Genomic DNA, 56,942 nt, shown 5'->3' on the forward strand with positions numbered 1-56,942 from the left:
TGCACCCGGTCGCGGATGGCGAACGCCGAGTCGGCGATGCGGCGCAGCCCACCGGCCAGGTCCTTGATCATGACCCGGTACTGCTCGGAGGCGCCGCCCTGCCACTGCTCCTGGAACTTCGCCAGTTTGGCCTCCAGGTTGCCCGCCTGCTCGTGCAGCGCCGCCCCGACGCTGTCCCAGGAGTCGGCCGCCGGTCGCACCGAGGCGTCGTCACCGGACTGCAGCATCGCGACGAGCTGCTGGTGGCTGTAGGCGGAGAAGTCGGTGGGTTCCCGCATCTGCCTCACGCCCTCCTGAAGTCGACCGACTGCACGGTGGAGCCGAGACCGGACAGCGACGAGGTGATCTGGTCGTCGTGCTGTTCGTAGGCGTTCATCACGGTGCCGGTGATCTTCTCCGCGAAGTCGATCGCCTCCCGCGCGCGCCCGACCAGGTTGCGCATCTCCGCCACGGCGAGGAAGTGGTTCTCCCACAGCGATCCGGCTTCGTTGAACGCCCCGAGGCGGATTTCCCGCTCGGTGAGCGATTCGAGGTGCCCGTTCGGCCGGTCGATCCCGGTCAGCTGGGTGGTGAGCTCAGCGGCGAACTCCACCAACGACTGCAGATGAACCGCGAACGATCCATTGCTGGACATGACAACCCTTCCCGCGGTGTCGAAGGAGACCAACTCGGGCAGTACCTGGGAAACCCGGGTACCACGACTGACCCGCTCGCGGGCCGCGGAGGACCGATCTGGCGATGCGGGGTGCCCGTGAGTGCTTTGGGGTGTCATAGCGCCCCAAAGCACTCACGGACGGACGGTCTGCGTAACCAATCCCACCACCAAAGGCCGGGCGGCGAGGCGCGGACGCCACCGGGCAAGGCCGGGACCGGCAGTCGCAAGGCAAGTCGAAGTGATGAGGCACGTCGTCAGAACAGCCGTCATCGGGCAAGCGGCGAAGCCGCTTTCGGCGGTGAACAGCAACTGCGACGCACGACCGGCACCGAGTGCGAGGTGTCGCATGCGGACAGCCCGCCCTCGCAACCGGCACCGCCGCGGGTTCTCAGAGGCTTTCTCGCGAGGACAGCCCGGACGCCGCGTACACGTCCGGTCCCGGAGTCGAGAAAGCCTCTGAGGTTCCGCTACCCGCACCGCCGCGCAAGACGAGTGCAGCTCAGTGAAACTTCGCCGCCAACGAATTGTCGAGGGCTGCTCCGTCCATCGCCGAGCGGCTCAGCAGCGAACCCAGGTTGTTGATGATCTGGGTCATCTCTCCGAGGGCGCTGCGGAGGTTGGCTTCGGCGGTGCGGGCGTCGGCACCGGACTGGCTGCCCGACTGGTACCAGGTTTCGCGCACCGGGCCCAGCGCGGTGTCCAGTTCGCCGAGCGCGGTGCTGATCGAACCGGAGTAGCGGACCAGCGTGCTGCCCGCGTTGTCCACCGCGCCGAAGTTCATCGCGACGGTGTCGCTGGAGGGTCCACCCACGTAGCTCATGCTCGCTCCCCTGTGCTCAGCCGTTGAGGCCGGCGATGATGCCGCCGCCCGAGTGCAGGGCGGCTGTGGTCTGGTTGATCTGGGTGCTCTGCTGCTCGGAGAAGCCGGCGTGCTGGTTCATGACCTCGTTGAACTTCGTCGCGATGACGGTGAGTTCGTTCTGCGCGCGCTGGATCTTGTCGTTGAGCAGCATCTTGTTCTGGTCGAAGGCCAGCCGCGCCGAGCCGTTGAAGTTCTGCGTCGCGCCGACCAGACCCTCCACCTCGGCGTTGAGCTTGGCCATCATCTCGCGGATCCGCGTCGCCGTGTCGTCGAAGTCGCTGGACGCCTTGCTCATGACCGCCCGGTCGACGACGACACCCTGGGGTGTGCTCATGTTTTCGCCTCCTTTCGCCTGTGACACTAGGGATGTTCGCGGTGCCGTCACACGGCAGAACTGACGTCGTCGGCGACGGCACTTGTGCCCGCACCGAACGGAGTCCAGGCCACCTGGACCAGTTCGTTCGCGGCGCGGCGGCGCACCAGCACACCGCGGCCCGGTGGCTGTTTGCCCGGCCGGACGTCGCCGAGCAGCGGGCCTTCGTCGCGGCTGCCCGACATCACCAGTCCTGGTGAGCCCAGTTCGCGGATGCGCTGGACGACCGGGTCGAACATGGCTCGCGCCGCGCCGCCGCTGCCGCGGGCCAGCACCAGGTGCAGGCCGATGTCGCGGGCGTGCGGCAGCAGGTCGAGCAGCGGCAGCAGCGGGTGGGTGACCTTGCCGGGTGAGGCGACGAGTTCGTAGTCGTCGACGAGGAGGAACAGTTCGCGACCCTGCCACCAGTCGCGGCGCCGCAGCTGTTCGGGGGTGATGTCGGGGCCGGGCAGCCGTTCTCGCATGGCTTGGGCGACTTGGGTGACGGCGTCGTCGAGCGCCGGTTCGGATCCGGCGTAGCCGAGCAGGTGCTCTTCGGCGATGGCGCCGAGCAGGCCGCGCCGGTAGTCCACCACGATGATCCGGGCTTCTTCGGGCGTGTACTGGCGGGTGATGCCGTGCGCGATGCTGCGCAGCAGAGCGGTCTTGCCGCTCTCCACGTCGGCGAAGGCGATGAAGTGCGGTTCGGTGGTGAAGTCCAGGTACACCGGTTGCAGGTCGGATTCGGCCAGTCCCAGCGGGATGGCGCGCCCGGCGGGAAGCGGCAGTTCGTCGGCGGCGACCTCGCGCGGCAGCAGCCGCACTCGCGGCGCCGGGGTGCCCGGCCATGCCTGGCAGACCCTGGCGACCAGTTCGGAGGTGCCCGCGGCCAGGGTTTCCGGTCGCTGGTCGCCGTCGGCTCGGGGCAGCGCCGTGAGCATGTGGAGCTTGTCCACCGTCAGCCCCCTGCCCGGTGCCGCGGCGGGGACGTTCTGCGCGGCGCGGCGGTCGATCATCGAGTCGCTCGGGTCACCGAGGCGCAGTTCGACGCGGGTGCCCATGCTGTCGCGCAGCGGGGTCGGCAGGTTCAGCCACCAGGTGGTGGAGATGATCACGTGGATGCCGAAGCCGAGGCCGCGGGTGGCCAGCCGGACCAGCGGGTCTTCCAGCGAGGAGAATTCCTGGCGCACCGTCGCCCAGTCGTCGACGATGACGAACACGTCGCCGAATTCGCGTCCCGTTCCGCCGCTTTCGGTGAACTCGGCGCGCCGTTGCCGGAATGTCTGGACGGAGTCGATGCCGTGCTCGGCGAAGAACGCCTCCCGCTGGTCCAGCAGCGTGGTGGCCTCGGCGACGATGCGCCGGCAGCGCTCCTCGTCGCGGCGCGCGGCGTGGCCGCTGACGTGCGGCAGCCCGGCGACGGCGGCCAGCGCGCCGCCGCCCATGTCCAGCAGGAAGAACTGCACTTCCGCCGGGGTGTGGGTGAGGGCGAGCGAGGCGATGGTGCTGCGCAGGAAGGTGCTCTTGCCGCTCTGCGGAGCGCCGATCAGCAGCGCGTTGCCCGCGGCGCCGGAGAAGTCCAGCCACAGCTGGTCCCGGCGCTGCTCGAACGGCTTGTCCACGGTGGCCACCGGGACGACCAGTCCGCCGTTGCCGCTCCAGCCGACCGGGCAGAGTCCTCGCTCCGGGTCGAGTCCGAGGGCCGGGAGCAGCTGGTCGAGGGTCGGCGGTTCGTCCAGGGGCGGCAGCCAGATCCGGTGCGCGCCCGGCCCCCGCCCCACCAGGCGGTCGACCATCGCGCTCATGATGGTTTCGCCGGTGCTCTCCTCCGGTTCGGCCTCGGGCAGCTGCGCGGGCCACACCACGGGTGGTGCCGGGTCTTCCGCGCGGTCCAGCCCGAAGGGGATGACCTGCTTGCCCGGTGCGGATTCCGGTACCGCACCGGCTGCGGCGCGGGCCGGGAGTTCGCCGGAGACGTAGGCGGCTTTGAGCCGTTGCAAGGTGTCCGTGTCGCTCTTGAGGTAGGCGGAGCCGGGCACCGCGGGCAGGTGGTAGGCGTCCGGGACGCCGAGGACCGTGCGGCTTTCCGACGCGGAGAAGGTGCGCAGCCCGATCCGGTAGGACAGGTGCGCGTCCAGTCCGCGCAGGCGTCCTTCCTCCAGCCGCTGGGAGGCCAGCAGCAGGTGCACCGACAGGCTGCGTCCGAGGCGGCCGATCATCACGAACAGGTCGATGAACTCCGGTCGGCTGGAGAGCAGTTCGCTGAACTCGTCGATGATGACCAGCAGTGCGGGCAGCGGTGCGAGGTCGGCACCGGCTTCGCGGGCCTGCTCGTAGTCGCGCACCGAGGCGTAGTTGCCCGCGGTGCGCAGCAGTTCCTGGCGGCGGACCAGTTCGCCGTGGATCGCGTCGGCCATCCGGTCTACCAGCGCGAGGTCGTCGGAGAGGTTGGTGATCACCGCGCAGGTGTGCGGGAGTTCGCTCATGCCGGCGAAGGTCGCGCCGCCCTTGAAGTCGATCAGCGCGAGGTTCAGCGCTTCCGAGGAGTGCGTCACGGCCAGGCCGGTGACCAGCGTGCGCAGCAGTTCGCTCTTGCCGGAGCCGGTCGCGCCGATCACCAGTCCGTGCGGGCCCATGCCGCCTTCCGCGGATTCCTTCAGGTCGATCTCGACCGGCAGCCCGTCGGGGTCCAGTCCGAGGGGGACGCGCAGCCGCTCGCGGGCGCTGCGGGGCCGCCAGGTCACCGCCGGGTCGGTGTCGCGGGGGTCGCCGAGGCCGAGCAGGTCGGCCAGGCCGAACGTGGTGGACATCGGGGTTTCGGCGGCGGCCGAGCCGGGTGCGTGCCACGGTGCCATCGTCCGGGCCAGCGCTTCGGCGGAGGTGGTGTTCAGCTGGTCCGGTTCGCCGACGTAGCGGAACCCGACCTCGTCGTCGCTGCCGACCAGCATGCCCATCAGCCCGTCGGAGACGTGCAGGAACAGCGCGTTCGGGCGAACCGCGTCGGGTGGCAGCTCGGTCAGTTCCAGCACGGTGGCGCCGTGTCGCTCGGCTTCCGGCGGGACGGGGGCGCCGTCGGAGATCACCAGCAGGTGCGGGCGTTCGGCGTCGGGTTTCGCGTTCTTGGTGAACGCCGGGCGTTCGGTGAAGTCGGTTCCCAGCAGTTCGGCGAGCGCCGCGATGTCGCCGGCCGCCAGCCGGACCGGTCCGGCTGCGTCGGTTTCGGACTCGTCCTGGGCGTGCGGCAACCACTTCGCCCAGTCCCAGTCCACTCGGTTGCGCTCCGCCACGCACAGCGCCACGCGCAGGTCGGCCGGCGAGTGGAAGGTGACCGCTTGGCCGATCACGGCTCTGGCCAGCTCGGCGACCTCGTCGCGGGCTCCGCTGATGGTGATGCGGGCGTAGCCGCGAAGCGCGATGGCCACCGGCAGGTCGGGTACCGTCGAGTAGGTGCGGATGAAGTGCCGCAGCGAGGTGGAGGCGACCGGGTCGAGGTCTTCCAGCGGCGCGGTCTGCGGGGCGCGCAGCGGGGTGGCCAGCTGCTGGGGGCCGAGTCCGATGCGGACCTGGCCGAAGTGCGCGTCGGTGCGGCGCCGCTCCCAGCGCCGCTGGGTGGGCACGATGGTCCACAGGTCTTCGGGTTCGGGTTGGGTGAACAGCAGTGCGGCGCGCTGGGCTTCGGCGGTTTCGCGCACCTGCTTGCGCAGTCCGGCGAGGTAGCGCTGGTAGTCCCGGCGCTCTTCGTTGATCTTGGCCTTGGCCGACTGCCTGCCGCCCGCCACCGACATGGTGATCATGCCGATCATCACGACGACGAACAGGCCGCCGAAGATGTAGGTCATCGGGCCGCCGGATCGTCCGATGTAGACGAATGACATGGCGCCCATGCCCAGCATCATCGGCACCATGAACATCATCTGCATCCAGGACTGGCTGCCGCCGCCCTTGGCCACGCCGGGCGGGGCCTGCAGCACGATCTGCTCGGGCGCGCGGTCGCGCAGCGCCGGTTGGGTCCGCATCGGGTACTTCCGCCTCCACTTCGGGGTACTCCTGAAGTGTCGTCGCCGCGGCATCCGCGCAGGTGGGTACTTTTGCCGTCCAGCCGCCGACCGACTCCGCCCTACGCTCGCGGGGAATGGAGGTGCGGCATGGACACCAGTCTGGTCACCGCGATCATCAGGGCAGGCCTGACGCTGCTCACCCAAGCGGTCAGCGACGTCACCGGCGACCCGGGTGAACTGCGGTCCAAGGCCAGGGATTGCGCGCAGTGCGCCCAGCAGGTGGGTGCGGCGGCGGGGGCGACAAACCAGGTCGTGACCCAGTTGGGCGAGACCTGGAACGGTCGGGGCTACGACGCGTGCCGGCAGCAGTCCGACGGCTTCGTCGACCAGTTGACCAACGTCCTGAAGGTGGCGCTGGAGAAGGAGAGCCAGCGGCTCACCGCGGCATCCGACGCGCTGGTGCAGGCCCGCAGCACGGCGCAGCAGCACAAGGCCGATTTCCTGCAGAAGGCGATGGAGATCGTGCAGCGCATGATGGACGGGATCCGGGCCGCGCAGGGCATGAGCTCGCCGTGGCGGGAGGTGGCCATCGCGCTGGCCATCATGAACGCGGTCGTGCAGGCGACGCAGCTGAAGTCGCAGTCCGAGGCCTCCGCCGAGCAGAACAAGAACGCGCTCAGCCAGACCCTGACCACCCTGTTCGCCGACAGCGGCACGCCTGCCGCCGTCGCCGCCTGAACGCCGGAAGCGCACCGATGAACGCTGATCTGCCCGAGATGGAAGAGCTGGTGCAGCTGATGCAGCACCAGCAGGCGGAGATCGACCGCATCCGCCAGGACATCGACACCGTCCTGGTTTCCGGATACTCGCGCAACGACGAGGTGACCGCCACCCTGCGCGGCACCGGTCGGTTCACCGAGTTCGAGATCGATCCGGAGGCGTTGCGCCGCTACGACGCCCGCGACATCGGCGAGGTGATCGCGGAGGCCGCCAACGATGCGCTGGAGCAGCTGGCCCGGCTGGCCGAGCAGCGGCTCGCGCCGGTGCTCAGCGCCACCGACGAGCTCACCTGATGGCGGCACCGCGCCGGGTCACCGTGGTCTCGCCCGGTTCCCGGGTCGACGTCGCGCTGCCGCTGGAGTGCACGGTGGCCGAGCTGATCCCGCAGCTGGTGCGGCTCAGCGGGACGCCGCCGCGGTCGGAGCAGCACCCGGGTTGGGTGCTGGCCCGCCTCGGCGGCGCTCCGCTGGCGCCGGGGCTGACGGTGTCGGCGACGCTGATGCAGGACGGGGAGATCCTGTCCCTGCAGCCGCGCCCGAGCCGGGAGACACCGCTGGTCTTCGACGACGCGGTGGACGCGATCGCCGGTGCGGCGCAGACCCGCGCCGGCCCGTGGCGGCCGCGGACCGGGCGGCGGGTGAGTCTGCTGGCGGCTCTCGCGCTGTTCACCGGGACGACCGCGTTCGTCGCCGGGGCGCTCGGCGGCAGCCTGCTGGCACCGGTGTCGTGCGCGCTGATCGCGGTGGCGCTGGTGGTCTCCGGTGGTGCGCTGTCGCGGGCTCGCGGCGACGTGGACGCCGCGACGGCGACCGCCGCGGCCGGTGTCCCGGCTGCGCTGCTGGCCGGAGCCACCGCGCTGCCGCCGCACTCCCTGGTGGGTTCGCTTCCGCTCGGGCTCGCCGCGGTCACCGCCTATGCCACCGCGGCGGCGATGCTGGTCTACCGGTTCACCTGGTTCGCGCCGATCATCGCCGCCTCGGCGCTCGGTGCGGTGATCACCGCGTGCGTCCCGCTCTTCGACCTGCCCGGTACCCGGATCGCGGCGGTGGCTGTCGCGCTGACGGCGGCGCTGACCGCGGCCGCACCGATGATCTCGCTGCGGCTGGCCAGGCTGCCGATGCCCAAGGTGCCCGCCGACATGGATTCGTTCCGCGCCGACGAGCAGCCCACGCTCGGCTCGGCGGTGCTCGGCCCGACCACGACGGCCAGCCACATCCTGACCGGCCTGGTCACCGCGCTGGGCATCGTGACGGCGGGCTGCTGCCTGGTGCTGCTCGGTGATCCGTCACCGTGGGCGCCGGTCCTGGTCGCCGTGGTGGCCATCGCGTGGTTGCTGCGTTCCCGCTCCTACGCGGGCACCGCGCAGCGGGTGGCGACGATCGTCATCGGGCTGGTCCTGCTGATCGGTCTGACCACCCGCCTGCTGTCCACACTGGACGCTGACTGGCTGCTCGCGGCGGGCGCGGGGACCGCGCTGGCCGGGGTGGCGTGCCTGTACTACGCCGGGCGCGGCCCGAGCGCCGCTGCCCCGATCCGCGCCCGCTGGCTGGACCGGATCGAGTACTTGGTGCTGATCGCCCTGATTCCCACCGCCGCCGCGGTTCTGGACCTCTACAACACCATCCGCGACGCGGTCGGCTAGCCCGTTGCGCACCGCCCGGCCACCAGGGCGGTGCGCAACACCCACCCGGGCTCTCATCGCTTTGCCGCCCGGACGACCGCACACCGAGTTGCAGCGCACAAGGATCGAACCAGTCGACCGGACGAATCTGACAGCGCCGATCGAGGGCGACTGGGTCGGCCTGGACCTGGAGCTGCCGCAGGCACTCCGACCGGGCCTGCGGCCGGAGGCCGCGAACGGGAACCAGATGGTCCTGTCCCAGGTGCCGGATGCGGTGCTCTTCGCCGCGGTCGACGATGACCGGGGCGGCGTCGAGTACTCCCGCACGGGCCACTACCGATCACCCAGCGTGCCACCGAGGTGCGCGCGGTCGCCGAGGGAGGGGCACCGTCCTGGTACGCCCGCTGGGCGCATCGCTTCGCCAACGCCCTGGAGCCATCCTCTCTCGGCCCGCTCCACGAGGGGCGGTGGGTGCTCTCCCGGCAGCTCGTCCGGGAAGGGATGGCACGGACTGGAGGCGGGCTGGCCCGCGAATGGCGCTCCCGGCTGCTCGACGAGCATCCGGGCGGCTACATCGACTGGTTCACCGGCTCATGGAGGATCATGCCCCTGCGGCAGCCGCCACTGCCCGACGACGGCAGGGCGAAGGCTGCCGGAAGCAAGCACGGGAGGGCATCCTGCCGCCCGTGCTGCTCTGGTGGTTCAGCGGACTCCACTGCTACGCGATCCTGGACGGCCACGCCCGCCTCATCGCCGCCATCGCCGACAACCGGGAGCCGCCGATACTGGTCCTCTCCCGCGCACCGTCCGAGGAACAGACCAGGGCCGCGACGGACAAGGCCCTGGCGACCTATCGCGGAACGATGTCCATCCTGGACGATCCGCATCCGGTGGCCGATCGCCGAGGCGCGGCCCGGGCTGCGAGCCACCTGCTGGCCACGCAGCTGCACGAACTCAAGGTCGGCTACGCACTCACTCGCGGATAGCCGATGACCCCGGTGCGAGGTGCCGAACCAGCCGCCTCGACCAGTTCGGCCCCGCAACGCGGCCGTCCGCGGCGCAGCACCTGTCAGCGACCTCGCCGTAGCGCCCGTCGGTGAGCTGCAGGTCGTCGATCAACCGCTCCACGGGACGCGTTCCACGGCTGATCGGGTTGAACCCGTGCACGCCCGGCGAGTTGTCCGAGCCTTCGGGAACCCAGCCGCCGTTGTTCGTCCGGCAGTGGTCTTCGAAGACGTCCGGCAGGGTCTGATCCAGGAAGCGCTCGAAGACGTCGAATTCCTCGTCGGTGACCGGCTTCTCGGTGTGCTCCAGCCGCATTGGCCCGTCCCCCGCCGAGTGCGCTGATGGCCTGTCCCGGCAGGACAGGCCATCAGCGTTGGTATGACGCGAGGAAAGCGGAAGAACTAGGAATCTATAGTGATCAGAAGGAAGTTCCCCATGGCCTCGCGAGCTCAGGATACCAGCCCGTTCGGTGTGATCGCGGTCGAACCGGCGGGCAGGCCGTCGGGCCGGTGCAGCCCGAGGAAGGTGACCGGTCCGTCCAGCTCGGCCGCCGGGTCCCAGGTGGTGACCGACCCGCACTTCCCGCGCCACAGCTCGACCAGGTGGCGCACGGTCAGGTACTCGCGCTGCACCAGGGCCTGGGCCAGCGCACCGGTGGCGAAGTTGTTGTTCTCCAGCTGGTTGAAGATGCGGTCGCTTTCCAGGTACAGGTGCAGCCAGATCGCCGTCCACGTCCCGTCCGCCCCGCGCGCGAACACGACCGGCAGTGCGATGCGGCCGGAGCCGCGCATGTCCGAGCGCGTCCGCACGGTGCGCGCGTCGAAGGGTGCGCCGGCTTGCTCGCGGTCGCGGGTCATCCAGCCGAACATCGACTCGGCGACCTGGTTGAAGTTCTCGCCGCTGAAGATGTCGACCTCTGGCACCACGTAGGCGGCGTCGACCGAGCCCAGCGGGATGTCGATGAACTCCGTCGCACCGCCCGGTGCCGAGGTGAGGTCCCCGGAGTGCACCACCGCATCGTCGGTGAGGCGGGTCCACGAAACGTGCCCGAGGTAGCCGAACTCCGCGTCGAGGAGCTGTCCGCCCAGGTCGAAGTCGGTGTCCTCGCGGGTCTGCCGCCAGTAGGTGAAGAACCGGAGCAGCTCCCCGTCGACCTTGCTGCGGGAGCCGCGCGGCAGCACTCCGAACCCGTCCTCGCTCGCCGCACCGGACAGCGGCAGCGCCACGTCCAGCACCGCCGGGTCGACCACCAGCCGCTCGGCCTCGGGCAGCCGGGTGCGCAGTTCGGCGTCGATCAGGGCGCTCGCCCGTTCGATCACCTCGCGCGGGAGCGGTGCCCGCGCGTCCGGGGTGACCCATGCCCGGCGGGCGCGGTTGACGAACACGCGGTGCCCGTCGGCCGTACTGCGGTTGATGAGGTGTTCCCGCACCGAGCACAGCACGCGCCCGGAGACGGTTCCGAGCACCTTCGCCATGGCGTCCAGCACCGCGTCCGGTTCGGCGGACTGGCGGAGCAACCGGTCGAGGGACCGCATGAACAATCCGGGTGCTTCGGACAGGACCGCGACGGCAGCGGGGACGTCCCCGGCGGCGAACGCCAGTTCCGCCCGGCCGGTCAGCGACTTCGCGGTCCGCTGGCCGCGCGCGACGGCGAACACGTCCTGCGCGCCGGGGAACTTCGGGTGCTCGTGCGGGTGCAGCCGCTCGCCGAGCCGCTTGAACCGCTCCGCCCACCGGGCGATGTCGCCGAGCTTGCCCTCGCTGCCGGTCACGACCTCGTCCAACGCGGCCAGCAGGACCCGCCGCTCGCGCCGGGTGAAGCTGCGGAACCGGGTCGGCTCGACCAGCGTCACGTCACCACCGCTGGCCTGGCACGCCGTGCGCAGCACGTCCACCACGGTGTCGACTTCGAGCAGCGGAAGTCCCGCCGCCAGCCGCACGGCGTTGATCACGGCCCGGTTCTCCCGCACCGGGATGCTCTCCGGCGGCGCGTAGTGCCCGGCCAGCTCGGCGAGCAGCTCGCGGTCGGCCTCCCGCAGCGGTGTCGTGGACCCGGCCAGCGCCAAGTGCAGCGCGCGGGCCTCGTCGTCGAACGAATCGCCCAGGTGCACGATCGTGACGCGGTCCTTGACCGAGGGGATTAGCTCGTCGTTCGCGGCCAGCATCTCGGCGTAGGTGTGCTGGTAGCGGCCGTAGCTCGGGAGGTCCAGCAGGCCTACCAGCCTGGCGCTGAGCAGACCGAGCAGTTCGGCGTCGGTCGCATCGCCCGGGGTGAAGGCCTCCCGCAGGCAGCTCACCCAGAACTCCACGGTGTCCGGCACGCCGTTCGGGAAGTCGATGAAGTACGGGTTGTGCCGCACGTGGTCGCCGACCAGCTCGCGCACCGCGCCGACCACCTGCGCGGCCAGGGCCGCGGCCGCACCGGGCTCCAGCCCGGACACGTGTTCCAGCAGGTCGCGCGAGGCTTTGAATCCGGCCCGCACCAGGACGGAGTCCAGCTGCCGCGCGGCGGCGGAACCATCCCCGGTCGGCGCCGTGCTGCGGGGCACGCGCAGCGTCCGCTGGATGATCTGCTGTTCGAGCACGGGACTCCTAGGTTCCTCGGGCCGGGATCTGGGCGACCCGGGTTCGCTCATCGGGTCCGATCCAGACGAACGCGGGTGCGCCGATCTCCGGGACCTCGTGGTGCGGGAGGTTGATGTCGGGCGACAGCGCCACGAGCGACATCTGGTTTCCGGGCGGCCATTCGCAGGCGACGTCGACGACCAGCCTGCTGACCCTGCGGTACCTGGTGGGCTTGCCGCGGATGCCCGCTACGGTGCCGCGCACCTGGACGGCCTCGGCGCGGAACGCCTCGTAGGCGTCGGCGAACCGGGATGCGGTGAAGCTCCGGACCGTCGTGTCGAAGTAGTGGGTCCAGGCCGGCGCCAGGAAGACCCACGGGAAGGCCGTCCAGATCACGTTCCAGTACCACGGGAAGAACTCCTCGTCGTCCCACGCGTTCACGGTGACCAAGCGCACTGCGAGCGCGCTCACGACGATCAGGAGCAAACCGGTCATGATGGGCTGCTTGATCGTCTTGAAGCTGCCGGTGATCAGCTCGGGGTTCTTCGGCAGCTGCGCGGGCTCGCCGATGCTGGAGACCACGCGAACTCGCGCCCCGCGCTGGACGAGGCGCTTCGCGGCGTTGAAATCCTTCGGCGCGGCAAGCGTTCCCGCCGCCCGGCGCTGCTGCTCACCGGCGCTCATGCCCACCTCTCCAGGGTTCTCGCGGCCCACGAGCCCAGCTCGTCGTCCGCCAGCAGTTCGCTCACCAGCCTCGTCCGTTCCTCGGACGGCCCGGCTTCCGCGCAGGCCGCCGCCGCGTTGTGCCGGACGTTCACGTCGTCGTCGGAGCGCATGGCGGCCGCCATCACCCGGTGGACCACCGGGTGGTCCGCGTAGGGACCGAGGGCCATCGCCGCGTGCTGGCGCACCAGGTCCTCGTCGTGATCGGACAGGGCGGCCACCACCGCCTCGCCCGCTTCCCGGCGGGCCTCTTCGTCGACCGGCGGGTAGAGCCGCAGGGCGGTCGCGCACTCGACGCGGGCGAGTTCGTGCTCGTCCGGGTCTGCGAGCACCGACGCCAGGAACCCGTGTGCGCTCTCGCCGTCGAGCTCAGCGACGATCGCGGCCTTCTCGTCGTCTTCCGGCTCCAGCGCGCGGTACCGCTCGATGAGCCTTCCGATCCGGTCCACCACGTGCACTCCTAGCCCAGCAGTCGTTGTTTGGCCTTCTGGTACTCCTCGTCGCTGAGCGCGCCGCTGGAGTGCAACTCCGCGAGCATCGCCGAGGAATCCACGACGTCCGCACCGGGCTCCGGCGGTTCGGCGACTCCGGATGCGATCTGCACGACCTTGGTCTGCTGGTCCGGTCCGATCCAGACGTGCGCGGGCGCGCCGACCTTCGGCACCTCGGTCTGCAGCAGGCTGATCTGCGTGGTGAGCACCACGAGCGGGCCTTGCGCGCCGCACCCGATCTCCGCGGCCAACCTGATCACCCGGCCGCTCTCGCTGGTCATCACGTGCACGTTCTCGACGGTGCCCGCGACGCGGACCGCCCGGGCCCGGAACTCCTCGAAGCCCGCGGCGAACCTGCGGGCGCAGGCCTGCCGCCGGAGCGACTTGGCGTAGCCGAGCCAGACCGGGGTCAGGAAGAACCACGGGAACAGCGTCCAGACCACGTTCCAGTACCACGGGAAGAAACCGTCTTCGTCCCAGGCGTTGAACGTGATGACGTACACCGCGAGCACGCTCACCGCGCACAGCACGACACCGCCCAGGAACTGCTGGCCGGGTGAGGAGATCGCACCGACGACCGCCTCTGGATCCGGCTCCAGCCGGGACGCGTCGGAGTCCCCGGTGACCACGCGCACGCGGGCATTGTTGTCGACACGTTCGGCCAGCGCGAAGAAGTCCTCCGTCGAGGAAAGGTGCTCGGGCATGGACTGATCCTAACCAGACGCCAAAATCGTTGGCCAGCTGGCACTTTCAAGAGCCACTGTGGACGCGGGGTGTCCCTCGCCTGCCGAGGGGCACCCCGCGCCGATCACTCGGCGACCGCGGCGCGGACCTCGGCGGCCTCAGCCGTGCGCCCGAGCTTCTCCAGCACCTCGCCGAACTCCAGCGACACCCCGGTGTGCGCCTGGCTGCCGACCGGCAGCCGCTGCAGCGACGCCCGGTACAGCCCGACCGCTTCTTCCGCGCGCCCCTTGTCGTTGAGCACGCGGGCGGCCAGCAGCTCCGACATCGCCGCGGAGCCCGTGTCGTGCACCGCGGCGTACCCGTCGGCAGCGGTCAGCGCGAGCGGGATCGCCTCTTCCTCGCGCCCCATCGCGGCCAGCGCGCGGGCCTTCGTGTCCGTCACGTCGGCGACGAACCACTCCGGCGGGTTCTCCCACTCCTCGCCCGCTGCGCGGCCGGCTTCGATCGCCGCGTCGAGGTCGGTCAGCCCTGCCTCACCGCGGAACTTGATCTTGCTCTGGCCCAGCTGGTGCAGCACCCTGGCGGCCTGCTCGGACAGCTCGTGCGCGCGGGCCAGCCGCAGCGCCGCCTCGAAGCTCTCCACCGCGTCCTCGTCGTCCACCGACACCAGCAGGTCGCCCAGCGCCGAGTGCGCCCGGATCGCCAGCGACACCAGCGCCTCGTCACCGGACTCCTCCGCGACGTGCGCGACCTCGGAGAACACCCGGTAAGCCGTGCCGAGCTCCTGGGCCTCGCGGGAGGCCAGGCCCAGCCAGAACCGCGCCTCCAGCGCGAACGCGCCGGCGCCCTCGGTGCCCGCGAAGCCCGCGGCCGCCGCGTCCAGCGACTCCATCGCCAGGTCCGGTTCACCGGCCTGCAGCTGGAACCGGCCCAGCCAGTACCGGTTGACGTTGAGGTCGCCGGTGTCACCGAGCTCGGCGTGCCGCACCGCGACCTGCGCGCGGTTCACCGCCTCCGCGACGTCGCCCAGGTCGTCGAGCAGGTGCGCCGCCAGCATCGCCGCCGACGACACACCGGCCCGGTTCCCGATCGCCGTCTGCAGGTCCAGCAGCTCGTCGGCCACCCGGACGCCGGTGGCGAAGTCGCTCATGCCGCCGGCGACCCGCGCCCGCAGTTCCAGCGCCTTGATCCGCGCGCTGCGGTCGGTCTCGGCGGCCAGCAGCGCGTCCAGCGCGTCGATCGCGGGCTCCGGCTGGCTCTCCCGCAGCAGCACCTGCGCCAGCAGGAACCGGGCCGAGGTGAGCTGCTCCAGCCCCGCGGCCTCGGCCAGCTCGACGGCTTCCCTGGCCAGCGGCACCGCGTCGGCGGTCTGATCGCGGTAGCCCAGCAGCCCGCCCAGGGAGATCAGGACCTCGGACCGGGCAGCGGCTTCGAGATCGTCGCGGGCCAGCACCGCGCGCAGCTTCGCTTCGCTGTCGTCGTCGAAGGGCGGGTACAGCGCCAGGCCGAGTTCCTCCTCGACGTCGGCCAGCTGCTGCTGCCCCAGGGCGCGCAGCGCCTCGGCCCGGGACTTGACGGCCTCCCGCGCGCCGTCCCAGTCCTCCCGCTCCCGGCAGATCGTCAGGACCGCGCGGTGGAACCGGGGCAGCAGCTCCGGTTCGGGCTGCTCGTCCATCTCCTCCAGCAGCGCCAGCGCCTCGTCCGGGTCCTCCTTGACCACGGTCGCCACCCGGATCAGGTCGAGGTAGTCCGCCGGGGTCTTCGGGGCCTGCGGTTCGGCGAGCTCGGCAGGCGCGAAGGTCTGCGTCTCGATCGGCAGGTCGTAGTGCTCGTCGGCCAGCGCGCGGGCCCGCGCGATCTCGGTGGCGAAGTGCTGGTTTCCGTTGCGCGCGTCGAAGGACTCGGCGATCTCACCGGCGACCCGCCACGATTCGGCGGCCAGCTCGGCGGCGGTGCGCCGGCGCGGCTCGATGCCGAAAACCGCTGCCACGTCGGGCATGTCGCTTCCGCGCACCTCGACATCGCCGTGCCCGCCGCGGGTCACCGCGTCCAGCAGCACGCCGTAGGAGACCAGCGCGCGGAACCGCTTGTAGACGTCCAGCGGGTCGTTCGGCAGCTCGCCGATGTGCCGCTCCAGCAGCGACAGCCCGCGCTCGGTGTTGCCCGTGACCGCGAGGAAGACCAGGTGGTCGGCCATGATGCCGAACCCGTCGGCGTTGGCCACCGCCGCGCGGTAGCTGCGGAAGTGGTGCCACTTGGCCTCGTCGGCGCGGCCCGCGCGCAGCAGCGGCAGCAGGGCGTTGCCCTGGGCGCGCTCCGGTTCCGAACCGCACGACACGCGGTTCTCGATGATCTCGTCGAACAGCCGCAGCGCCGTCTCCTCGTCGCCGGAGGCCCGGAAGTAGTCGGCGTCGTCGCTGCGGACGCAGGCCTCGCAGTGGCTGTAGTTGTCGCGCGGCAGCTCCTCGCGGGCCGCCCGGAACCCGGCCGCCTCCTCGAAGCGCCCCGCCGTGGTGGCGTTGGACATCTTCGCCTGCCAGACGCCGGAGAGCCCGACACCGGCAGCCCGGTAGCGCCGCTCCATGTCGTCGAGGACCTGGTCGACCTGCTGCTGCGGGAACGCCGGGTTCAGCGCGACCGCCTCGGCCATCCACTTGTAGTACCAGAGCAGGTCGTTGTCCTCGACCTCCAGCGGGAACCGCGCCGGGTCGGAGTCGTGCTGGCCCAGGCACCAGGAGAACGCGGTGAACATCGTGTCGCTGTCACCGGTCATCGACGCGCTGGAGATCTGCCGCATCCGCGCCTTGTAGAGCAGATCCTCCTCGCCGGCCTCCTGCGCCAGCCGGACCGCGTCGGCGACCATCGCCGATTCCTCCGGCCCGTAGGGCATCATCTCGCTGTCGTCGAGCAGCCGCTCGATCTCGGTCACGGTTTCGGACATGCTTCGGGTCCCCTCTTCGTCAGGTGTTGCGCGGCCTCGGCCGCGGTCAGCTCGTGACGCCCACGCTGAGCTGGATCAGGTCGCTCATCGCGGTGGTCATCACGGTTCGGTCGTTGCGGGACAGCGGCCGGTGCCCGGCCAGCAGGGCCTGGATGTAGATCAGCCGGACGCTGCGGTCGAAGACGAGCTGGTCGTCCAGGTTGGACAGCTGGCGGATCATCGGGTTCTGCCAGTTCAGGCACAGCTGCGCCGTGGTGCTGCGAGGTGTGCGGCCGGGTTTGCCCGCGGTGATCGCGTCCACCCCGCCCAGCACGTCGGCCCACACCGCCGGTGCCGAGTCGCGCACCTCGGTGCGCTCGATCCGGCGGATGGCCGCCGCGTCGGCGACGTAGAGCGCCGTGACGTTGTCCGGCCGGAAGGAGCGCACCAGCGCGTCGCAGCCCAGGTCGGCCAGCACCGCCGCCGCCCGGCGCTCCAGCGCGCTGGTGCTGCTGCGGTCGTCCATCGGCGGTGGTGCGAGCTCGTCCAGGATCGAACTGGCCTGGACCTGCTCCACGGTGACGTCGTCGATCAGCAGCGGCAGCCGACGCAGCAGGTCCGACTCGTAGGTGTAGCCGCCGTTGATCACCGGCTGGTCGGGCGGGACAACCGCCGCGATCTGCCGGAACTCGTCGACGGTCTCCACGTAGCGGACGTGGCGGGACTGATCCAGGTAGTCGCGGACGGTCATCCGCCCGGCCGAGGTCTCCACGGTCAGCCACGGCAGCACCGCGGCGGCGAGGTCGTCGTCGTGCACGGCCATCGACTTCAGGCCCAGGTGGTGCACCGCGACGAACCGCTCGAACCGCGCCGGCCGGGTGGTGGCCTGCTGGACGATCCAGCGCCGCAACGCCTTCCCGATCTCCTCCCGGGTGTACTCCAGCGCCTCGTCGGCGACCAGCTGCTCGCGCGACGCCGTCGGCCGCAGGCCCTCGGTGTTGAGGACGCAGCGCACGAAGTAGGCCCACTCGGGCAGCAGTTCGGAGAGGTCCTCGCCCAGCAGCATCCGGCCGAGGTAGAGCTGCCCGCTGCGCCGGGCGCCCGGCGGCGGCGCGAACGGCAGCACGTAGGCCACGCCCTGCGTTCCGGTGGCGGGCACCGAGATCTCGATCGTCTCCAGTGGACGGTTCCCGGTCAGCTCCGCGCCGAACGCCTCCAGCGCCTCGGCGGCCGACCGCTCGTCGGCCGGTCGCTCCTGCGGCAGGAACACCGCTGGTTCGTTGACCGTCTCCCACGTCTGGTCGGCGCGCCGCACGAGCACCTCGACCGGCAGGTACCGGCCGAAGCGGCGGGCCAGCGACAGCACCTTCGCCGCGGACAGCAGCGCCGCGTCGTCCGGCCGCGGGGACAGCCGCACCTCGGTGCCGATCGCCACCCCGCCCGACTCGGCCTCGGTGAGCTCCCGGATCGAGAAGGTGCCGTCGGCCGATCCGGTCCACTCCACCGGCGGGTGGCCGTGCACCGAGCGGCTGCGCACCACGATCCGGTCCGACACCATGAAGCAGCTCAGCAGGCCGATGCCGAACTGGCCCAGGTAGTCCTCGTCGCGGAGGTTCAGCACGTCGTCGCGCTTGGAGCTCTTGCCCACGGTGGCCAGCAGCTCGCCCGCTTCGGCGGCGCTCAACCCCTGCCCGGCGTCGCGGAAGACGAACTCCTCCGGTGATTCCGGCACCGTGCCGACCGGGAAGATCTCGATGCCGCCCCGGCCCTGCCCGCCGTCGGCCTTGGCGCGAGCGGCGATCGCGTCACGCCCGTTCTGCAGCAGCTCGCGCAAGTAGACGTCGGCGCCGGAGTAAATGTGCCTGCTCAGCAGATCGACCACTCCACCAAGGTCCACCTGGAACGGGCGCACAAGCGAACTCCCGGCGTTTTCCATCAGAATTCTCCCTCCGCACGAGCTCACCGCCGAGCATACGGGACACCACTGACGACTCCGCGATTCCCAGTTGCTCGCGACTACTCGTACCACGTCGACATCTTCGCTGGTCAAGCGGTTTTTCGCGATGCGCCACCAACTAAGGTCGGCACCCGGAACGCGTCTCGAGGACGATTCTCGGCGCGGTAACGAATTCGTCACACAGCACTTCGAGAATGCATTCGGGAAAAACGTGTAGGCAGAATTACCGGCAGAATCGAAACAGGGCGCACCGAGCGTTCATTGGCGCACACGCTCCGTGCACATCGGACAGTGGCGCGACCGGGCGCCCGGCGTACATCACCGGGTCAGCGCCGGTTCACCCGGCAGCCATCTCGCAGCTCCAGAACACCGGTTGCGCTGAACCGCTCGACGGGTTCGAGCGAGGCCCCTGACGGCACTTCTCGCTCGAGACGCCACCGCTGTTCACCGACCGCCGGAAGTCTGCGGCACCAGAAGGCTCGCCGCTCCACTGCGCAGCGCTGGGAGAATGCGCGTCGGGCGCCGACGAAACAGTGCGCACCGCAAGTTCGTTCCCCGGCACGCTCCGTGCACATCGGACAGTGGTGCGCCGGGAATACATCGCCGGGTCAGCACCGGTTCGCCCAGCGGTCATCTCGCGGATCTAGCGTGCACCGGATTCACCGATTCGGCGCGCCCGGCCGCGCACAACTGCAGAGGGGAACCATGACAGAGAACTCCGGCACCAGCGGAACAAACCCGTCCCGGCGCCAGGTCCTGCTGGCCGGCACTGCGGCGCTCGGCGCGGCGGCGCTGACCACCGCGGGTCTGGGCAGCACCGCCGCGAGCGCGCTGCCCGGCGCGGGCGGCCGGATCCGGTCTCCGTTCACGCTCGGTGTCGCCTCCGGTGAACCGCTGCCGCACGGCGTCGTGCTGTGGACCCGGCTGGCGGTGGACCCGCTCGCCGACAACGGTCTCGGCGGGATGCCCGACCGGGTCGTGCCGGTGCAGTGGCAGGTCGCCGAGGACGAGGGCTTCCGCAAGATCGTGGCCAGCGGCACCGCGCAGGCCCGACCGGAATCGGCGCACTCCGTGCACGTCGAGCTGTTCGACCTCAACCCCGCCACCGAGTACTACTACCGCTTCCGCGCGGGCAACGAGCTCAGCCCGGTCGGCCGCACCAGGACCGCACCGCGCTTCGGCGCGCAGCTCGACGAGTTCTCCTTCGCCTTCGCCAGCTGCCAGAACTACCCGGTCGGTCACTTCAGCGCCTACTCGCACATGGCCCGGGAAGACCTCGACCTGGTGGCCTTCCTCGGCGACTACATCTACGAGGGCGGCGCGAAGGGCGGCATCGGCCGCCCGCACGCGCCCGCGCGCGAGACCTTCGACCTCGCCGACTACCGCACCCGGCACGCCCAGTACAAGACCGACCCGGACCTGCAGGCCGCGCACGCCGCGTTCCCGTGGGTGGTGGTCTTCGACGACCACGAGGTGGAGAACAACTGGGCGGCCGACCGGTCCCAGCCCGACGACGAGCCCGACCAGGACCCGGCGGTCTTCCGCAAGCGCCGCACCGAGGCGTTCCAGGCCTACTACGAGAACATGCCGCTGCGCGAGACCCAGCACGCGTGGGGCGCGAACATGCGGCTCTACCGGCGGCTGACGTTCGGGAACCTGGTGGACTTCCACCTGCTCGACACCCGCCAGTACCGCGACTTCCAGGACCAGGACAAGCGGCTGGACGCCGAGCGCACCATCCTGGGCGCCGAGCAGCGCAACTGGCTGCTGCGCAACCTCGGCGGGCAGACCGCGCGCTGGAACGTCCTGGCGCAGCAGGTGTTCTTCTCGCAGCGCGACTTCACCGCCGGTGACGAGGACTCGTTCAGCGACGACGCCTGGGACAACTACGTGGCGGAGCGCAACCTGGTGCGCGACCGCATGGCGGGGGCGTCCAACCCGGTGGTGATCACCGGTGACGTGCACGCCAACTACGTCTGCGACGTCAAGGCCGACTTCGACGACCCGGCTTCGGCGACGGTGGCCACCGAGCTGGTCGGCACCTCGATCACCTCCAACGGCAACGGTGTCGAGCAGAACCCGGGCGATGCGGTCCAGCTGGCGGAGAACCCGCACATCAAGTTCATCAACCGGCACCGCGGCTACGTCCGCAACACGATCACGCCCTCGTCCTGGACGGCGGACTTCCGCGTCCTGGACTACGTCGAGAAGCCCGGTTCGCCGATCCGCGACCGCGCCCGCTTCGTGATCGACGACGGTCGCCCCGGCGCCAAGCTCGTCTGACGCATCGGGCGGCGACCTCCCGCAAGCCTGCCGTCGGCTCCGCTGCTCAGGCCCCGTGAGTGCTTTGGGGCGCTATGACACCCCAAAGCACTCACGGGCGGAAACGGAGCCGAGGTGATCGGCACAAGTCCGACGCCAACGACCGGAACGTCGTGGCGGCGACGGTCAGTCGAGGCGGTAGATCAGCCGCGGGAGTTCCCGGCCGGGGATGGATTCGGAGGGCGTGACGCCGACCCGGACCGCGCCCAGCTTCCGGTAGAAGCCCTCGGCGAAGGGGTCGGCGTCGATCGTGAATCGCTGGAGGCCGAGGGCGCGGGCCGCGGCGACGGCGTGCGCCCAGAGCCGGCTGCCGACACCGGTGCCGATGTGGTCCGGCTCGATGAACAGGCAGGTCAGCTCCCCTTCGGGCGCCCGACCCGCCAGGGCGTAGAAGCCGACCACGCGGTCTCCGACCTGCGCCACGGTCGCCCGCTGCTCCGCCAGATCGTCCGGCCGGAGGACCAGCTCGGCGCGGCACGCCTCCAGGAACGCCTCGTCGTAGCCCCAATGGGCCTTGGAGCGGAGCGCGAGATCGCTCAGAGCGGTGGCTTCGTCCGGGATAGCTGCGCGAATGAGCACGATCCCATGCTCGCACGGGGGCTGCCGCGATCAACAGCGGCTCGGGGAGACGCAGCCCCGACGCAGAAGCTGATCACGCCGGGTCCGCGGTGTCCGGTGCTTCGGCCTGGTCCCGCAGGAATGCGAGCTCGGATGTGAGCACGGCATCGAGTGAAGATGCACCGAGCACGAAGTTGATCTCGGTGGTGGGTCCCCAGACATCTCCGAGTCGCTCCCGGATCAGGAAGCCGACGATGTCCCCGAACGGGATGTCGAAGGCAGACTCCGTTGCGGACGGGCTGGTGCGAGCAAGCGGATGGCCTTTGACCAAGCGCTTCAAAGACCGCTCCATGAGCAGCAGGTCACCCGGGGTGGAGAGAACCGCGACATCGACACCGTGGTTCTCGCAGTTCTTGAGGTGCTCGTTCAACCGGGTCGCCACCGAGCTGGCGCGTCCCACTTCGGTCATTCCGGTGCTGAGGCTGAGAACGTAACCGCCCCGGGCGACCTCCCGCAGGCGCTTCGCGCCCCCGGAGAGGTCCACTCGACATGCGGGTTGAACGTGTGAACCTGGCGACCCGCGAGATGCGTCCTGCCCCAAGGGCTGCCTGGCAGGAGGGGCCGTCGGCCGGGCATGCGAGAGCCCCGCACCGATACGGGTGCCCCGTCGGTACGGGCTCCTTTCGCGTGTCCGGGCGCTAGCTGGCCGTCATCTCCAAGGCCTCGGCGATGAGCGTACGCACTTCGCTGCTCACCGGGTACTCGTCAGGGTCAGCCGACCAAGCGTGAGCATCGTGCTCCGTCAGCACGACATCTTCGGTACTGGTGGTGGTGTGCTGGCGGGTGCGCTTGCCGCTGCCCGAGAGGTACTCGAACGCTCCTAGGTACCCGGAAACCGCCTCGATCTTCAGCCCGGTTTCCTCGGCGGCCTCCCGGTGCGATGCCGCGAGGAGGTCTTCGCCCGGCTCGATCTTGCCGGACGGCAACTCCCACGTTCCGCCCCGGAAGTCCGTCGTCGGCCGCCGCACCACCAAGAACTTCCCGGCGTGGCAGATCACCGCCCCCACCACCTGCTGCTCGATGCCGTCCCGGGCATCTCGCCCGGTCAGTGCGGTGCTGTCGATCTGGCTCATCGGTGCGCGCCCTCCACGAGACGGTGTCGGTTGCTGATGACCTTGCCGAAGTCCAGAGGGTGCCGCTCAGGTGCAGGCCGGGAGCTTCAGGGTGTCGGTGAATCCTGACCGCCTAGGGGAGTCACCGCCGCGCCCAGGCTGGCCGTGTGCCTGCGCGATCTTCCTAGGGGTGCTGACGCCGATCACGTTCCTGCCGGAGACCAAGGGCGTCAAGCTGGGCGGCGACGCGCGACCACCCGGGTATCGGCGGGCCGATCGTGACCGTCCACACGTGACGGCGCAAAAACCGGTGCCGTCGTGGGGAAATCGTGTGCGATGATGGTCGCGTGACCACGACTCCCGCGACGGCACCGCTGTTCGCCGTGCCGCGCGATGAGGTGTGGGTGCGCTGTCCGCGTTGCTCCGGTCCCGCCCTCATCCGCCGCGGCGTGGCGCGGTGCGCGCGCTGCGCGTGGACCGCCGACGGCGGCGAGGCCGGTCACTGGTGCGCGTGCTGCCAGGAGTGGGAAGGAGACCGGCCCGCTCCGGTCGGTGACCGCCGGGTGGTGGTCGAGCAGCGCTGCCGCGACTGCGGGCGGCGCGAGTCGTTCACCACCACGCTGCGCCCCGCCCGGTCCGCTCGGCCGCGCGCCTGCGGGTGCGGTGGCCGCCCGGAGCTCGTCCGTCACTGGCCGTTGAGCCGCGACATGGCCGCCGACGGCATCGATGCGCTCTACGGGCTGCCGTTCTACCTGACCACCTCCTGCTCCGGGCACCGGCTGTGGGCGGCCAACGAAGCCCACCTGGACTACCTGGAGCGGTTCGTCGGTGCCAAGATCCGCACCGTGCGCCAGACCCCGGCCGGGCGCGAGCTGGGCTACAAGCTGCCTCGCTGGATGCTGCTGGCGAGCAACCGCGACGCGGTGCTGTCGGCGCTGGCCGAGCTCCGCGCGATGCTGCCCGAACCGGCGCGACGATGACCGCGATCGCCGGCCGCGCCCTGGAACGCCTGCGCCGAGCGGGCATCCCGCTCGGCCCGGGCTTGTCCGAGCAGCAGCTGCGGAGCGCCGAACACCGCTTCGGCATCGCGTTCGGCCCCGACCACGCGGCCCTGCTCCGGCAGGCGACGCCGCGCGGCCCCGGCTGGGTGGACTGGCTCGGCAACCCGGAAGAGGTGCGCCAGCGGCTGGCGCTGCCGCTGGAAGGTGTGCTCTTCGACGTCCGCGAGAACGCGTTCTGGCCGGATCGCTGGGGATCCCGGCCGGCATCGAAACCGGGCGCGCTAGAGAAGGCGCGGGAGCACCTGGCCCGCGTGCCGGTGCTGCTGCCCGTCTACGGCCACCGCTTCCTCCCGGCCGCACCGGCGGGCAGCGGCAGCCCGGTGTTCTCGGTGCACCAGACCGATGTCATCTACTACGGCGCGGATCTGGCCGACTACATCGCCCGCGAGTTCCTCCCGCCCACCGGCGCACCGCTGACCTGGCCCACCGCGCGGATCGATTTCTGGTCCGACCTCGCCGAAGCGGGGCCCACCACCCGCTCCTGGTGAGGCGGCGTCGCCGATCGATCCGCGTTCCTCAGCGGCTCCGCGCGCGACCGCGCAGGTGTTTCAGCGCGCGGGCCGCGGCGTTGGCGCCGCACATGCCGTGGGCGCCCGGGCCTGGCGGCGTGGCCGCCGAGCAGATGTAGTGGCCGGGCAGTCCGACGTCGTAGGGGTTGAGCGTCGTGCGGGGGCCGAAGATGAGCTGGGGCGAGTTCTTGGCCCCGGTGAGGATGTTGCCGCCGACGTAGTTCGGGTTGTACTCGGCGAATCCGGCGGGGGTGCGCACCGCGGTGCCGACGATCCGCTCCCGGAAACCGGGGGCGAAGCGTTCGACCTGCGCGATGATCGCCCCGGTCGCGTCACCGGAGTACCCGTTCGGCACGTGGGCGTAGGACCACACCGGGTGCACGTCGCCGACCGAGCGCTGCGGGTCGGCCAGGTACTGCTGGCCGACGAGCACGAACGGCCGCTCCGGCATCCGGCCCCTGTGGATCTCCCGCTCGGTGGCGGCGATCTCGGCGAACGAGCCCCCCACGTGCACGGTGCCCGCCCGGCGCGCCGGTTCGGCCGTCCAGGGCACGCCGCCTTCGACGGCGAAGTCCACCTTGAACGCTGCCGGTCCGTAGCGGAACCGCCGGTAGGCCCGGGCGATCCGGTTCGGCAGGCGGTCGCCGAGGATGTCGGCGACCGCGGCCGGGGCCAGGTCGAAGATCGTCACGTCGCTGCTCGGCAGGTCCGCGCTGGATCGCACCCGGACGCCGGTCTGGACCTCGCCTCCCAGATCGCGCAGCAGCGCGGCCAGCGCACCGGTGATCGACCGGGAGCCACCGGCCGCCACCGCCCACCCGTGCCGGTGCCCGGCGGTCAGGATGCCCAGGCCGATGCTGGAGCTCAGCGGCCGGTCCAGCGGGTGGAGGGCGTGCGCGGCCACTCCGGCGAACAGCGCCTTCGCCGGTTCCCCGGAGAAGGCCTTCGCCAGCACCGACGCCGGCAGCAGCGCGGGGATCCCGAAGCGGGCGAGCCGCAGCGGGTGGCGCGGGATCCGCAGCAGCGGCCCGAGGATGTCCTCGGCGAGCACGTCGTAATCGGCAGCCGGGCCTGCGAACAACCTCGACCAGCGGCGGCCGTCCGCCCCGAGACCGGCGGCGGTCTCGGCGACGGAGCGGTGCAGCACCCCGGCGGTGCCGTCGTCGAGCGGGTGCGCGCAGTCGATCTCGGGGAGCAGCCATTCCAGGCCGTAGCGACCCAGACCCAGGCCCCGCAGGAAGCTCGATCCCACCGCCATCGGGTGCGTCGCCGAGCACTGGTCGTGGAGCAGCCCCGGCACGATCGCCTCGGCGCTGCGGGTGCCGCCACCGAGCTCGTCGGCCGCCTCCAGCACCGTGACCTGCACGCCTTCCCCGGCCAGGGCAACGGCGGCGGCGAGGCCGTTGGGGCCGCTACCCACCACGACCGCTGTCCCGCTGCTCCGCGATTCACTGCGGTGGTCACGTCCGCGTTGCGCGGGTCCCCGCGGCCGAGTTGCGTCGCCGGAGTGGGATCGCGGTGGCTCAGGGCTGCTCATCTCGGGCTCTCCCACGGCCGGGTCGGTCTCGCCGCTGTCGCGCACCGACGGTAGCCCACCCGGACGGCGCCAGCTGGTTTCCGGGGGTCAGCGGTCTTGGAAGGCCTTGCGCAGGGCCGGTTTGTCGATCTTCCCGACCGGGTTCTTCGGCAGCGCGTCGAGCAGGTGGACCTCGACGGGCAGCTTGATCTTGGTGAGGTCGGCCCGGCAGCGTTCGAGCAGTTCCTCGGCGGTCACCACCGCCTCCGGGTAGGGCACCACGCAGGCCACCGGGACCTCGCCGTACACCGCGTGCGGGACGCCGATCACGGCCGCTTCCAGCACGCCGGGGTGACCGTGCAGCACGGACTCGATCTCCTTCGGGTACACGTTCTCCCCGCCCCGGATGATCATGTCCTTGAGCCGGTCGACGAGGGTGAGGTAGCCGTCCTCGTCGATCCGGCCGACGTCCCCGGTGCGCAGCCAGCCGCCTGCCAGCGTCGTGGCGGTCTCCGCCGGCCGGTTCAGGTAGCCCCGCATCACGTTGGGCCCTTGGATGACGACCTCACCGATCGCACCGGCCGGCAGCAGATCGCCCTCCGGCGAGATCGTGGCGATTCGCTGCCCCGGCAGGGCCGGCCCCACGGTGCCGAGCTTGCGCACGCCGTGGACCGGGTTGCAGGCCGATGCGCAGGTGCCTTCGGTGAGCCCGTAGCCCTCGACCATCGCGAACCCGAACCGCGCCTCGCAGTGTTCGAGCAGTTCCCGCGACACCGGCGCCGCACCGCACACCGCGAACCGCAGCGACGAGGTGTCGGCGGCGAACTCGCCGGGCAGTTCGGCCAAGCGCGCGTAGATGGTCGGGACGGCGGAGAAGTAGGTCGGCCGGTACCGCTCGACGGCCGCGAGGAAGGATCTCGGGTCGAACCGCTCCAGCACCGTGAGCTGACCGCCGCTGAGCATCATCGTCAGGAAGCTCACGCAGATCGCGTTGACGTGGAACAGCGGGAGGACGAGCAGGCAGTGGTCGGCGTCGGTGGCGCGGAAGTGCTCGGCCATGGCCGAAGCCATCGCGTCGAGGTTGGCGTGGTCGAGCATCACGCCCTTGGGACGTCCGGTGGATCCGCTCGTGTAGACCAGCAGCGCCAGCTCCTCCGGCCGGATCCGCCGCTCGCGGAGGGTTGCGCGCGCCGCGCGACGCATCTCGTCGACGTGGATCACGGGGAGTCCGCCGCTCGGCGCTTCCGGCCCGCCGTTGAGCACCAGCCGGGCACCGGAGTCACGCAGCTGGTAGCCGGCTTCGTTCTCGGTGAATGCCGGGTTGACGGGCGTCACCGCGGCTCCGACGCGCCAGGCGGCGAGCAGCCCGATGAGCAGCTCGACCCGGTTCGGCAGCATGATGCCGAGCACGTCGCCGGGGCCGAGGCCGCGCTCGGCGAGTTCCTCGGCGAACGCCGCGACCCGCTGCCCGACCTCCGCGTAGGTGAGCTCGTCGCGCTCATCGCGCAGGCACGGGCGGTTCGCAGTCGGTTCGGGGCGGTTCCACGGCAGGTATCCGACGTTCACAGGCCACCTCCGAGATGCGGCGAACTCCTCTGGTGCAGAACACTAGTCGTGCCGTCGTCCCGTTCCCAGCCTCAGCGCGGACGGTGTCCCGGCGCCGCGCACGACGCACCACAGTGGACTGTTCGTCCGGTCAGGCGGAAGTGCGGCTGACCGCTCGCATCGCCGCGCGCGCTCCGGGCTCGTTCCGCTTGGCGCCGCGGAGGCGTTCGCGGCTGAGTTCGCGCATGTAGTCGTCGAAGTCGACCTGGATGGTGTGGCGCCTGGAGGCGACGTAGCGCTTCGCGACGGCCTGCCGGTGCTTGGCGATCTCGGCGAGCATCGCCAGCCGGTCGGGCAGCGCGTAGCTGCCCTGCAGGTGATCGGCGACCAGCTCGGACTGCCGCTCCGCGATCGGCATGATCGCCCCGAGCGGCTGCACCAGGCCGATGAAGTACAGGCCGGGCACCCTCGGGTGGAACACCCGCTGGTAGAGCCGGATCTCGTTGTCCTCGCCTGGATCGAGGAAGGCGGCGTCGAAGAACGGGAAGCTGATCCGGTAGCCGGTGCAGTACACCACCAGATCGGCCGCTGCCCGGCTGCCGTCGGTGAACACGACCTCGGAGCGGTCGAGGCGCGCGATGTTCGGCTTGGGGTGGATCGCGCCGTGCGCCAGGCGGTCGAGCACCCGGCTGGACATCGTCGGGTGCGCCTGGGCGAACTTGTGGTCCGGCGCAGGCAGCCCGTACCGGGTCATCCGGCCGGTGACCGACCGCAGCAGCAGCCGGGCCAGCGGCCACCGGACCCAGCCGGGGATGCGCTCGCTGCCCGCGATCTGGTCGTAGGGGCGGCCGAACACGTACTTCGGGATGATGTGCGCGCCGCGGCGCGCGGACAGGTAGGTGGCCGCGGCGTGGTAGCTGGCGTCCACCGCGATGTCCACCGCCGAGTTGCCCATGCCGACCACGACGACCCGCTTGCCCACCAGCTGCGACTCGTCGGTGTAGCGGTGCGAGTGGATCTGCTCGATCCCGGTGGTTTCGGCGCCGGGGAAGGCCGGGTCGGGCCAGCGGGGGTCCCAGTGGTGCCCGTTGGCCACGCACACCGCCTGGTAGCGGCGGGTTTCCCCGGTGCTCAGCGCGACGTCGAAGCCACCGCCGGGCAGCGGTGCGACGTGCCGCACTCCGGTGCGGAAGGTGATGTGCTCGCGGAGCCCGAAGTGGTCGGCGTAGGCGTCGAAGTACGCGGCGACCTGGTCGTGCCGGGCGAAGTCGGGCAGGTGGGCGGGCATCGGGAAGTCGCTGAAGGCCATCCGCTCGCGGGAGGTGTTGATGTGCAGCGACCGGTAGGCGGCGGAGATCCCGTTGCGGTTGCCCCACACCCAGTTCCCGCCGATCCGGTCGGAGAGCTCGAAGCAGTCGAACGGGATGCCGCGTTCGAGCAGCACCTTCGCGGTGGCGATCCCGGAGGAACCGGCACCGATGACGCAGACGCGGGGCGGCGCGGACATGACCGGAGGACCTCCCGTGTGACCAGTGGTCATATGACCAGCGGTCACATTAGGCGCGCGCCATCGCCGAGGACAACCCCGACCGCACGGTTGGAGTAGCGGTCAGCGCCGCGCACCAGCGGCGGCGAAGGCCGCGACCAGCGTATTCACCAGCCGGTCCACCGCTTCCCCGACCTGCCGGGAATCACCGGAGCTCAGCCCGAGCACCGGGTCCAGGCCCGGGTTGTGCGGAGCCAGCGCGAGGTGCGGCAGGAGCACCAGAAGCAGCGCGAGCAACGCCTCGATGTCGGCATCCGCGCGCAGTTCGCCCATGTCGCGGGCCTTCCGCAGCAGCGGGCGCAGCACCGCGAGGTAGTGGCCGTTGGCCGCCTCGCGCACCGCCGAGCGCGCGGTCATGTCCGGCTCCAGGCTCACCGCGGCCATGAACGCCCGGTCCAGCGGGTTCACCGCGAAGTAGGCCACCCAGTCCTGCGCAAGCTGCCGCAGCGCCGGGAAGAAGCCCGTCTCCCAGCTCAGCTCGGCGATGCGCAGCTCCATCGCGGCCCGGATGCGCTGGCTGGCCAGGTCCGCCAGGTGCGCGTACATGTCGGCCTTGTCGGTGAAGTACTGGAACAGGCTGCCCTTCGCCACCGAGGCGTTGCGCGCGATGGCGTTCAGGCTGCCGCCGGAGAACCCGTGCGCGGCGAACTCCGCCTCGGCCGCCCGCAGCACGGCTTGCCGCCGCGCCTCGGGCAACCGCTCCCACGTCGCCGTCGGCACCAGACCACTCCTCCCCGCGACAACCAGCGGCCACATTCTGCCGCAACAGAAGCGGATACCGGAAACATCAGCCCACAAGGGACGGGCGCGGCGGGTTATAGGCAGAACCGAACGCCCCGTCCGCACATCGGCCGTTGAACGCGACGCGCCGGCGGTGTGATGTGGACCATGTCGCGGCCGGGGTTCACCGACCGGCTCCGTCGACGTGAGCCCCACAGGAGAACCGCATGCCACCTTCCGATCCGCTCCTCACCCGCATCGGCGAGCGGCCGCGCACCCGGCACCGCTCGACGGGCTGGGGACTGGTCCTCTTCCTGTTCCTGTTCTTCACCCTGAACTTCGCCGACAAGGCCGCGGTCGGACTCGCCAGCGGCCGGATCCGCGCTGATCTGGGTTTGACCGCCGGGCAGTACGGCCTGCTCAGCAGCGCGTTCTTCTGGCTGTTCGCGGTCGGGGCGGTGGTGCTGACGGCCGCGCTGCGCAAGATCTCCTACACCTGGGGCGCCGGGCTGCTCATGTGCTCGTGGATGCTGAGCATGCTGCCGCTGACCACGCCGACCACCTTCGGCGTCCTGCTCGCCTCCCGCATCGCCCTGGGCTTCTTCGAAGGTCCCGCGCACGCCTTCTGCCAATCGGTCATCGCCGACCGCTTCCCGCCGGAGCGCCGCGCGACGGCGGGTGCCGTGGTCAACGCGGGCTCGTCGATCGGGCCGCTGCTGGCCGCTCCCGGCCTGACGTGGGTCATCGTGAACTGGTCGTGGCACGGGGCGTTCACCGTCCTGGTCCTCGCCGGTGCCGCGTGGACGATCGCCTGGTTCTGCTGGGCCGAGCGGATGCCGTTTCGCAAACCCGCCGATCGCGCCGGAGCGGGCAGCGCACCGGATCCCAACGGGCACATCACCGTCGCCTTCCACCGGTTGCTGCTCCTGCCCAGCTTCTGGGGGCTGGTGCTGCTGTCCTTCGCCGGTTACCTGATCTCCTCGTTGAAGGTCGCCTGGCTGCCCGCGTACCTGACCGAAGGCCTGGGATATCCCGCGAGCACCGTCGGCGTGCTGGCGGCCATCCCGTACGCGGCGGCCGTGGTCGTCCTGCTGTCGGCCGGCGCGCTCTCGGGCCGGCTGCTGCGCCGCGGCCGCAGCTCGCACCTGGCCCGCGGGAAGCTCACCGGCGCCTACCTGGTGTTCGGCGGGCTTTCGATGATCGCGTTCACCCAGCTCGACCCGGGCCCGCTGCAGGCGGTGCTCGTCGTGCTCGCCTTCTCGGTCAACAGCGTCGCGTTCTCGGTCGCCTTCGCGGGCGCCTCCGACTTCCTGCCCGCGCACCAGCGCGTCGCGTTCTTCGGCTGCATCATCGCGGCCTACAGCGTCGCGGGAATCCTGGCCCCCTACGGCCTGGGGCTCATCGTCGACCAGTCGCCCACCCCGGCCCAGGGCTATTCCACCGGGTTCCTCGTCGTCGGTCTGATCGTGTGCGCCCTCGGCGCTGTCGGCGGGGCGATGCTGAACCCGGAGCGCGCCAGGGCCGAGCTGGAACGTCTCACCAACACCTGCGGGAGCGCGAAATGACGGGGCCGCTGACGGGAATTCGCGTGTTGGACCTCGGCCAGTACATCGCCGGGCCGTGCGCCGCGCAAGTGCTGGGCGACCTCGGTGCGGAGGTGCTGAAGGTCGAGAGCCTGCGCGGCGATCAGGCCAGGCACATCGGCCCGTTCGGCGAAGCGATGGTGCAGGCCTACAACCGCGACAAGCGCAGCATCGCGCTGGACCTCCGCGACCCGGACGGCAGGCGCGTGCTGCACCGGCTCCTGGGCACCGCCGACGTGCTGGTGCAGAACTTCCGCCCCGGATCCGCCGAGCAGCTCGGGATCGACGCCGAAACGCTGCGCCGGGAGCACCCGCGCCTGATCTGCGCCAGCGTGACCGGGTTCGGCTCCCGCGGGCCGTCCCGGGAACGCCCCGGCCTGGACATCGCCGCCCAAGCCGAGTACGGGCTGATGCACGCGACCGGCGCCGCCGACGGCGAGCCGCAGCGGGTCGGCTTCCCGGTCGCCGACGTCACCGCGGCCAACGCGCTGGCCACCGGGGTGCTCGCCGCGCTCCTCGAACGCGAGCGCTCGGGGCGGGGCGCGCACGTCGAGACGTCCTTGCTGGAGGCGGTCATCTCGGCGCAGGCCGCCACCTGGGGCGAGTACGTGCTGACCGGGACCGCGCCCCGGCGGAAGGGCAACGGTCAGGCCAACGCCGCGCCCGCCGCCGACGTCCTCGCGCTCACCGACGGCGCGATCGTCCTCTCCGCCTACACCGCCGAGAAGTGGGCGGCCCTGTGCGAGCTGGTGGGCAGGCCGGACATGGTCGACGACCCGAGGTTCGCCGACAACGGCGCGCGCGTGCGCAACCGGCCGGAGATGCTCGCCGCGCTGCGCAGCGCGTTCGCGGGGATGACCCGCGAGCAGGCCATCACGGCGCTGCGCGCGGCCGGGATCGTCTGCGGCGCTGTTCGCTCCTTCGACGAGGTGGCCGCGGACGCGGACGTGGCGTGCTCGAACGTCATGGTCGAGGTGACCGACCGCAGCGGTCGCCGCGTCACCAGCCCCGGAACGGCCTTCACGCTGGACGGGCTGCGCCGGACCGCCTCGGCCGCCGCTCCCGCGGTCGGCGCGGACACCGCCGAGGTGCTGCGCGAACTCGGCTATCCCGATGAAGCGATCTCCGATCTCACCACCCGCCGCGTCGTCGGAGCACCGACGGCGCGTCCCGACGAACGAAGGGCACCGCGTTGATCGACCAGGACGTGCTCCGCCACGACTTCTCCGCGCACCTCGCGAAGATCGCGGAGTTCACCAACGACGAGCTGATCCCCGCCGAACCGGAGATGGTCGACGACGGCGCCGTCCCCCAGCGGATCCTCGACCGCATGGCCGCGCTCGGGCTGTTCGGGATCTCGATCCCGCGCCGCTACGGCGGCCTGGGCTGGACGATGGAGCAGCAGGTGCGGCTGACCTTCGAGTTCACCCGCGCCTCGTGTGTCTACCGGTCCCGCTTCTCCACCGTGATCGGGTTGTGCTCGCAGGCGATCCTCGATCACGGCACCGAGGCCCAGCGGCAGGAGATGCTTCCCGCGATGGCCACCGGGGATCTCGTCATGGCCTTCGCGCTCACCGAGGAGGAAGCCGGCTCGGACGCGGCTCACCTGCGCACGACCGCGATCCGCGACGGCGGGGACTACCTCGTCAGCGGAAGCAAGCGGTACATCACCAACGGCGCCTGGGCGGACGCGTTCCTGACGTTCGCCCGCACCGATCCGGGCGAGCCCGGCGCGGCGGGCGTCTCCGCGCTCATCGTCGACGCCCGGGCGCCCGGTGTCACCACCGAGCTGCCCCGGTACATGAACGGCCACGCCGAAGCCCCGGTCGCCGAGATCCGCTTCCAGGACGTGCGGGCCGGTTCGGAGCGGCTCCTCGGCGGTGTCGAGGGGCGGGGGCTGAAGATGGCCTTGCGCGGGATCAACCACGCCCGCTTGCACGTGGCCGCGACGTGCGTCGGTCAGGCCACCCGGATGCTGGAGGAGACCACCGCGCACGTGACCGGCCGCGAGCAGTTCGGCGGCCCGCTGGCCGACCTCGGCGCCGTGCGCTCGACGCTGGGCGAGAGCTACGCGGAGCTGGAGGCGGGCCGGGCGCTCGTCATCGAGTGCGCCCGCACCTTCGACCAGGGGGAGATCCCGCGGCACCGGATCGCCGCCGCGAAGCTGTACTGCTCGGAGATGGCCGGCAAGGTCGCCGACCGGTGCGTGCAGCTGCTGGGTGGCGCGGGCATCGTCGGACCGCACCCGGTGCCGCGCATGTGGCGCGATGTCCGGGCGCTGCGCATCTACGAAGGCTCTTCGCCGATCCACCAGCGCAACCTCGGCCGCGCGATGATCGAGCAGGTCGGCGCCGACGGGACGCTGCCCGACACGTTCCGCCGCTGATGTCCGGCGGGGGACGATGTGGGCATGGAGATCCGTCAGCTGGAGTACTTCCTGGCCGTCGTCGAGCACAACGGGGTGAACCGGGCGGCGCAGCAGCTGCACATCGCGCAGGCCTCGCTGTCGCAGAGCATCCGGCAGCTGGAGCGCGAGCTGAAGCTGACCCTGTTCCACCGCACGGGCCGGAACCTGGTGCTCAACTCGGCGGGCGAGCTGCTGGTCGAACCGGCGCGCAGGGTGCTGCGGGACGTGGTGGCGGTGCGCGACATCATGCGCGGCGCGCGCGAGCTGCAGGTCGGGTCGATCACGATCGGGACGATGCCGGAGATGTCCAGTGACGCGGTCGCCGCCTGGAGCTCCTCCTTCACCAGGCTGCACCCGGGCATCCGGCTCGATCTCGTGGAGCACGCGAGCGCGGCGCAGCTGTGCGAGGAGGTGTCGGTGGGCAACTGCGAACTCGGCTTCACGACGTTTCCCGCCCCGGTGGACGACCTCGCCGAGGTCGGCCTCGGCGTCCAGCGGCTCCTGCTGGTGATGCCGCCCGGCACGACCGGGTTCGACCCGGCGGCACCGCACGACCTCGCCCGGCTGGACGACGTGCCGCTGGTGGTGAGCAGTTCGGCGCACCGGGAGAACGACTTCGTGACGACCCTGCTGGGGCAGGAAGCGGTCGTTCCCCGGATCGTCGCGCGGGCCCCCAACCGTCACGCGCAGCTGACGCTGGTGCTCAACGGTGCGGGCAGCGCGTTCCTCCCGCTGCGCATGGCTGCGGCGGCCGCGCGCATGGGCGCCGTCGTGGTGGAGACCCGCCCGGCGCTGCGCACGCCGTTCGGCATCGTCTACCGCGACGGCGGCCTCAACCCGGCGGCGCAGAGCTTCGTGATCGGGAGCGGTGCGACGCTGGACCGGTGGAACGAGCTCATCGCCGGTTTCCAGCGGGAAGGGCTTTCCCTGCTGGAGGCGACCCTGCGCGCCGACGACGAACTCCACGCCCGGAAGCCCGACTGACACCGGAGATCCCCCAACCGTCCACTGCGGACGTTCGTCCCAGCGGCACCGGCCGGATCGAGCCCCGCCGGTTCCGCGCCACCGCGACTCCCCTTCGACCGGGGGCGAGAGGGCCGCTTACCCTCGGGCGGTGCGGATCGATCTCGTCACGATCGTCGTGGCCGACTACGACGAAGCCATCGAGTTCTTCGTCCACGTGCTGGGCTTCGAGCTGGTCGAGGACTCCCCTTCGCTGACCAACGACGGCCGCCCGAAGCGCTGGGTGGTGGTCCGGCCGCCCGGCGGCGGCACGGGCGTCCTGCTCGCCCGCGCGGACGGGGCGCGGCAGGCCGCCGCGGTCGGCGACCAGGTCGCGGGCCGGGTGGGCTTCTTCCTGCGGGTGGAGGACTTCGCCGGGACCTACGAGCGGCTGGTGGCGGCGGGCGTGGAGTTCACCATCCCGCCGCGCACCGAGCCCTACGGCCAGGTCGCGGTGTTCCTGGACGTCGCGGGCAACCGCTGGGACCTGCTCGGCCCGGCCTGAGCGCGGGCCCGCTCACTCGACGACGAGTTCGACCGGGATGTTGCCGCGCGTGGCGTTCGAGTAGGGGCACACCTGGTGGGCCTGTTCGAGCAGGTCGCGGCCGGTGGACTCGTCGACGGAGTCGGGCAGTTCCACCCGCAGCACCACGGCGAGCGCGAAACCCTCGCCCTGCTTGCCGATGCCGACCTCGCCGGTCACCGCGGCCTCGCTGAGGTCGAGGCCGGCCCGGCGGCCGACCAGGCCGAGCGCGCTGGCGAAGCAGGCGGCGTACCCGGCGGCGAACAGCTGTTCCGGGTTGGTGCCCTGACCGGAGCCGCCCATCTCCGCCGGTACCGCCAGCTGCAGGTCGAGCTTGCCGTCGGAGGTGACGGCGCGACCGTCGCGGCCGTGGGTGGCAGTGGCGACGGCGGTGTAGAGCGCGTCCATGGGAACCAGCCCTTCTTCTGATGTGCGGTCGTCGTGCCAGACCATCCTCACGCGCCGCGGACTCCGCCGCCAGGGCGAACCGGCCGAGCGCGCCCCGTCCTGTCCAATGAGGACGCCGAGCCCGGACGGCGTCAGGCCGCGGCTTCGCACGCGGGTTCGGCGCTCCGCGGCTCCACGCGGAGCCGGGGCGAACCGGCGCTGAGCCACCCGGTGAGCAGGAGTCCCAGCGCTGCGGGGAGCAGCGTCCACCCGGCGAGGTCGCCGGGGTCGGTCCCGGCCGCGAGCAGGCTGCTGCCCGCGGCGGCCCCGGCGGCCGAACCGAGGTACATCGCGGCCATCTGGAACGCCACGACCGGCATCGCCCGCTCCGGCCGGTCACGGGTGAGCGCCTGCTGCAAGGTCGGCACGCTCGACCACCCGGCCGCACCCCACAGGGCGGCCGCGGCCAGCCACACGACCGGGGAGGCGAACACCCATATCGCCGCGAACCCGGCCAGCAGCACCGCGGGCAGGGCGATCAGCAGCGCGCGCGGTCCGAAAGCGTCCAGCGGCCTGCCGATCAGGGCGGCACCGGCGACGCCGCCGATGCCCCACGCCCACACCAGCGCGAAACCCCAGTCCTGGAGCCCTCGCGCCTCGGCCATCGGCAGCAGGTAGGTGTAGAGCCCGAGGCTGGCCACGCCGAGCAGGAACGCCGCGAGGATCCCGACGACCGTCCGCGACGAGCGCAGCACCCCGGTGACCGGGCCGCGCGAAGCGGGCAGCGCCGGGATCGCCCGCGCCCGGACGGCCAGGGCGATCATGCTCAGAACGCCGACGGCGACGACCAGCCCCATGGTCCAGCGCCAGTTCAGCCGGTCGCCGATGATCATCCCGACCGGCACTCCGGCCACCGTTCCGGTGGACAGGCCGAAGGTCACCATCGCCATCGCACGGCCGCGCTCGTGGTCGGCGACCATGGCGGCGGCCGTCGCCGTCGCCACCGCCGTGAGCACTCCGGCACCCGCACCGGCGACCACGCGCGAGGCGAGGAACACCTCGATGCCCGGCGCGACGACGGTGATGAGGTTGCCGAGGTTGAACACGCCGAGCGCGATCAGCAGCGCGCCCGCGGTGCCACCGCGGGTCAGCATTCCCGACAGCAGCGGCCCGGCCAGCGCATAAGCGGCGGTGAAGGCAGTCACGCCGAGTCCGACGGCGGCCGCGGTGGTGGCCAGCGAATCGGCGATCGAGGGCAGCACCCCGGCGAGGACGTAGGCGTCGATGCCGAGCGCGATGGCGGCGGCGACCAGCGGCCACACCCGGCGGATCATGCGTCCTCCTTCGCGGGAGCGGAGTCCTCGTACCCGCTCAGCACCGTGTCGATCAGTCCCGGGAAGCGGGCGTCCAGGTCCTCGCGACGCAGCTTGATCATGCACTTGCGCCCCTCCGCGCGGACGAACACCACGCCGGATTCGCGCAGGAGACCGGTGTGGTGCGTCAGCGTCGACCGGGGCAGGTCCGGCCCCAGCTCGATGCTGTCGACCTCACCGCGCTCGGCGAGCATCCGCACCATCGACAGCCGCAGCGGCTCGCTGAGCGCGAACAGCACGCGCGGGATCGCGATCTCCTCGGTCGCGGGGTGCTCGTACACCCGGGACGGCGACATCCGGACCACCTCTCATCGTTCGACTATTCCCGCACGATAATAGTGCGGGAATTTTCGAACGATCAACCCGGCCGCCCAGCAGCGCCCTGGACGGCGACAACGCGACGGCGAAACCGCCGGACGGCCGAGCGGCGGCGCCCGGGCGCCGCAACCTGTTCGTGGCAGCCGGTCAGCGCACCATCAGCAGCCTCTGCCACCATGCGGGGCATGGACGAGGTCGATCAGCCGCGGCTCCAGCCGGGTGCGACGAAGGCCGTGTGCGCGCACATCGGCATCGGCTCCGACGAACGGGAGGCCCGGATCGCCCGCGACCGGCTCGACCGGATCCTCGCCGCCTACCGGGTGGCCTTCCAGCCGGAACTGCCTGCCGCCGGCACCCCAGCCGCTCGCTGAGCCGGCCCGCCGCGAGCGGTCGAGGTGCCAGCGCGCTGACGGCCACACGATGGAGGGCATCCCGGTCGTGGCGGTCTGCTCCGGGCCGGTGGTTCCACGATGATCTTCCGCATGAATCGTGGTTCTCCCGCTCGCCGTCCGGTCGTGGCCGCGCTGGCCGCACTACCGCTGCTGCTCGCCGCGCCCTCGGTGAGCGCGGCACCGCCCGGCGCTGATGTCCGGCTGCTCGGCGAGGCGATCGTGCCCCACCTGCTCGACTACCGGGGCACGACGGTCGGCGGCCTGTCGGGCATCGACCGCGACCCGTGCACCGGCGAGTACGTGATGATCAGCGACGACCGCTCCTACCACCAGCCCGCGCGCTTCTACACCGCCGCGATCCGCGTCGACGAGAACGGCGTCGGGCCGGTCGATTTCACCGGGACCGCACCGTTCCGCCAGCCCGACGGCAGCACCTACCCGGCGCCCACCGACAACGACGGCAACGCCGTCGACCCCGAGGAGATCCGGGTCGATCCGCGGACCTGCCAGTACTGGTGGGCGCAGGAGGGCAACCGGCCGAAGACCCCGAGCGCGCCGGACCCGGTCATCCAGCCCTCGATCCTCAAGACCGACGGCACCGGGCAGCACCTCGGCGAGCACCGCCTGCCGCCGAACTACGAGATCACCGCGGACGAGCGCGGGCCGCGGCGGAACCTGGTCCTGGAAGCCATCACGTTCGACCCGACCGGCTCGGTGCTCACCAGCGCCCTGGAAGGACCGCTGATCCAGGACGGCCCGCTGCCGACCACCGAGGACGGCGCACTGGCCCGGGTCACCGCGCAGACCAGGAGCGGAGAGGTGCTCGGCCAGTACGCCTACCCGATCGAGCCGGTCTTCACCGCGCCGCCGCCGGGTGGCAGGCGGCCCGACACCGGGATTCCCGCCATCCTCGCCCACCCGGACGACCCGGACCGCTTCCTGGTGCTGGAGCGCACCTACGTCGAAGGCACCGGATTCAAGGTGCGGCTGTTCGACGCCACGACCACCGGCGCCACCGACGTCCAGCGCGTGGACTCCCTCGCCGACCGGCCGGTCCAGCCGATGCGCAAGCGGCTGCTCGCCGACTTCCACGACCTCGGCCTGTCCACCGTGGACAACATCGAGGGCATGACGTGGGGGCCGCGGCTGACCGGCGGTGAGCGGACTCTCGTGCTGGTCGGCGACGACAACTTCCACCCGCAGCTGACCACCCAGATCATCGCGCTCGCGCTCCCCGGCGAGAACTGACGCGTGGTGCCCCCGGGCGACGGGGGCACCACACCTCACAGTTCGAGCAACCGCTGGAGGGCCAGCGCCGTGCCGGGATGGCGGTCCAGCAGCAGCGCTCCGCCCGGTTCGGGCTCGGGGTGCCGCCACTGCCCGGTGCAGCCCAGCAGGCCCGCCACCGCATCGCAGGTCGCCGGGTGGGCGGCCAGCAGCGCGACACCGCCGCCACCGCGCAGCGCGGGCACCGGTTCCGCGGCCGGTTCGGCCAGCCACGGCGGAGTCCACTCGTCGAGCGCGGTGAGAGTGCCCGGGAAGATCCGGCCCGCCTCGCGGATCAGCAGCGGCGCCAGTTCCGCTCCGCCCGAGCGCAGCGTGGTGATCAGCTTCGGCAGCCACGGCAGCAGGACCGGGTCCGGCAGCACGCGGAAGGCGTTGGACACCGATTCCACCACGAAGTCGGCCAGACCCGGCACCGGTTCCAGGGCGTGCAGGAAACCGCTGAGGTAGCGCGGATAGCCGGGCACCACGAGCGGGTTGCCGAGCAGATCGGCGCAGCGCCGGCGGAGGTCGGCGCGGGAGAGCTCGCCGAGCTGCACCTGCGCCGCCCACAGCAGTGCCAGCTTCTCCGGCACCTCGGGGTGCGACTGGGCGAACGCCAGCTCCAGCTGGGTCCGGTCGCAGCCCAGCGACAGCGCCAGCGCTTCCATGTTGAACAGGAAGCCGAGCATCGCCGCGACCTGCTCGACGCTCGCGTCGTCGTCGGTGAACGCCGTCGGCAGCAGGGTGCAGTAGTGGGCGTAGCCGGTCTTGACGAACGACTCGATCCACTGCGGCAGCACCGGTTCGCTGGTCCGGTAGAACGCCAGGAGCCGGCGCACGCGACGCAACACCTCGGGCGCGCCGTCGACGTTGCGCTCGGTGGCGAGGACTTCCAGCGCCCGCGTGCCCAGCTCGTTGGCGAGACGCGAGCTGCGCAGGTACAGCGTCGCGTCCTCGACCGCCTCCAGCACCGTCGCCGCCGTGGCGTTCGGGGCGTAGGCGGCGGCGCGGAGTCGCTGCTCCAGCACCTGCTCGATGCTGACGCCCTCGTAGCCGAGTTCGATGAGCGCCCGCTGGTGCGTGCCCAGCGCCAGGTCCCACGACTCCTGGATCGGCTTCTCGCCGAGACTCCGCTCCCCCATGATCGGCCGCGCCGCGCCGCGCGGCATCAGCCGGTGCAGCATCCACAGGACGTCGGAGCACTGCGCCAGTTCCGGCTGGGAGGCGATGTCCAGCAGGGCGCGCTGCACACCGCGCTGTTCGAGCTTGAGGTTCAGCGGCGCGAGCCGGTCGTGCACGTCGCGCGCCAGCGGTGGCAGCGAGTCGTAGCCGACCTGCCCGATCCGGTCGCCGCCCATCATGATCTCCACGAGGCGGCGCACGTCGCGGCGACCCGGCACGACGTCCTTCTCGATGCAGGTGATCGCGGCGTCCTGGAAGTCGTACGGCGTGGGCTTGGCCCGGTCGCGCATCCCGGCCAGCAGGATCGACGTCTCGAACACCGCGATGGCGTCCGCGGTGGAGGCCAGGTAGCCGTTGCGCCGCGCGGCGCGCACGATGTCCACCGACCAGGCCAGCAGTTCGGCCTCGTCCAGGCGGTCGAGGACCGGTGGGCGCTGCAGGAAGCCCGAGAGCTTGTCCGCGGGCGCGGACTCCGGCTCGGGAGCGGGCGGCGCCGCCCGCTTCTTCGACGTCTTCCGGGACCCGGCCTGCCCTTCCAGCCGGAACGCCTGCACGCGGGTGCGCTTGAGGTTCTTCGCCCACTCCGTCGCCGCGATCGACACCGATCCGGACGCCAGGCCGAACTGCGCCTCGATCGCCGCGTGGCTGGAGGGGATCAGGCCGTGCTGCCACTTGGTCGCGGTGCGCGGGCCGATCTCGAAACCGCCGGTGCCGTGCACGCCGAACTCCTCGACGCGGCTGGCGGCGTGGAACGCGCCGCAGACGTAGAGGCAGTCCGCCGGATCGGTGCCGGTGCGGGCCAGGTGCTCGCGCATCCGGGTCCACATGTAGCGCTCGCGGTCCTCGTCGACCCGCACGCGGTGCTCATCGCCCGGTGCAAGCCGCCGGAACAGGCTGCCGATCAGCAGCATCACCTGCCGGTAGGTGTCGTGGTCGCTGTCGCCGAGCGACAGCTCCACGTACTGGTGCCACCACTCCGACCAGTGCCGCACCTTGCCGTGGCGCAGCAGGTGCTCCTCCAGCTCGGCGAAGCGGGGCCGCAGGTCACCGAGCTCGACGCCGACGGCGTCACCGTGCAGGCCGGCCTCCTCCGAGGCCGGTTCCGCCCGACGCTCGTCCCACTGGAAGACGTGGTCCGAGGAGCGGTCGACCAGCACGAGTTCCACGCCGGGCGTGTCCAGCGCGTAGGCGATCGCCTGGTACTCCGCTGAGGCCTCGGTGATCGGGGCGACCACCGACAGCGGCGACCAGTCCAGCGGGAAGCCGTCGACCTCGGTGGCGAAGGCCTGCACCGCCACCGGGAGCTTGCAGTTGCGCAGCTCGGTCAGCAGCGGCGCCATGTCCTCGCACAGCTCCAGGTAGACCACCTTCGGCTGCTTCTGCCGCAGCCGCCGCGCCATCGCGATCGCCGAGGCCGGCGAGTGGTGGCACACCGGGAAGATCTCCAGCGGTTCCCGGCTCGCCCGGTCGACGTCGTCGACGATGCCCAGCAGGATGCCCTCCAGCGCACCGGGCCCGTCGGCGAACGTCGCGGCGGCTTCCTGCAGCTGCGCCCGCAGCGCCCCGAAGGCGCCCTCGTCGGCCCCGCTCACGACAACGTGGCGATCGCGTCGCGGCCGCCCTCCAGGAACTCCGGCCAGGATCCGCCTTCCTCCTTGCTGCGCGGTTCGACGACGCCGTGCAGGTACTTGTTGAGGATCGCCAGGTCCTCCGGTTCGCGGCGGGCCAGCGAACCGACGAGCGAGGACGCCAGCGTCCGGGCGGTCAGCTCGCGCTGGCCGAAGAAGTTGCTGTGCAGGATGGCGTCCTCGAGCACGCCGATCTGCTCGGCGGTGGACAGCGCGGACTCCAGCTTCTCGTCGTCGCTGCCCGCGGCGGCCGCCGAGTCGCGCAGGTCGGCGAAGCTGCGCAGCAGCACGTCCAGCAGCGTCGGCGGCACGTCCAGCTCGATCTGGTGGCGGCGCAGCAGCTCCTCGGTGCGGAAGCGGACGATCTCGGCTTCGCTCTTCTTGTTCGTCACCACCGGGATGCGCACGAAGTTGAAGCGCCGCTTGAGCGCCGAGGACAGGTCGTTGACGCCGCGGTCTCGGCTGTTGGCGGTGGCGATGATGGAGAACCCGGGCTTGGCGAAGACGATGTTGTCGTCGTCGAGCTCGGGAACCGAGATGTACTTCTCGGACAGGATGGAGATCAGCGCGTCCTGCACGTCGCTGGTGGAGCGGGTGAGCTCCTCGAACCGGCCGATCGCGCCGGTCTCCATCGCGGTCATGATCGGCGAGGGGATCATCGACTCCCGCGACTGTCCCTTCGCGATGACCATGGACACGTTCCACGAGTACTTGATCTGGTCCTCGGTGGTGCCCGCGGTGCCCTGCACGACCAGCGTCGAATTGCGGCTGATCGCCGCCGAGAGCAACTCGGCCAGCCAGCTCTTGCCGGTGCCGGGGTCGCCGATGAGCAGCAGGCCGCGGTCGGAGGCCAGCGTGACGATGGCGCGCTCGACGAAGCTGCGGTCGCCGAACCACTTCTGCGCGACCTCCCGGTCGAGGCCGTCGGCGCGCTCGGAACCGAGGATGAACAGGCGGACCATCTTGGGCGAGAGCCGCCAGGCGAAGGGCTTGGGGCCGTCGTCGACGGACTCCAGCCAGTCCAGCTCCTCGGCGTACTTGATCTCGGCGGGCGCGCGCAGCAGGTCGGACATGGTGAGGGCCTTTCTGAGGTGCTTTCGTCAGGGGTGGTCTGGTGGGGCGGCGGTCAGGCCAGGAACGTCTTGAGCTCTTCGACGAGCTTGCGGATGTGGCCGGAGATCACCGGTGCGCCCAGGTCCTTGAAGCGCTCCCGGAACCACGGGTTGACGCTGCCGCGGCCGGAGCTGGTCACCGAGCCGACCGGGATGAACTTGGCGCCGGAGCGGTGGATGGCGGCCATGCTGTTGAACAGCGGTTCGGCCGACCACTCGTAGAAGTCGGAGATCCACACCACCACGGTGTTGCGCGGTTCGGCGATCTTGGGCTGGGCCAGCGCCATGGCGACCTCTCCGTTGGTGCCGCCGCCGAGCTGGGTGCGCAGCAGCGTCTCGAACGGGTCGTGCACCCACGGGGTGAGGTCCAGCGCCCGGGTGTCGTAGGCGATCAGGTGCACGTCGACCTTCGGCAGCCCGGCGAAGATCGAGGCGAGGATGGTGCAGTTGACCATCGAGTCGACCATCGACCCGGACTGGTCGACGACCACGATCAGCCGCTGCGGCGTCGTCTTGCGGGCGGTGCGCCGGTAGAAGAGGCGGTCGACGTAGAGCCGCTCCTCCTCCGGGTCCCAGTTGGTGAGGTTCTTCCAGATCGTGCGGTCCAGGTCGAGGTTGCGGAAGACCCGCTTCGGCGGCACCGACCGGTCCAGCTCGCCGACCGGGGCCTTGGCCACCTGGGTGCGCAGCACCTGGGCGACCTCGTCGACGAACCGCCGGATCAGGTCCTTGGCGTTGGCCAGCGCCACCCCGGACAGGTTGTCCTTGTCGCGCAGCAGCTGCTCGATCAGCGACATGCTCGGGGTGAGCTGCGCGGCGAGGTCGGGATCGGCGAGCACTTCGCGCAGCTGCATGCGGTCGACCAGATCCGCTTCGATGGCCCCGAGTTCGGGGCCGATCTCCGGGATCAGCCGGGAGATGTCGGGCGTCGGACCGCCCTGGCCGGTGCCGGTGCCGGCGGCGCGACCGCCGCGCAGCTCGCAGCCCAGCGCGCGCTCCATCCAGCCCGCGTCGGACTGCCAGCGGGAGAGCTGCTCGGCGGTGACCGCGCCGGAGCCGGTGTCGAAGACGTTGAGCAGCACCTTCGAGGCCAGCGCCGCCCGCCGCACCTCGGCGGCGCGATCCCGCTCGTCCGATGTGGACTCCGGTGTCATCAGGCCGTCGAACTCGGCGGCCAGTTCGGGGTGGCGCTGCACGATCGAGTCGACCGAGGTGCGCGGGTCCAGCAGCGCCGAGGGCAGGCCGATGTCCTCGACGACGGCCAGGCTCGCCGATTCCAGCCCGGCCTGCTCCTCGCGGTCGAAGAGCCGGGCCAGCAGCCGCCAGTACAGGACCTGGCGGCGGTTGTCGTGGGAGATCTCCTCGGTCATTTCCGCAGCAGCCTCCCCGCCCGCTCGCGCAGCACCTTGGCGGCGTCGGTGGCCGCCTTCTCCGCCTTGGCGCCGGCCTTGTCGGTCGTGCCGCCCGCCCAGGCCCCGGCGTGCACCGCGACGGCCTTCTTGCGCTTGGTGGTCTCGACCGCGAGCGGCTGGAGGTGGAAGTTCCCGGCGTCCCAGCGCAGCAGGCCGATGCAGGCGTTGGACGCCGCGATCGCCTCGGCGGTGAGCGGGCTGGCGGCCGGAACGCGGTCGGTGTCGACGGCGAGGTCGTGCTCGGCGATGGTGAAGACCAGCGCGTCGTCGTCGGTTCGCGCGGTGTAGCCCTCGACGAAGACGGGCACGGCGATGCGCGCGGGGTGCCGGTCCAGCGGCGCGGTCGCGGGTGCCGTCGCCGCCTGCAGGGCGACCCGGGCGGTGGCGAAGGCATCGGCGGGTTCGCCGGGCTTGGCGTGCTCGTCGCTCCAGATCAGGTCGCCTTCGGCGGTGACCGGCATCTCGGTGAGCTCCATCGAGCGGCCTTCGCCGACGGCGGCCAGCAACGACATGTGCGGGCGCAGCAGCTGCCACAGACCGGCGCCGACGACGGTGTCCGGTTTGGACACCGATGCGCTGGCGCGCACCAGGCGCGATGCGGAACCGTCGGCCGGTTCGAACACCGCGTGGACCTGCGCCTGCACGGCGGTCGCGTGTTCCTGCACGTCGATGCCGAGCGGCAGGAGGCGGCCGGTGGCGGTGCCGGTCGCCGGCGTCGACGCGCCGCCCGGCAGCGCCAGCAGCATCCCCCGCGACCACAGGTCCGCCCAGCGGCGGGCCGGGATGCGTTCCAGCGAGGCACCGGGGCAGGAGGCCGCGAGCTCGGCGGCGAAGCCGTCCAAGAGCGCCGCCGGGCGGCGCAGCGCCGGGTCCGGCAGCATCGCCGAGATGATCTGTGCCGATCCGGAGATCAGGTCGTGGTCGATGCCGCGCCAGCCGGCGCGGGCCACGTCGCCGAGCCAGGACCGGGCGGCGACGAGCAGGTTCAGCGACTGGGTTTCGCTTGTGGTCCAGTCGGTTTCGTCATCATGAACTCGTCCGGTCGCCTCGGCGATGCGTGCCGCGAGGGCGTCGTGGACGGAGCCCAGCAGCGCGAGGCGTGCGGCGGCGAGGGCGGTGAAGTGCTCCTCGCCCGCAGCCCCGGCGACCGCCTTGTCAGCGGCCTCGGCGACCTTCTCGGCCAGCGGTGTGGCGGCGACGGACCGGGCGAACTCGGCCATGTCGGCGGCGTCCGGGCGCAGCAGGCCACCGGTGAGCGCGCGGTCGAAGGCATCGACGGCGGCCAGGGCCTCGTCGAGTCCCTCGACGGGCACGGACAGCAGATCGGCGCGCATCACACCACCGCCCTGGTCGGCGGGAACCACTGCATCTCCGGCACCGGCGCGGTCGTCGGGGGCAGCTCCAGGTAGGCCAGGTGGCGCAGGAACCGGCTGAACACCGGCGCCGCGGTCCCGGCATCGCCCTGCCGCGCACCGGTCATGGCCGCGGTGATGGTGTGCGCGGTCAGCTCCTCGTCGGCGACCTCGACCTTCAGGTAGCGGGCGACCCGCTCGCCGCCGTACTGCAGCACCGCTTCGGTGAGCAGGGCGCGGATGTGGTTGCAGAAGTAGCCGCGCGCACCACCGCAGGGCCGGTTGTTGTTGGTGCTGCAGGTGAACTCGTAGCTCCCGGCGGCGACCGACGAGACGTAGACCCGCTCGATGTCCGAGCCGCTGGACACCACGCCCTGCAGGCGGCCGTCGGCCAGCTCCGCGAACGGCACCTTGGCGAGCTTGCGCGGCCGGGCGGGCGCAACCACCCGCGTCGTGCTCGACCGCTCCCAATCTTGCAACACGCATTCTCCTGTGGACCGGGGAAGCCCAGCCGCGCCGGCCGGACATGACGAACATACTTGCGACCCCTGACAATTCGATCACCGGCGGCGCGACCGGCGGCGATCCCGCCGGGCGCGCTCGCGCCTGCCGCGACCGACCGGGCCGCCGAGGCCTATGCGTGCGCCGTCCCCCGTACCTACGCTTGAGCCGTACGTCCGGACCTGCTCATCCATCCGGAGGCACTGATGACCACGGCGCACCAGCAGCACACCGGCCACGACCACACCCACGGCGAGGGCTGCGGCCACGTCGCCGTGCCCCACGGCGACCACGTCGACTACGTCCACGACGGCCACCTGCACCGGCGGCACGACGACCACTACGACGAGTGCGAGCCGCAGGGCCACACCACGCACGACACCCACGAGCACACCCACGGCGAGGGCTGCGGCCACACCGCTGTTCCCCACGGCGACCACGTCGACTACCTCCACGACGGGCACCGGCACGCCGCCCACGACGACCACTACGACGAGCACTGACCCGGCGCCGCCCCCAGCGACCGCCGGATCCCGTCGCATCACCGCCACCCGTCGCCCCACCGTATTGAAAATGATTATCATCTCGATCTGGATTGCCGGATCGCGGAGGGAGTCGGTGTGGGGCACGTGTGGTCGGTGCGCGCGGGTGCGGTGAGTTCGCGGTTGCCGGGCAGGGGCGGCACCAGCGGCCACGGCCCGCGCCGGGCCGCGTCGTGAAGACCTGGCGCCTGATCCGCAGCTTCCCGCCCGCCGTGCAGCTCCTGCTGGTCAACCAGCTCGGCGTGAACACCGGCTTCTACCTGCTGGTCCCGTTCCTGGCCGGCTACCTGGGCCACCAGCTGGGCCTCTCCGCCGCGCTGATCGGCGTGGTCCTGGGAGTGCGCAACCTCAGCCAGCAGGGCCTGTTCCTGCTCGGCGGTTCGGCGGCCGACCGGCTCGGCGCCCGCGGCGTGATCATCGCCGGGTGCGCGCTGCGCACCGTCGGCTTCGGCCTGTTCGCCTTCGGCACATCGCCGCCCGCGCTGCTGCTCGCCTCCGTGCTCAGCGGCCTGGCAGGAGCTCTGTTCAACCCAGCGGTCCGCGCCTACATCGCGCAGGAGGCCGAGGAGCGCAGGGCCGAGGCCTTCTCGCTCTTCAACGTCTTCGCCAACACCGGCATGCTGCTCGGCCCCCTGCTGGGCAGCGCGCTGATGCTGGTGGGCTTCCGGCTGTCGGCGATCGCCGCAGCGGTCATCTTCGCGCTGCTGACCCTCGCGCAGCTCGCGGTGCTGCCGCCGCGACGGGTCGAGCGCCCGCCGGCCTCGGTGTTCGCCGACTGGCGCCGGGCGCTGACCGATCGCCGGTTCCTGGCCTTCACCGGCGCGCTGACCGGCATGTTCGCCCTGCAGAACCAGCTCTACCTGGTGCTGCCGATGCACGCCGAGCGCTTCACCGGCTCCCCCGCCGCGGTGTCGGTGATCTTCCTGGTCTCCACCGCGGCGAGCCTGGCGCTGCAGGTCCGGATCACCACGCGGGCCAAGGAGCGCTGGAGCCGGGGCCGTTGCATCGCAACAGGTCTGGCGGTGATGGGTGCCGGTTTCGCGGTCACCGCGGTGGCCGCGGCCGTCATCCCGCCCGCGCAGGCCGCCGGTCCGGTCGGGGCCGCGCTGCGCCTCGCGCCGGTGCTGATCACGGCGTTCGCCCTGGCGCTGGGCGTGATGCTGGCCCAGCCGTTCGTCTACGAGCTCATCCCGGCCTTCGGCGGGGACAGGCTCTCGGGCACCTACTTCGGCGTCTTCTACCTCGTCTCCGGAATCACTGCCGCGGGCGGCAACGCCCTCCTCGGCTGGGTGAGCGACGTGGCGGGCGACCGGTGGCCGTGGCTGCCATCGCTGCTGTGCGTCCTCATCGGAACCGGCTCCGCACTCGCCGTCGCGGTGCTCGACAGACGGCGCGGCATCACCCCCGGAAGCGACGAAACCTGGCGCCGCGCACGGCTATCCACCCACTCTTCCTGACCCGTGAAACCGATCGGCTCGCGCTACCAAGCCGTGCGCCGGTCCGCACCCCGCCCAGAACGGAGAAAACCCTTCCATGCGACCTGAATTATCCCTGCCCGCGCTGAGCCGCCGCGGGTTCTTGGGCCTGACCGCCGCTGCCGTGCTGTCCGGTTGCGCGGGGCCGGGCAGCACGTCCGCAGCCGGGCCACCGCGCCCCGGCGGCCGGCTGCGGGCGGCGTTCTCCGGTGGCGGGGCGGCCGAGGTGCTCGATCCGCAGGATTCCGACCTCTACGTCGAGATCGCGCGCGCCAAGGCGCTGTTCGACAAGCTCGCCGACTTCGGTTCGGACATGTCCCCGGTCCCCAGGCTGGCCGAGCGCTGGGAGCCGAGCGCGGACCTGACGACCTGGCGGATCACCTTGCGGCAGGCGGATTTCCACGACGGGCGGCCGGTGCGCGCGGCCGACGTGCTGGCCAGCTACGCGCGCATCACCGAACCCGGCAGCAGTCGCCGCGCCAAGTCGACGCTGTCGGTGATCGACCTGCCCAACAGCCGCGAGATCGACGACCGCACCGTCGAGTTCCGGTTGCTGCGGCCCTACGGGGAGTTCCCCAACGCGCTGGCCGCGCTCGGCGCCTACGTCCTGCCCGGAGGCAGCGTGGACTTCGACCACCCGATCGGCACCGGCCCGTTCCGGTTCGCCTCCTTCGAACCGGGCCGCACGTTCCTCGCCGCGCGCAACCCCGACCACTGGGACGGCGCGCCGCTGCTCGACGAGCTGGAGATCGTGGTCACCAACGACGAGGCCGCGCGGGTCAACGCACTGCTGGGCGGGCAGGTCGAGTACGCCCACGACCTGACCCCCGCCAGCGCGCGCACCTACGAGTCCAGCGGGCAGGTGCAGGTGCACCGGCTGCCGCTGAGCAACTTCCACGGGCTGGCGATGAAGGTCGACCGCCCGCCGTTCGACCGCCCCGAGCTGCGCCAGGCGCTGTTCCACCTCGTCGACCGGGAGGAGCTGGTCCGCTCGGTGTTCCAGGGTTCGGGCCAGGTCTGCAACGACGTCTACGGCAAGGGCTACCGGTACTACGCCGACGCGCTGCCGCAGCGGCGCCAGGACCTGGACCGGGCGCGAGCGCTGGTCCGCCGGGCCGGTGCGGAGGGGATGACCATCGGCTTCGACACCTCCGATGCCTCGACCGGGTTGAAGGAGGCGGCACTGGCCATCAGCGACCAGGCCAAGGCGGTCGGCCTGAACCTGGAGGTCCGGCTCGGCAACAAGGACACCTACTGGTCGGACATCGCGGGCAACGGCGTGCTCGCCGGCTACCGCTCCGGTGGCATGCCGCTGGAATCCCACTTCTCCCAGCGCCTGCTGACCACGTCGACCACCAACAACACCGGGTGGCGGCGGCCGGAGTTCGACGCCCGCTACCACGAGGCGCAGTCCACCACGGACGAGGCGCGCCGCGCCGAGCTCTACCGCGAGATGCAGGAAACCCTGTTCCACGAGGGAGGTTTCCTGTGGTGGGGCGTGTCGGACTGGATCGTGGCCTCCGCGCCGGGCGTGCACGGCATCGACGACCGCGCCCCGGCCAACACCCTCGACTGGGCTCGTTTCGACAAGGTGTGGCTGGCGTGACGATCCCGCGCTACCTGGCGCGCCGGGTGCTCCTCGGCGCGGTCCAGATCCTGCTGGTCGTGGTCGGGGTGTTCGCCCTGACCGAGGGGCTGCCGGGCGATGCGGCCGTGACGATCGCCGGGGACAACCCCGATCCGGCGATCATCGCTGCCCTGCGGGAGCGGCTCGGCCTGGACGAGCCCGCGTGGCAGCGGTTCGGCGAGTGGCTGGTCGCGGCGCTGCACGGTGATCTCGGCCGGTCGCTGGTGGGCCCGCGGTCGGTGGTGGACATCATCGCCTCCGCCGCGGGCCCGACGCTGCTGCTGGCCGCGCTGACGCTCACCCTGCTCGTCCCGCTGTCGCTCGGGCTCGGAGTGCTGTCCGCGCGGCGGGAGGGCGGTCGCCTGGACCGACTGATCACCGGGGCCACGCTCGGCCTGTACTCGGCACCCGAGTTCGCGATGGGCGTCCTCGTCGTGACCGTGTTCGCCGTGCAGCTGCGGTGGTTCCCGCCCACAGCGGTCGGAACGTCGTTGCTGAGCCACCCGGCCGTGCTCGTGCTGCCCGTCTTCGTGCTGCTGCTCCGCCCGATCTGCTCGCTGAGCCGGCTGATCCGCGCGGGGATGATCGACGCGCAGCGCTCCGGCTACGTGCACCACGTGCGCCGCTTGGGCCTCTCACCGGTGCGCGTGCACTTCGCCCACGCGCTGCCCAACGCCGCGGCACCGGCGATCCAGCAGCTCGCGCGCACCACCGACTGGCTCATCGGCGGGGTGATCGTCGTCGAAGCCATCTTCGTCGTGCCCGGTCTGGGCACCGCGCTGGCGGAGGCGGTCGCCGCCCGCGATCTCCCGGTGATCCAGGGCCTGGCGGTGGTCTTCGCCGCGGTGACGGTGCTGGTCAACCTCGCCGCCGACATCGCCGCACGAGTGCTCTCCCCCACCGCGGAGGTCGGCCGATGAGCGCCGTCCGCAACTACGCGGTCCCGGGAGCGCTCGTCGCGATCCCGCTACTGCTCGCCGTTCTGGGGCCGCTGGTGGCTTCTCCCGACACCACCAAGGACGTGGCCTTCCTGCTCGGCGGCGAGCACTGGTTCGGCACCGACTTCGTCGGCCGCGACGTCTGGAACGAAGTGCTGCTGGGCGGCCGGTCCCTCGTGCTGATCGCGGTCACCGCCACCGCCTGCACCTATGCGCTGGCGGTGCCGTTGGGCCTGATCGCGGGCATGACCGGCAGCCGCGCGCTCGACGAGGCGATCATGCGACCGCTCGACCTGCTGCTGGCCGTGCCGTCGATGCTGATGCTCCTGTTGCTGGCGTCCGTCGCGCCCGGCGTGCCGTGGGTGCTGATCGGTGTGGTGACGCTGATCAACCTGCCCGACGTGGTGCGCATCAGCCGCGCGGCCGCGCTCTCGCTGGCGTCCCGGCCGGCGGTCGAGGCGATGCGCTTGCAGGGCGAGAGCCGGATCCGCATCGGCGCGCACTACGTGGCGCGGGCGATGCGCCGCACGCTGGCCGCCGACCTGGGCACCCGGTTCACCGGCGCGATCTACCTGGTCGCTTCGGCGAGCTTCCTGGGCGTCGGGGTCTCCCCGCAGATCAGCGACTGGGCGGCCATGGTCGACCGCAACCGGGCCGGCCTGTTCATCCAGCCCTGGGCCGTGGTGCTGCCCGCGCTGCTGGTCGTCGCGCTGTCCATCGGCGTGAACCTGGCCTTCGACCGGTGGCTGCGCGACCACGACCTGCGCTCGACCTTCTTGGAGGCCCGGTGACCACCGTCGTCAGCATCCGCGACCTCACCGTCACCGCAGGCGATCGCGCGATCGTCTCGGGCGTGTCGTTCGACCTCGCCGAGGGCGGGATCACCGCGCTCGTCGGGGAGTCCGGCAGCGGAAAGACCACCACCGCGCTCTCGCTCCTCGGCGAGAAGCCGCCGGGCGCCGAGGTCTCCGGCCGCATCGAGATCGCCGGGCAGGCCGTCGATCCAGCACGTCCACCGGCCACCGGGGCCGTCGGTTACATCCCGCAGCACCCCTCGGCCGCCCTGAACCCGGTTCGCCGGATCGGCTCGGTGCTGCGGGAGATCGCGCGGCTGCACGTCCGCGCCAGTTCCCGCCGCGAACGCCGGGAACTCGTGCGGCAGCGGGTCGTGGAGGCGTTGCGCCAGGCCCAGGTGCCCGACGGGGAGCGATTCCTGCACCGCTACCCGCACCAGCTCTCCGGCGGGCAGCAGCAGCGCGTCGTGCTGGCGCACCAGCTCATCGGGCGGCCGCGGGTCCTCGTCGCCGACGAACCCACCACCGGGCAGGACGCGGTGATCCGCGCCCAGCTCGTCGAGGAGTTCCGCTCGGTCGCGGCGCGGGGCATCGCGATCCTGCTGCTCACCCACGACCTCGACCTGGTCCGCGCGCTGGCCGGTCAGGTGCTGGTCATGAACCGCGGCGAGGTCGTGGAAACCGGGCCGTGCGAGGAGGTGCTCGGCGCACCCCGCCACCCCTGCACCCGGCGCCTGGTCGCCGCGCAGCCGGATCCCGCGGCAGCCGGGCGGAAGGCGCCGGAGAGCGGTGACGCCGTGGTGTCGGTGCGCGGCCTGGTGGCGGGCCACCGCCGCGTCGACACCGTGCACGAGGTGTCCCTGGAGATCCACCGGGGCGAAACGCTGGCCGTGGTCGGACGATCCGGCAGCGGCAAGAGCACGCTGGCCCGCTGCCTCACCGGGCTCCACCCGCACCGCGGCGGCGAGATCCTTCTCGGTGACGCGCCGCTGCCACCGCTGCTGCGGCAACGCACGCCCGAGCAGCTGGCCCGCGTCCAGTACGTCTTCCAGGACGCCCGCGCCTCCTTCAACGAGTTCGCCCCGGTCCTGGACCAGGTCGCCCGCACCGCCGAACGGCTGCGCGGCACCGGCCGCACCGAGGCCCGTCGGCGGGCTCGCGAGGAACTGGCCGGGCTCGGCATCACCGAGGCCAGCGCATCCAGGCGGCCTGCGGAGCTCTCCGGCGGAGAGCTCCAGCGGGCGGCTCTCGTGCGCGCCGCGTTCGCCCGGCCCGAGGTGCTGATCTGCGACGAGATCACCTCCGGACTCGACACCACGACCCAGGCCGACCTGCTCGACGTGCTCGAGGCGTTCCAGGACGACACCGGCTGCGCGCTCGTGGTCATCACCCACGACCTCGCCGTCGTCGACGGGCGCAGCGACCGCGTGGTGATCGTCGACGGTGGCCGGATCGTCGAACGGGGCCGCACCGCCGACGTCCTCGCCGATCCGGCACACCCGGCCACGAAGAACCTCGTCGCCGCCGCAGGGCGGTTCACCGCGAGAACCCGCGCCCGACCGCACTGACCAGCCCGGAGGGGCGCACCCGGGCGACCGCGTGGGCAGCGAATCCACGCCTTCGGCGGTGGGTTCGGCGAGCGACGTCCGGGTACGGTGCGCAACGCATCTGCTGCGCGGAGCGGTGTTTTCGCGGCGCAGTCCGGGCCCGAGGAAGGCGGGAGTGCACGTGCGGGTGCTGTTGTCGACGACCGGATCGCGTGGTGACGTCCAGCCGGTGATCGCGCTGGCGTTGCAGCTGCGCGGTCTCGGCCAGGACGTCCGGATCTGCGCTCCACCGGACTTCCACGACTGGATCCGGGGTCTGGGCATCTCGTCGGTTCCGCTCGGTCCGCAAATGCGCCGCGGGTCGTGGGACCTCTCCTCGCCGGAGGGGCGGCGCCGGGCAACCGCGAGCGCTGGAGGCGGGACGAGCAGCTCTGGAACGACGTGTGGGGTCCTGCGCTCAACGCCCACCGCGCGGCGGCCGGGCTGGCCCCGGTCACCGAGGTGCGCAACCACGTCCTCACCGACCGCCCGTGGCTGGCCGCCGACCCGCGGCTGGGCCCGTGGCCCGTCCCGGACGACCCGGGTGTGTTCCAGACCGGCGCGTGGCTGCTGCCGGACGAACGCCCGCTGCCCGCGGAACTGGAGTCCTTCCTCGACGCCGGTGAGCCGCCGGTCTACTTCGGACTGGGCAGCAGGAGCGCGGCGGCCGAGTCCAGCCGCTCGATGGTCGAGGCGGCCCGCGCTCTCGGCCGCCGCGCGATCGTCTCGCGCGGGTGGGCGGAACTGCCGCTGCCGGACGGCGGCGCGGACTGCATCTCGATCGGCGACGTCGACCACCGCGCGCTGTTCCGGCGGGTCGCCGCCGTGGTGCACCACGGCGGCGCCGGGACCACCGCGGTGGCAGCACTCGCCGGCACGCCCCAGGTCGTGCTGCCGCAGATCTACGACCAGCACTACTGGGCCGAACGCGTGGAGCGGCTCGGGATCGGGACCGCGCGGGGGACCGGTTCGCTGGCCGGGGCGCTCGGCCGCGTTCTCGAACCCGGCACCGCTGCGCGCGCCGCCGCCACCGCCGCGGAGATCCGCACCGACGGCGCCCTGGTCGCGGCCCGTCATCTGGTGCAGCGCGGCGACGCGTCCTGAACCGCGGGCCACCATTCGCGGGTGAGATCGACTACGGTCCGAACACATGCGCTCCTCTACCGGTGAGCTCCTGGCCATCAGCGACCTGCACGTGGCGATGAGCGAGAACGCCGACATCGTCCGCAAGCTCCGGCCCCGCACCGAGCACGACTGGCTGCTGGTGGCCGGGGACGTCGCGGAACGCTCCGACCAGATCGAATGGGCGCTGGGCCTGCTGGCCGAGCGGTTCGAGAAGGTCGTGTGGGTGCCGGGCAACCACGACCTGTGGACCACCGAGCCGGACTCCCTGCAGCTGCGCGGCGAAGCCCGCTACCACGAGCTGGTGCGGCGCTGCCGCGAGCTCGGCGTGGTCACCCCGGAGGACGAGTTCCCGGTCTGGACCGGCCGCGGCGGCCCGGTCACCGTCGTCCCGCTGTTCGTGGGCTACGACTACACGTTCTTCCCGAAAGGCGCCTCCACCAAGGAAGAAGCGCTCGCCCTCGCCCACGAGGCGGGCGTGGTGTGCACCGACGAGTACCTGCTGCACCCGGATCCGCACCCGACGCGCGACGCGTGGTGCCGCGCCCGGCTGGAGTACAGCGAGCGGCGGCTGGCCGAGTGCGACCCGCAGCTGCCGACCGTCCTGGTCAACCACTACCCGCTGGTGCGCGAACCCACCGACGTGCTCTGGTACCCGGAGTTCGCGCAGTGGTGCGGAACGGTGCGCACGGCCGACTGGCACCTGCGCCACCGCGCGGCGGCGGTGATCTACGGGCACCTGCACATCCCGCGCACGACCTTCCACGACGGTGTCCGCTTCGAGGAGGTCTCCATCGGCTACCCGAGGGAGTGGAAGCGGCGCGGGCTGCCCGACGACGTCCTGCGCCCCGTCTTCCCCGAGGTCTGAGGCCCGAGCCGGAAAAGACGTTGCGGGGCAGCCGGTGACGTGCCATGTTGGCACTTCGGACCAGTGTTGAGAGCGGGAGGACGAGCTTGGCGGTCGTGGTCAACGGCATGGCTCTGCCCTGTGCTTCTTCGTCGCAGGCGGATCGTGCCCTGAGCTGACGCCGGGAGGCGTCTTCCGCACCGGCCGAGTGCCGGTGATTCCACGCGCCCGTCTCCTGCTGACGTCGAAGCACCGCGCGGTGGTTCCGCGGAGCCACCTGTCCTGGTCCGCGTGGCGCCGTTCGCGCGCCACCGCTTCGACGGAGTACGCATGTCGTCTTCTGCCACGAGATCGTCACCGCCCCGGGCCGGCCTGCGGGAATGGCTGGGCCTGGCCGTGCTGAGCCTGCCCACCCTGCTGGTCGCGCTGGACATGAGCGTGCTGTTCCTGGCGCTGCCGCACCTGACCGCCGCGCTGGGCGCCACCAGCGTCGAACTGCTGTGGATCACCGACGTCTACAGCTTCGCGATCGCCGGTTTCCTGCTCACCGCGGGAACCGTGGGCGACCGGATCGGTCACCGCAGGCTCCTGCTGATCGGTGCCGCGGGGTTCGGCGCCGCATCGGTGCTGGCCGCGTTCTCGACCAGCGCCGGGATGCTCATCGCCGCCCGAGCCGTCCTCGGTGCCGTCGCCGCCACCCTGATGCCCAGCACGCTGGCCCTGATCAGCAAGATGTTCGGCGATCCTCGGCAGCGCCGGATCGCCATCGCCGGGTGGTCGAGCACCTTCATGGCCGGTATCGCGATCGGGCCGGTCGCCGGTGGCGCGCTGCTGGAGTTCTTCTGGTGGGGCTCGGTTTTCCTGCTGGCGGTGCCGGTGATGGTGCTGCTGCTGGTGGCCGGGCCCGCGCTGCTGCCCGAGCAGCGCGCCGCCGACGCCGGCCGCCTGGACCTGCTCAGCGTCGGTCTGTCGCTGGCCACCGTCCTGCCGCCCGTCCACGCGCTCAAGGAGCTGGCCAGGGGCGGCAGCACCACGACGGTGGTGCTGGCCCTGCTGGCCGGTCTGGTCGCCGGAGCGCTGTTCGTGCGGCGCCAGCGGCGGCTGGCCGATCCCCTGTTCGACCTCCGGCTCTTCACCGACCGGGGCTTCAGCACCGCGCTGCTGGTGCTGCTGCTCGGGGCGGCGACCACGAGCGGGATCACCATGTTCGTCGCGCAGTACCTGCAGATGGCCGACGGGCTCTCGCCGCTGCGGGCGGCTCTGTGGCTGCTGCCCGCCGCCGCGGCGCTGGTGGCGAGTTCGATGCTGGCACCGGTGGCCGCCCGGTGGATCGGGCCCGGCTACGTCGTCGGCGCCGGGCTGCTGGTCTCCTCGGCCGGGTTCGCGGTCCTGGCCCAGGTCGGCGGCCCCGCCGGGCCGGCCGGAGTGGTGGCGGGTCTGGCCATCGCCTACTTCGGCACCGGACCCGCCGACGTGCTCGGCACGGACCTGGCGGTCGGTGCCGCCCCACCCGGCAAGGCGGGTGCGGCGGCATCGATGTCGGAGACCACCACCGAGCTCGGAGTGGCCGTGGGCACGGCCGGGCTGGGCAGTCTCGGTGCTCTCGCCTACCGCGGTGAGATGGCGGGCTCGGTGCCTGCGGGCATCGCGCCCGAGGCCGCCGACCGCGCCACCGACACGATGGCGGGCGCGGTCACCGCGGCCAGGCAACTGCCCGCCGACCTCGCCGGTGAGCTGCTCGCACTCGCGCGAGACGCCTACACCGGCGGGTTGATCGCGGTGGCCGCGGCCGCGGCCACCACCACGGCGGTGCTGGCGGTGCTCGCCATCGCGCTCTTGCGCCGCCGGGCGAACTAGCGGCGGCGTCGCCGGGAACCGCCCGGTTCCCGGCGACGCACCGCTCAGTCCTCGATGACCAGGCCCTTCGCCTCGAGCTTGGCCGCGAGGCCGCTGACCTCGATGACGCTCTTGCCCGCCCGGTACTCGGCGATGTAGCGGGCTTCAGCGGCATCGCGCTCACCGGACTTGCGGATCGCCTCGGCGAGATCCTCGCGGCGGACCACCACGACAC

At 71.7% G+C, this 56,942-nt stretch carries 51 protein-coding genes and 1 pseudogene (2 of these 52 only partly in view); 24 read left to right on the forward strand and 28 right to left on the reverse strand.

Translation table 11 applies throughout. The features are described from left to right. The 5 genes from C4T78_RS09230 to eccCa all read right to left on the reverse strand — a co-directional run. Nucleotides 1-278, reverse strand: the beginning of a protein-coding gene (locus tag C4T78_RS09230) for a WXG100 family type VII secretion target (RefSeq protein ID WP_093358522.1). It extends 922 nt beyond the left edge of the window; only the first 278 of its 1,200 coding nucleotides appear in the window; its start codon is at nt 276-278; its stop codon lies off the left edge, out of view. Nucleotides 279-283: 5 nt separating this feature from the next. Continuing rightward, the gene (locus C4T78_RS09235) at nt 284-634 is read right to left on the reverse strand and encodes a hypothetical protein (RefSeq protein ID WP_093358524.1); all 351 of its coding nucleotides are present in this window, start codon (nt 632-634) and stop codon (nt 284-286) included. Nucleotides 635-1,154: 520 nt separating this feature from the next. Continuing rightward, a complete protein-coding gene (locus C4T78_RS09240; RefSeq protein WP_093147028.1) occupies nt 1,155-1,475 on the reverse strand; it encodes a hypothetical protein in 321 nt (106 codons plus the stop codon). A gap of 16 nt (nt 1,476-1,491) precedes the next feature. Further along, nucleotides 1,492-1,851 (reverse strand): WXG100 family type VII secretion target, encoded by a 360-nt coding sequence (locus C4T78_RS09245; RefSeq protein WP_093147030.1) that lies wholly within the window; start codon nt 1,849-1,851, stop codon nt 1,492-1,494. A 47-nt stretch (nt 1,852-1,898) separates the two neighbouring features. After that, a complete protein-coding gene (gene eccCa / locus C4T78_RS09250; protein WP_093358525.1) occupies nt 1,899-5,885 on the reverse strand; it encodes a type VII secretion protein EccCa in 3,987 nt (1,328 codons plus the stop codon). Nucleotides 5,886-6,014: 129 nt separating this feature from the next. On the opposite strand from eccCa, the gene C4T78_RS09255 reads away from it, so the two are divergent. The 4 genes from C4T78_RS09255 (at nt 6,015) to C4T78_RS09270 (ending at nt 9,254) form a co-directional block, all read left to right on the forward strand. Further along, on the forward strand, nt 6,015-6,605 hold the full coding sequence (locus C4T78_RS09255) for a WXG100 family type VII secretion target (protein ID WP_093358527.1): 591 nt from the start codon (nt 6,015-6,017) through the stop codon (nt 6,603-6,605). 17 nt (nt 6,606-6,622) lie between these two features. Beyond that, nucleotides 6,623-6,940 carry a YbaB/EbfC family nucleoid-associated protein gene (locus tag C4T78_RS09260; RefSeq protein WP_093358528.1) on the forward strand — a complete coding sequence of 106 codons (318 nt, stop codon included), beginning with the start codon at nt 6,623-6,625 and terminating at the stop codon, nt 6,938-6,940. Then, on the forward strand, nt 6,940-8,289 hold the full coding sequence (gene eccD / locus C4T78_RS09265; RefSeq protein WP_093358530.1) for a type VII secretion integral membrane protein EccD: 1,350 nt from the start codon (nt 6,940-6,942) through the stop codon (nt 8,287-8,289). The genes C4T78_RS09260 and eccD overlap by 1 nt, the downstream gene beginning before the upstream one ends. Nucleotides 8,290-8,954: 665 nt before the next feature. Continuing rightward, the gene (locus tag C4T78_RS09270) at nt 8,955-9,254 is read left to right on the forward strand and encodes a hypothetical protein (protein ID WP_093358531.1); all 300 of its coding nucleotides are present in this window, start codon (nt 8,955-8,957) and stop codon (nt 9,252-9,254) included. Here C4T78_RS09270 and C4T78_RS09275 read toward each other — a convergent pair. From C4T78_RS09275 to C4T78_RS09305, 7 genes are all read right to left on the reverse strand, one after another. Further along, nucleotides 9,241-9,588, reverse strand: coding sequence for an SMI1/KNR4 family protein (locus tag C4T78_RS09275; protein WP_093358533.1), 348 nt, complete (start codon nt 9,586-9,588; stop codon nt 9,241-9,243). The two genes, C4T78_RS09270 and C4T78_RS09275, sit on opposite strands and share 14 nt — an antisense overlap. Before the next feature lie 134 nt (nt 9,589-9,722). Then, nucleotides 9,723-11,858: a TerD family protein gene (locus C4T78_RS09280; protein ID WP_093358536.1), complete on the reverse strand. Its 2,136-nt coding sequence runs from the start codon at nt 11,856-11,858 to the stop codon at nt 9,723-9,725. Nucleotides 11,859-11,865: 7 nt separating this feature from the next. Then, nucleotides 11,866-12,522 (reverse strand): hypothetical protein, encoded by a 657-nt coding sequence (locus C4T78_RS09285; protein ID WP_093358539.1) that lies wholly within the window; start codon nt 12,520-12,522, stop codon nt 11,866-11,868. Then, nucleotides 12,519-13,010 (reverse strand): HEAT repeat domain-containing protein, encoded by a 492-nt coding sequence (locus C4T78_RS09290; RefSeq protein WP_218161767.1) that lies wholly within the window; start codon nt 13,008-13,010, stop codon nt 12,519-12,521. Before C4T78_RS09290 ends, C4T78_RS09285 begins: the two co-directional genes overlap by 4 nt. An 11-nt stretch (nt 13,011-13,021) precedes the next feature. Continuing rightward, on the reverse strand, nt 13,022-13,756 hold the full coding sequence (locus tag C4T78_RS09295; RefSeq protein ID WP_093358543.1) for an SHOCT domain-containing protein: 735 nt from the start codon (nt 13,754-13,756) through the stop codon (nt 13,022-13,024). A 104-nt stretch (nt 13,757-13,860) separates the two neighbouring features. After that, nucleotides 13,861-16,677, reverse strand: coding sequence for a hypothetical protein (locus C4T78_RS09300; protein WP_093358545.1), 2,817 nt, complete (start codon nt 16,675-16,677; stop codon nt 13,861-13,863). 46 nt (nt 16,678-16,723) lie between these two features. Next, nucleotides 16,724-18,592, reverse strand: a complete 1,869-nt coding sequence (locus tag C4T78_RS09305) for an HSP90 family protein (protein WP_093358548.1) — start codon at nt 18,590-18,592, stop codon at nt 16,724-16,726. Nucleotides 18,593-19,318: 726 nt separating this feature from the next. Between C4T78_RS09305 and C4T78_RS09310 the strand changes: the two genes are divergently transcribed. Continuing rightward, nucleotides 19,319-20,896, forward strand: a complete 1,578-nt coding sequence (locus C4T78_RS09310; RefSeq protein ID WP_093358551.1) for an alkaline phosphatase D family protein — start codon at nt 19,319-19,321, stop codon at nt 20,894-20,896. 165 nt (nt 20,897-21,061) lie between these two features. Here C4T78_RS09310 and C4T78_RS09315 read toward each other — a convergent pair whose 3' ends face one another. From C4T78_RS09315 to C4T78_RS09325, 3 genes are all read right to left on the reverse strand, one after another. Continuing rightward, nucleotides 21,062-21,514, reverse strand: coding sequence for a GNAT family N-acetyltransferase (locus C4T78_RS09315; RefSeq protein ID WP_093358553.1), 453 nt, complete (start codon nt 21,512-21,514; stop codon nt 21,062-21,064). A gap of 73 nt (nt 21,515-21,587) precedes the next feature. Then, nucleotides 21,588-21,962 (reverse strand): hypothetical protein, encoded by a 375-nt coding sequence (locus C4T78_RS09320; protein WP_143186071.1) that lies wholly within the window; start codon nt 21,960-21,962, stop codon nt 21,588-21,590. Nucleotides 21,963-22,191: 229 nt separating this feature from the next. After that, a complete protein-coding gene (locus C4T78_RS09325) occupies nt 22,192-22,626 on the reverse strand; it encodes an NUDIX domain-containing protein (protein ID WP_093358561.1) in 435 nt (144 codons plus the stop codon). Between the two features lie 326 nt (nt 22,627-22,952). On the opposite strand from C4T78_RS09325, the gene C4T78_RS09330 reads away from it, so the two are divergent. Continuing rightward, nucleotides 22,953-23,585, forward strand: coding sequence for a hypothetical protein (locus C4T78_RS09330; protein WP_093358563.1), 633 nt, complete (start codon nt 22,953-22,955; stop codon nt 23,583-23,585). Beyond that, a complete protein-coding gene (locus C4T78_RS09335; protein WP_093358565.1) occupies nt 23,582-24,154 on the forward strand; it encodes a hypothetical protein in 573 nt (190 codons plus the stop codon). The genes C4T78_RS09330 and C4T78_RS09335 overlap by 4 nt, the downstream gene beginning before the upstream one ends. A 28-nt stretch (nt 24,155-24,182) precedes the next feature. On the opposite strand, the gene C4T78_RS09340 is transcribed toward C4T78_RS09335, so the two are convergent. The 4 genes from C4T78_RS09340 to C4T78_RS09355 form a co-directional block, all read right to left on the reverse strand. Further along, nucleotides 24,183-25,595: a phytoene desaturase family protein gene (locus tag C4T78_RS09340; protein WP_235863897.1), complete on the reverse strand. Its 1,413-nt coding sequence runs from the start codon at nt 25,593-25,595 to the stop codon at nt 24,183-24,185. 204 nt (nt 25,596-25,799) lie between these two features. Beyond that, nucleotides 25,800-27,257 carry a class I adenylate-forming enzyme family protein gene (locus C4T78_RS09345; protein ID WP_093358567.1) on the reverse strand — a complete coding sequence of 486 codons (1,458 nt, stop codon included), beginning with the start codon at nt 27,255-27,257 and terminating at the stop codon, nt 25,800-25,802. Between the two features lie 130 nt (nt 27,258-27,387). Next, nucleotides 27,388-28,743 (reverse strand): flavin-containing monooxygenase, encoded by a 1,356-nt coding sequence (locus tag C4T78_RS09350; RefSeq protein ID WP_093358569.1) that lies wholly within the window; start codon nt 28,741-28,743, stop codon nt 27,388-27,390. A gap of 102 nt (nt 28,744-28,845) precedes the next feature. Continuing rightward, complete coding sequence (locus C4T78_RS09355; protein WP_093358572.1) at nt 28,846-29,502, reverse strand: TetR/AcrR family transcriptional regulator; 657 nt, start codon at nt 29,500-29,502, stop codon at nt 28,846-28,848. Nucleotides 29,503-29,729: 227 nt separating this feature from the next. Between C4T78_RS09355 and C4T78_RS09360 the strand changes: the two genes are divergently transcribed. From C4T78_RS09360 to C4T78_RS09380, 5 genes are all read left to right on the forward strand, one after another. Then, nucleotides 29,730-31,067 carry an MFS transporter gene (locus C4T78_RS09360; protein ID WP_093358574.1) on the forward strand — a complete coding sequence of 446 codons (1,338 nt, stop codon included), beginning with the start codon at nt 29,730-29,732 and terminating at the stop codon, nt 31,065-31,067. Further along, nucleotides 31,064-32,281: a CaiB/BaiF CoA transferase family protein gene (locus tag C4T78_RS09365; protein WP_093358576.1), complete on the forward strand. Its 1,218-nt coding sequence runs from the start codon at nt 31,064-31,066 to the stop codon at nt 32,279-32,281. The genes C4T78_RS09360 and C4T78_RS09365 overlap by 4 nt, the downstream gene beginning before the upstream one ends. Beyond that, entirely contained in the window at nt 32,278-33,471 is a 1,194-nt protein-coding gene (locus tag C4T78_RS09370; protein WP_093358578.1) for an acyl-CoA dehydrogenase family protein, read from the forward strand. The genes C4T78_RS09365 and C4T78_RS09370 overlap by 4 nt, the downstream gene beginning before the upstream one ends. Nucleotides 33,472-33,495: 24 nt before the next feature. Next, nucleotides 33,496-34,476: a LysR family transcriptional regulator gene (locus C4T78_RS09375; protein WP_093358579.1), complete on the forward strand. Its 981-nt coding sequence runs from the start codon at nt 33,496-33,498 to the stop codon at nt 34,474-34,476. 130 nt (nt 34,477-34,606) lie between these two features. Then, nucleotides 34,607-34,999 carry a VOC family protein gene (locus tag C4T78_RS09380; RefSeq protein WP_093358581.1) on the forward strand — a complete coding sequence of 131 codons (393 nt, stop codon included), beginning with the start codon at nt 34,607-34,609 and terminating at the stop codon, nt 34,997-34,999. Between the two features lie 12 nt (nt 35,000-35,011). Here C4T78_RS09380 and C4T78_RS09385 read toward each other — a convergent pair whose 3' ends face one another. The 3 genes from C4T78_RS09385 to C4T78_RS09395 all read right to left on the reverse strand — a co-directional run bounded on the left by C4T78_RS09385 (nt 35,012) and on the right by C4T78_RS09395 (nt 37,073). Further along, nucleotides 35,012-35,425 (reverse strand): organic hydroperoxide resistance protein, encoded by a 414-nt coding sequence (locus C4T78_RS09385; protein WP_093358583.1) that lies wholly within the window; start codon nt 35,423-35,425, stop codon nt 35,012-35,014. Nucleotides 35,426-35,556: 131 nt separating this feature from the next. Further along, a complete protein-coding gene (locus C4T78_RS09390) occupies nt 35,557-36,738 on the reverse strand; it encodes an MFS transporter (RefSeq protein WP_093358584.1) in 1,182 nt (393 codons plus the stop codon). Beyond that, entirely contained in the window at nt 36,735-37,073 is a 339-nt protein-coding gene (locus C4T78_RS09395; protein WP_177247837.1) for an ArsR/SmtB family transcription factor, read from the reverse strand. The genes C4T78_RS09390 and C4T78_RS09395 overlap by 4 nt, the downstream gene beginning before the upstream one ends. A 207-nt stretch (nt 37,074-37,280) precedes the next feature. Between C4T78_RS09395 and C4T78_RS09400 the strand changes: the two genes are divergently transcribed. Together C4T78_RS09400 and C4T78_RS09405 are read left to right on the forward strand one after the other, a co-directional pair. After that, nucleotides 37,281-37,466, forward strand: coding sequence for a hypothetical protein (locus tag C4T78_RS09400; RefSeq protein ID WP_103908103.1), 186 nt, complete (start codon nt 37,281-37,283; stop codon nt 37,464-37,466). 111 nt (nt 37,467-37,577) lie between these two features. Beyond that, nucleotides 37,578-38,735, forward strand: coding sequence for an esterase-like activity of phytase family protein (locus C4T78_RS09405; protein ID WP_093358672.1), 1,158 nt, complete (start codon nt 37,578-37,580; stop codon nt 38,733-38,735). Nucleotides 38,736-38,770: 35 nt separating this feature from the next. Here the strand turns inward: C4T78_RS09405 and C4T78_RS09410 are convergent, their stop codons facing one another. Genes C4T78_RS09410 through C4T78_RS09430 form a run of 5 tightly spaced genes read right to left on the reverse strand, consistent with a single transcriptional unit; the run spans nt 38,771 to nt 45,921 of the window. Next, on the reverse strand, nt 38,771-41,527 hold the full coding sequence (locus C4T78_RS09410; protein ID WP_093358588.1) for a DUF5682 family protein: 2,757 nt from the start codon (nt 41,525-41,527) through the stop codon (nt 38,771-38,773). After that, the gene (locus C4T78_RS09415) at nt 41,524-42,636 is read right to left on the reverse strand and encodes an ATP-binding protein (protein ID WP_093358590.1); all 1,113 of its coding nucleotides are present in this window, start codon (nt 42,634-42,636) and stop codon (nt 41,524-41,526) included. The genes C4T78_RS09410 and C4T78_RS09415 overlap by 4 nt, the downstream gene beginning before the upstream one ends. Nucleotides 42,637-42,689: 53 nt before the next feature. Beyond that, nucleotides 42,690-44,045, reverse strand: coding sequence for a vWA domain-containing protein (locus tag C4T78_RS09420; RefSeq protein ID WP_093358592.1), 1,356 nt, complete (start codon nt 44,043-44,045; stop codon nt 42,690-42,692). Then, entirely contained in the window at nt 44,042-45,451 is a 1,410-nt protein-coding gene (locus tag C4T78_RS09425) for a hypothetical protein (RefSeq protein ID WP_093358594.1), read from the reverse strand. The genes C4T78_RS09420 and C4T78_RS09425 overlap by 4 nt, the downstream gene beginning before the upstream one ends. Then, nucleotides 45,421-45,921 (reverse strand): hypothetical protein, encoded by a 501-nt coding sequence (locus C4T78_RS09430; protein WP_235863898.1) that lies wholly within the window; start codon nt 45,919-45,921, stop codon nt 45,421-45,423. Before C4T78_RS09430 ends, C4T78_RS09425 begins: the two co-directional genes overlap by 31 nt. A 225-nt stretch (nt 45,922-46,146) precedes the next feature. Here C4T78_RS09430 and C4T78_RS09435 point away from each other — a divergent pair, with 225 nt between their 5' ends. The 10 genes and pseudogenes from C4T78_RS09435 (at nt 46,147) to C4T78_RS09475 (ending at nt 56,728) form a co-directional block, all read left to right on the forward strand. After that, on the forward strand, nt 46,147-46,443 hold the full coding sequence (locus C4T78_RS09435; protein WP_093358596.1) for a hypothetical protein: 297 nt from the start codon (nt 46,147-46,149) through the stop codon (nt 46,441-46,443). Between the two features lie 212 nt (nt 46,444-46,655). Then, entirely contained in the window at nt 46,656-47,939 is a 1,284-nt protein-coding gene (locus C4T78_RS09440) for an MFS transporter (RefSeq protein WP_093358676.1), read from the forward strand. Between the two features lie 76 nt (nt 47,940-48,015). Then, nucleotides 48,016-49,563, forward strand: coding sequence for an ABC transporter substrate-binding protein (locus C4T78_RS09445; RefSeq protein ID WP_093358599.1), 1,548 nt, complete (start codon nt 48,016-48,018; stop codon nt 49,561-49,563). Beyond that, entirely contained in the window at nt 49,560-50,504 is a 945-nt protein-coding gene (locus C4T78_RS09450; protein WP_093358601.1) for an ABC transporter permease, read from the forward strand. The genes C4T78_RS09445 and C4T78_RS09450 overlap by 4 nt, the downstream gene beginning before the upstream one ends. Beyond that, nucleotides 50,501-51,313 (forward strand): ABC transporter permease, encoded by an 813-nt coding sequence (locus tag C4T78_RS09455; protein ID WP_093358605.1) that lies wholly within the window; start codon nt 50,501-50,503, stop codon nt 51,311-51,313. Before C4T78_RS09450 ends, C4T78_RS09455 begins: the two co-directional genes overlap by 4 nt. Then, a complete protein-coding gene (locus tag C4T78_RS37295) occupies nt 51,310-52,884 on the forward strand; it encodes an ABC transporter ATP-binding protein (protein WP_218161768.1) in 1,575 nt (524 codons plus the stop codon). Before C4T78_RS09455 ends, C4T78_RS37295 begins: the two co-directional genes overlap by 4 nt. A gap of 208 nt (nt 52,885-53,092) precedes the next feature. Then, nucleotides 53,093-53,170: pseudogene (locus C4T78_RS37300) on the forward strand (hypothetical protein); the annotation flags it as partial. Nucleotides 53,171-53,226: 56 nt separating this feature from the next. Continuing rightward, the gene (locus C4T78_RS09465; RefSeq protein WP_309599267.1) at nt 53,227-54,006 is read left to right on the forward strand and encodes a glycosyltransferase; all 780 of its coding nucleotides are present in this window, start codon (nt 53,227-53,229) and stop codon (nt 54,004-54,006) included. Nucleotides 54,007-54,052: 46 nt separating this feature from the next. Beyond that, the gene (locus C4T78_RS09470) at nt 54,053-54,892 is read left to right on the forward strand and encodes a metallophosphoesterase family protein (RefSeq protein ID WP_093358608.1); all 840 of its coding nucleotides are present in this window, start codon (nt 54,053-54,055) and stop codon (nt 54,890-54,892) included. A gap of 309 nt (nt 54,893-55,201) precedes the next feature. Further along, nucleotides 55,202-56,728: an MFS transporter gene (locus C4T78_RS09475; protein ID WP_093358610.1), complete on the forward strand. Its 1,527-nt coding sequence runs from the start codon at nt 55,202-55,204 to the stop codon at nt 56,726-56,728. Between the two features lie 44 nt (nt 56,729-56,772). Here the strand turns inward: C4T78_RS09475 and C4T78_RS09480 are convergent, their stop codons facing one another. Continuing rightward, nucleotides 56,773-56,942, reverse strand: the final stretch of a protein-coding gene (locus tag C4T78_RS09480; protein ID WP_093358612.1) for a 4-carboxy-4-hydroxy-2-oxoadipate aldolase/oxaloacetate decarboxylase. 502 nt of this gene lie beyond the right edge of the window; only the last 170 of its 672 coding nucleotides appear in the window; its start codon lies beyond the right edge, outside the window — the gene reads right to left on this strand; it ends in the stop codon at nt 56,773-56,775.

Source organism: Saccharopolyspora kobensis (genome assembly GCF_900108315.1).
Taxonomy (GTDB): domain Bacteria; phylum Actinomycetota; class Actinomycetes; order Mycobacteriales; family Pseudonocardiaceae; genus Saccharopolyspora; species Saccharopolyspora kobensis.

Coding starts and splice junctions, on each gene's coding strand:
- C4T78_RS09235 (WP_093358524.1), bottom strand. CDS start 634: ATGTCCAGCAATGGATCGTTCGCGGTTCATCTGCAGTCGTTGGTGGAG.
- C4T78_RS09240 (WP_093147028.1), bottom strand. CDS start 1,475: ATGAGCTACGTGGGTGGACCCTCCAGCGACACCGTCGCGATGAACTTC.
- C4T78_RS09245 (WP_093147030.1), bottom strand. CDS start 1,851: ATGAGCACACCCCAGGGTGTCGTCGTCGACCGGGCGGTCATGAGCAAG.
- eccCa (WP_093358525.1), bottom strand. CDS start 5,885: ATGCGGACCCAACCGGCGCTGCGCGACCGCGCGCCCGAGCAGATCGTG.
- C4T78_RS09255 (WP_093358527.1), top strand. CDS start 6,015: ATGGACACCAGTCTGGTCACCGCGATCATCAGGGCAGGCCTGACGCTG.
- C4T78_RS09260 (WP_093358528.1), top strand. CDS start 6,623: ATGAACGCTGATCTGCCCGAGATGGAAGAGCTGGTGCAGCTGATGCAG.
- eccD (WP_093358530.1), top strand. CDS start 6,940: ATGGCGGCACCGCGCCGGGTCACCGTGGTCTCGCCCGGTTCCCGGGTC.
- C4T78_RS09275 (WP_093358533.1), bottom strand. CDS start 9,588: ATGCGGCTGGAGCACACCGAGAAGCCGGTCACCGACGAGGAATTCGAC.
- C4T78_RS09285 (WP_093358539.1), bottom strand. CDS start 12,522: ATGAGCGCCGGTGAGCAGCAGCGCCGGGCGGCGGGAACGCTTGCCGCG.
- C4T78_RS09295 (WP_093358543.1), bottom strand. CDS start 13,756: ATGCCCGAGCACCTTTCCTCGACGGAGGACTTCTTCGCGCTGGCCGAA.
- C4T78_RS09300 (WP_093358545.1), bottom strand. CDS start 16,677: ATGTCCGAAACCGTGACCGAGATCGAGCGGCTGCTCGACGACAGCGAG.
- C4T78_RS09305 (WP_093358548.1), bottom strand. CDS start 18,592: ATGGAAAACGCCGGGAGTTCGCTTGTGCGCCCGTTCCAGGTGGACCTT.
- C4T78_RS09310 (WP_093358551.1), top strand. CDS start 19,319: ATGACAGAGAACTCCGGCACCAGCGGAACAAACCCGTCCCGGCGCCAG.
- C4T78_RS09320 (WP_143186071.1), bottom strand. CDS start 21,962: ATGACCGAAGTGGGACGCGCCAGCTCGGTGGCGACCCGGTTGAACGAG.
- C4T78_RS09325 (WP_093358561.1), bottom strand. CDS start 22,626: ATGAGCCAGATCGACAGCACCGCACTGACCGGGCGAGATGCCCGGGAC.
- C4T78_RS09335 (WP_093358565.1), top strand. CDS start 23,582: ATGACCGCGATCGCCGGCCGCGCCCTGGAACGCCTGCGCCGAGCGGGC.
- C4T78_RS09350 (WP_093358569.1), bottom strand. CDS start 28,743: ATGTCCGCGCCGCCCCGCGTCTGCGTCATCGGTGCCGGTTCCTCCGGG.
- C4T78_RS09360 (WP_093358574.1), top strand. CDS start 29,730: ATGCCACCTTCCGATCCGCTCCTCACCCGCATCGGCGAGCGGCCGCGC.
- C4T78_RS09365 (WP_093358576.1), top strand. CDS start 31,064: ATGACGGGGCCGCTGACGGGAATTCGCGTGTTGGACCTCGGCCAGTAC.
- C4T78_RS09375 (WP_093358579.1), top strand. CDS start 33,496: ATGGAGATCCGTCAGCTGGAGTACTTCCTGGCCGTCGTCGAGCACAAC.
- C4T78_RS09385 (WP_093358583.1), bottom strand. CDS start 35,425: ATGGACGCGCTCTACACCGCCGTCGCCACTGCCACCCACGGCCGCGAC.
- C4T78_RS09390 (WP_093358584.1), bottom strand. CDS start 36,738: ATGATCCGCCGGGTGTGGCCGCTGGTCGCCGCCGCCATCGCGCTCGGC.
- C4T78_RS09395 (WP_177247837.1), bottom strand. CDS start 37,073: ATGTCGCCGTCCCGGGTGTACGAGCACCCCGCGACCGAGGAGATCGCG.
- C4T78_RS09400 (WP_103908103.1), top strand. CDS start 37,281: ATGGACGAGGTCGATCAGCCGCGGCTCCAGCCGGGTGCGACGAAGGCC.
- C4T78_RS09405 (WP_093358672.1), top strand. CDS start 37,578: ATGAATCGTGGTTCTCCCGCTCGCCGTCCGGTCGTGGCCGCGCTGGCC.
- C4T78_RS09415 (WP_093358590.1), bottom strand. CDS start 42,636: ATGTCCGACCTGCTGCGCGCGCCCGCCGAGATCAAGTACGCCGAGGAG.
- C4T78_RS09420 (WP_093358592.1), bottom strand. CDS start 44,045: ATGACCGAGGAGATCTCCCACGACAACCGCCGCCAGGTCCTGTACTGG.
- C4T78_RS09435 (WP_093358596.1), top strand. CDS start 46,147: ATGACCACGGCGCACCAGCAGCACACCGGCCACGACCACACCCACGGC.
- C4T78_RS09445 (WP_093358599.1), top strand. CDS start 48,016: ATGCGACCTGAATTATCCCTGCCCGCGCTGAGCCGCCGCGGGTTCTTG.
- C4T78_RS09455 (WP_093358605.1), top strand. CDS start 50,501: ATGAGCGCCGTCCGCAACTACGCGGTCCCGGGAGCGCTCGTCGCGATC.
- C4T78_RS09470 (WP_093358608.1), top strand. CDS start 54,053: ATGCGCTCCTCTACCGGTGAGCTCCTGGCCATCAGCGACCTGCACGTG.
- C4T78_RS09475 (WP_093358610.1), top strand. CDS start 55,202: ATGTCGTCTTCTGCCACGAGATCGTCACCGCCCCGGGCCGGCCTGCGG.